Raw genomic sequence first — 57,671 nt, forward strand, 5'->3', positions numbered from 1 at the left:
ACAGCAACGCAGCGATGCTAAAACTGCCCTCGAGACGTGAGCGTGAATATGTCAGGGAAGTGAGAGAAAAAAGGTCGAAATATCCCTTAAAAAACAATGCCGGTCACCTTAAGTGACCGGCATTAGGCACCTCGGGTGTCTGTTCTTTTTTGTAGCACCCCTTTTTAATCTCAATACCCCTCCCCTTTTACCTGCTGCCGATTGTTTCGACTGCGGCATTAAGCGCTGCCGATTTGCCCGCTTATGAAGTTAAATCAGGCCATTTGGCACGACTCTTGCTACATCTGATTGAAAGATATCTGATTAGTTACTTTTTATGACGGGATGCATCATTTTGGTACAAACAGGCTGCTCCTCATGCACTTTCCGGGTGCATAGCCGTTTGATTGCTTTGATTTGGTGCGTGTCTCGTCTCAAAAAAGAAACAATGTGGTTTCATAATATTCACATTCAGCTATTTTCTAGCTTCATATGACGAGGCATTAGTACTTTCTGATCCCTGAGTTTGGATCCCTAATGACAGCAAGGAGTTGGACATGCAATTGCGCAAATTGGCGTTATCAGTACTGTTAGCAAGCGTTACCGTGAGCAGCTTTGCTCACGCAGAAGAACTGACCGGCACCCTGAAAAAAATTAAAGACAATGGCGTTATCGTGGTGGGTCACCGTGAATCCTCAGTGCCATTCTCTTACTACAACAACGAACAAAAAGTTGTGGGTTATTCACAGGACTATTCTGACGCTATCGTTGACGCAGTGAAGAAAAAACTGAACCTGCCTGACCTGCAGGTCAAAATGATGCCAATCACTTCGCAGAACCGTATCCCGCTGCTGCAAAACGGCACCTACGATTTCGAATGTGGTTCAACCACCAACAACCTGGAACGTCAGCAACAAGCGGCCTTCTCTGACACCATCTTTGTGATCGGTACACGTCTGCTGGTGAAAAAAGGTTCAGAGATTAAAGATTTCACTGACCTTAAAGGCAAAACTGTTGTTGTAACCTCCGGTACGACTTCAGAAGTTCTGCTGAACAAGCTGAACGAAGAGAAAAAACTGGATCTGCGCATCATCAGTGCCAAAGACCACGGTGACTCCTTCCGTACGCTGGAAACCGGCCGCGCAGTGGCCTTCATGATGGATGACGCCTTGCTGGCCGGTGAACGTGCGAAAGCCAAGAAACCAGACAACTGGGAAATTGTCGGTACGCCGCAATCCAAAGAAGCTTATGGCTGCATGATGCGTAAAGACGATGCTGAGTTTAAAAAACTGGTTGATGACACCATCGTGCAGGCACAAACCTCCGGTGAAGCAGGCAAATGGTTTGAAACCTGGTTCAAAAAACCAATTCCTCCGAAAAACCTGAATATGAACTTTGAGCTGTCCGATGACATGAAAGCTCTGTTCAAAGCGCCAAACGATAAGGCGCTGTAAGTCATACCAAATGGACGGGTATAACCAAGAGAAGAGTGAAAAGTGACTAAAATACAAGGTTGGACCACCAACCTGTGATGATACAGATGCGGGGTGGTCGTTCCCCACCCCGCATTCTTTCCCATTCACTTTAGGCGAATTGCGTCATCACTCAGATGGGTAAGCCTTTACCCGCTTTACGGAGTTTTTATGTCAATAGATTGGAACTGGGGCATTTTTCTGCAACAAGCCCCCTTCGGTAACACCACTTATCTGGGCTGGATTTGGAATGGATTTCAGGTCACTGTCGCACTGTCAATTTGCGCATGGATAATCGCCTTCCTCATCGGTTCTCTGTTCGGTATTTTGCGTACCGTCCCCAACCGCATCCTTTCGGGTATTGGTACCTGTTACGTCGAATTATTCCGTAACGTGCCATTAATCGTGCAATTCTTCATTTGGTATCTGGTGGTCCCTGAACTGCTGCCTGAAAATATCGGCATGTGGTTTAAATCCGAACTGGCGCCTGACGTACAGTTCTTCACTTCCTCGGTAATTTGCCTCGGGTTGTTCACCGCCGCCCGTGTATGCGAACAGGTGCGTGCAGCCATCCAGTCCCTGCCAAGCGGACAACGCAATGCCGGACTGGCGATGGGCCTTACGCTGCCGCAAACTTACCGCTATGTGCTGTTACCCAATGCTTACCGCGTGATCGTGCCGCCAATGACCTCTGAGATGGTTAACCTGGTGAAAAACTCCGCCATTGCCTCGACCATTGGTCTGGTGGATATGGCCGCACAAGCCGGTAAGCTGCTGGATTACTCCGCGCATGCGTATGAATCATTCACTGCAATCACCGTTGCTTATGTCCTTATCAATGCCGTCATCATGCTGCTGATGCATTTCGTAGAACGTAAAGTCCGCCTGCCGGGCAACATGGGAGGGAAATAAGCATGCATGAATTCGACTGGAGTTCTATTGGTCCCGGCCTGCCCTATCTGTGGCAAGGTATGGTCATTACGCTGAAGATTACGTCGCTGGCGATTGTGGTCGGTATTTTGTGGGGCACCCTGCTGGCGGTCATGCGCCTGTCAACGTTCAAACCGATCAGCTGGTTTGCCTCGGCTTACGTCAACCTTTTCCGCGCGGTTCCGCTGGTCATGGTGCTGTTGTGGTTCTATCTGATTGTGCCGGGCTTTCTGCAAAAAGTGCTCGGACTGTCACCTAAAACCGACATCCGCCTGATTTCTGCGATGGTCGCGTTTGCGTTATTTGAAGCGGCGTATTACTCGGAGATTATCCGCGCAGGGATTATCAGCATCGCACGCGGTCAGTCTTCTGCAGCGCTGGCGCTGGGTATGACGCAATGGCAATCCATGAAGCTGGTTATCCTGCCGCAGGCTTTCCGCGCGATGGTGCCGTTACTGCTGACGCAGGCGATCGTTTTGTTCCAGGATACTTCGCTGGTGTACGTTCTGGGCCTCGCAGACTTCTTCCGCAGCGCATCTAATATTGGTGACCGTGACGGTACGCTGGTTGAGATGGTGCTGTTTGCAGGACTTATTTACTTTGTTATCAGCCTTTGTGCTTCCTTGCTGGTGCGTTATTTGAAGAAAAGGACCGTTTCATGATTTCACTGAAGAATGTTTCTAAATGGTACGGGCACTTTCAGGTGCTTACCGATTGCAGCACCGAAGTTAAAAAAGGTGAAGTTGTGGTGGTTTGCGGGCCTTCAGGCTCAGGGAAATCGACGCTGATCAAAACCGTTAACGGACTCGAACCGGTTCAGAAAGGTGAGATCCTGGTCAACGGGACGCCGGTCAATGACAAGAAGACCAATCTGGCGCAACTGCGTGCAAAAGTGGGCATGGTTTTCCAGCATTTCGAACTGTTCCCGCACCTTTCCATCATCGATAACCTGACACTGGCGCAAGTCAAAGTTTTAAAACGTGATAAAGCAGCAGCGAAAGACAAAGGCCTGAAATTACTGGATCGTGTCGGTTTGTCCGCGCACGCCAATAAATTCCCCGGCCAGCTTTCCGGTGGTCAGCAACAGCGTGTGGCGATTGCCCGTGCATTGTGTATGGATCCGATCGCGATGTTGTTTGACGAACCGACGTCCGCTCTTGATCCGGAAATGATCAACGAAGTGCTCGACGTTATGGTTGAGCTGGCAAACGAAGGTATGACAATGATGGTGGTGACGCACGAAATGGGCTTCGCCCGTAAAGTGGCCAACCGCGTGATTTTCATGGATGAAGGCAAGATTGTAGAAGATCGCAATAAAGACGATTTCTTCAATAATCCGGAATCCGATCGCGCCCGGGATTTCCTGGCTAAGATCCTGCACTGACCGGCACTGAAGAAAAGAAAGCACACCTGCCCCGCTTCTCCGGGGCAGGTGTCTGACGCTTAAGGTTCAAACGGACGACGCGTAAACTCAGTGTTACCGCATTTCGGGCATTTACTCAGAATTTCCGGCGTATACACCGCTAAGTGAAAATGACAGTTTTCACACACCAGATTGCCCAGACCGACGACTTCTCCGCTGTGATAAATCCCGTGATGGCTGACATCTTTAAAAACCTCTTTCCATTCCAGCTGGGTTTTATCGGTCATATCGGCCAACTCTTTCCACAAGCTTTCTTTAATGACCCGCATGAACACACTGTCCGTGCCGTCATCTTCTTCTGCCACGGCTTGCTGGTTTTCTTCATAGTTACGGGCAAATTCGTGCAAATCGCGGCGTACCGCCGACGTTAACTGTTCAATCTGGATTTCCGTCAGCTTGCCCTCTTCCTGCAGTCTGACGCGGGCGTCCTGTACCAGCGCGCTGATATCACGTTCACCGTGTTTTAACCGCTCGGTCAGTGATGTCACCAACTGCCGGTAAGATTGCGTAATATTGCTCATATTTCCTCTCCTTGAACTGTCATAACCATTTTCACGGCGGGAACGCACTGCCTTTATTTTAGTCGTAAATCCCTGATCCGTTGCGCAGATTATCTCGCGCTGACTCGCAGATTATGAATATTGCGCCAGAAGCGGACAGAAATTCCCTTTAGCCTTCGCTGGGTGTTGTTGCTCCAACCGCTTATCAGCTATGCTATGCGGATCTTTTGATTAAAACTTTTTGAGCTACAGGCGTAGCTGTTTTCACTCACAGGACCACCGGCCGCCATGCAAGAGCAATACCGTCCAGAAGACATCGAGTCACACGTTCAGCTTCACTGGCAAGAGAAGCAAACCTTCAAAGTTACCGAACAGCCTGGCAAGGAGAAATATTATTGCCTCTCCATGTTGCCTTATCCATCAGGCCGTCTCCACATGGGACACGTGCGCAACTACACCATCGGTGACGTGATTTCCCGTTACCAGCGCATGCTCGGTAAAAACGTTCTGCAGCCGATTGGCTGGGATGCGTTTGGCCTGCCAGCGGAAGGGGCAGCGGTTAAAAACAACACCGCACCTGCGCCGTGGACTTACGAAAACATCGAATACATGAAGAACCAGCTTAAATTGCTGGGCTTCGGCTATGACTGGGATCGTGAAATCGCGACCTGTAAGCCTGATTATTATCGCTGGGAACAATGGTTCTTCACCAAGCTGTACGAAAAAGGTCTGGTTTATAAGAAGACCTCCGCAGTGAACTGGTGTCCGCATGACCTGACCGTTCTGGCGAATGAACAGGTTATCGACGGCTGCTGCTGGCGTTGCGATACCAAAGTAGAACGTAAAGAAATTCCTCAGTGGTTTATCAAAATCACCGATTACGCCGATCAGCTGCTTAACGATCTGGACACGCTGGAAAGCTGGCCAGAGCAGGTGAAAACCATGCAGCGCAACTGGATCGGCCGTTCAGAAGGCGTGGAAATCACTTTTGATGTGGCTGACAGCGATGAAAAAGTCACGGTGTACACCACTCGTCCTGATACGTTTATGGGCGCGACCTACGTCGCTGTGGCTGCCGGTCATCCTCTGGCACAGTTGGGCGCACAGAATAATCCTGCGCTGAACGATTTCATCGACGAATGCCGTAACACCAAAGTTGCCGAAGCAGAAATGGCGACGATGGAAAAGAAAGGCATGGCAACCGGTCTGTTTGCCATTCATCCGCTGTCGGGTGAGAAGCTGCCAATCTGGGCTGCCAACTTCGTGCTGATGGAATACGGTACCGGCGCAGTGATGGCCGTGCCTGGCCACGATCAGCGCGACTGGGAATTCGCCACCAAATACGATCTGCAGATCAAACCGGTTATCCTGAATCTGGACGGCAGCCATCCTGACGTCAGCGCAGAAGCGATGACGGAAAAAGGCACGCTGTTCAACTCAGGTGAATTCGATGGTCTGAACCACGAAGACGGTTTCAATGCCATTGCCGATAAACTGGTTGCTCAGGGTGTCGGTCAGCGCAAAGTGAACTATCGCCTGCGCGACTGGGGGGTTTCCCGTCAACGTTACTGGGGCGCACCAATTCCGATGATCACGCTGGAAGACGGCACCGTTATTCCTGCGCCTGAAGATCAACTGCCGGTTGTTTTGCCGGAAGATGTGGTCATGGACGGTATCACCAGCCCGATTAAAGCGGATCCTGAGTGGGCGAAAACTACCGTCAACGGTATGCCGGGTCTGCGTGAAACCGACACCTTTGACACCTTCATGGAATCTTCCTGGTATTACGCGCGTTACACCTGCCCGCAATATGACGAAGGTATGCTGGATCCTGCAGCCGCCAACTACTGGTTGCCAGTCGATCAGTATGTCGGTGGTATTGAACACGCCATCATGCACCTGATGTATTTCCGCTTCTTCCACAAACTGATGCGTGATGCAGGTTTGGTGGATTCTGACGAACCGGCCAAGCGCCTGTTGTGTCAGGGTATGGTTCTGGCTGACGCGTTCTACTACACCGGTAACAGCGGCGAACGTATCTGGGTTTCCCCGGCGGATGCCATTGTTGAACGTGATGAAAAAGGTCGCATCACCAAAGCCACTGACCCGCAAGGCCACGAACTGGTTTACGCGGGCATGAGCAAGATGTCCAAGTCTAAAAACAACGGCATCGACCCGCAGGTGATGGTCGATAAATACGGTGCAGATACCGTGCGTCTTTTTATGATGTTCGCTTCTCCGGCAGAAATGACGCTGGAATGGCAAGAGTCCGGCGTTGAAGGGGCAAACCGCTTCCTGAAACGTGTCTGGAAACTGGCCTTCGAGCACACAGAAAAAGGTCCTGTTGCCGCTCTGGATGTGGCTTCTCTCAATGAAGCACAGAAAGATCTGCGTCGTGACTTGCATAAAACCATCGCCAAAGTGACCGATGATATCGGTCGTCGTCAGACCTTCAACACCGCTATCGCGGCAGTCATGGAACTGATGAACAAGCTGGGCCGTGCACCTCAGGATACCGAACAGGATCGTGCGCTGCTGCAGGAATCCTTGCTGGCAGTTGTCCGTATGCTTTATCCATTCACTCCGCACGTCTGCTTCAGCCTCTGGCAGTCGCTGCAAGGAGAAGGTGACGTGGATACCGCGCCATGGCCACAAGCTGATGAGCAGGCAATGGTTGAAGATTCCAAGCTGGTCGTTGTACAGGTGAACGGTAAAGTGCGTGCTAAAATCACCGTAGCCGCTGATGCTACCGAGCAACAAGTGCGCGATCGTGCGGCAGAAGAACATTTGGTCGCAAAATATCTGGATGGGGTTACGGTTCGCAAAGTAATCTACGTCCCGGGCAAACTGCTTAACCTGGTTGTAGGTTGAGTCAAGGAGGATCTGTGCGACATCCCATAATGACACTGCTGCTCACCGCAGCAGTGCTGGTTACAGCAGGTTGTGGATTCCATTTACGTGGAAAAACCAATGTTCCTGACGAACTGAAAACAATCGTTTTGGACAGTGGGGATCCGTATGGTCCGTTGACTCGTAATATCAGGACTCAGCTGCGTCTAAGTAATGTGACCATTGTTGATGATCCGACCAAAGAACAGCGTAAGGATATTCCGTCGCTGCGCATTGGGGCTGAGTCAGTGGGTCAGACTACCGCATCAATCTTCCAGGACGGTAAGACTGCGGAATATCAGATGGAAATGAACATTAATGCGACAGTTCTGATGCCTGGCAAGGATTTGTATCCTATCCATGTAAAAGTGTTCCGTTCCTTCTTTGACAACCCGTTAACGGCGCTGGCCAAAGATAACGAACAGGACATCATTATCGAGGAAATGCGCCAGCAGGCTGCGCAGCAACTGATCCGTAAGTTGCTGACCGTCCATGCTTCAGAATTGCAGAAAGCAGAGGATGTCGGCGGGCGTCAGGTAGAAGTCATTTCTACCGGTTCATCAGCCACGACGTCGTCTGATGCCTCTGCGGCATCTTCCACGGCACCGGCCACCCCTTCCGCACAATGATCCGAGTTTATCCGGAACAACTTGCCGCGCAGCTCCGTGAGGGGCTGCGCGCTTGTTATGTGTTATGTGGAAACGACCCTTTGCTTTTGCAGGAAAGCCAGGACAGCATACGTCACGCTGCCCAGCAGGCTGACTTCCAGGAGCACTACACGTATATTCTTGACGCCCATACCGAATGGGAGTCCATCTTCAGCATCTGTCAGGCCCTGAGCCTGTTTGCCAGCCGGCAGACCCTGATGCTTATTCTGCCCGAAAATGGCCCGACGGCGCCGATGGCAGAACAATTACTCAAACTGACCACCTTGCTCCACGACGATATTCTTCTGCTGTTGCGCGGTACAAAACTGACCAAAGCGCAGGAAAACAGCGCCTGGTTTAAAGCGTTAAGTGACAAAGGTGTTTTCGTCAGTTGTCAGACGCCCGAACAGGCACAACTTCCCCGCTGGGTGACCCGTCGCGCCAAAGAACTTTCACTTGAACTCGATGAACCAGCTAATCAGCTTTTGTGCTACTGCTACGAAGGAAATTTGCTGGCGCTGGCGCAGTCGCTGGAGCGCCTTTCCCTGCTCTATCCCGATGGCAAACTCACGCTACCGCGCGTCGAAGAGGCCGTCAACGATGCGGCACATTTCACACCTTATCACTGGCTGGATGCGTTACTGGCCGGGAAAAGTAAGCGAGCCTGGCATATTTTGCGTCAGTTGCAACAGGAAGACAGCGAGCCGGTTATTTTATTGCGAACCGTACAGCGTGAGCTGCTGATGCTGCTCAATCTGAAACGGAAAATGGACACGACGCCGATCAGGACCCTGTTTGATCAGCAAAAAGTCTGGCAAAACCGCCGGGCGCTGGTGACTCAGGCACTGCAACGCCTGTCTCTTGCCCAGCTGTCTCAGGCCGTTCGCTTACTGACCCAGATGGAAATCACGCTCAAACAGGATTACGGTCAGTCAGTCTGGGCCGAGCTTGAAAGCCTGTCTATGCTACTCTGTGGGAAATCCTTACCCACCGGATTGACGGAGTTGGGTTCGTATTGAAGCAGGACACCGTTATGCCGCGCCGCGCCGCACATTCTTCTGCAACCGCTGAAAAGCTGCTGGCTTTTTTTGGCGGTACGTTTGACCCGATCCATTATGGTCATCTGAAACCCGTTGCGGCGCTGGCAGCACAGGCAGGGTTTGATCAGGTGATCCTGCTGCCCAACAACGTTCCTCCCCACCGGCCACAACCCGAAGCCACGCCGCAGCAACGTCTGCATATGGCGAAGCTGGCTGTGGCGGATAACGCGCTGTTTTCAGTCGACCCCCGCGAGCTGGCTGTTGATACGCCCTCCTACACGATTGAGACACTTGCAACGTTACGTAAAGAACATGGCGACAAATGCCCGCTGGCGTTTATCATTGGCCAGGATTCGTTACTGACGCTGCATAAGTGGCACCGCTGGGAATCGTTACTGGATTTCTGTCATATCGTGGTGATGGCACGTCCGGGTTATCAGGAACAACTTGATACACCGGAACTGCAGAAATGGTATGACGCCCATCGGGTGAATGATGCCAATGCGCTTAAGCAAAAACCGGCCGGATTCATTTATCAGGCCAATACCCCATTGCTGGATATTTCAGCGACTGAAATCCGTGAACGCCGTCATGCGGGTCTTGATTGCTCAGATTTACTGCCTTCCGCCGTTGAGCGTTATATAGAATCACAGGGCTTGTACCGCGAGTAGCTAACGCGTGCTATACTGCGCCGCTTAATTTCGGCTCTCGATAACGCTGCGTAATCAACCGATACAATGTATTGATTGTTAAACGTTTTAAGCTGTTTTCCAGACAACCGCTATGTTTATCCTTCATGAGATTGATCATTGCTTCGGTGCCACACCGGCGGACATCTCGTGAGGTCAATTGTTTCAAACATCCCCAGGGGGAACCTTTGCAAGGTAAAGCGCTCCAAGATTTTGTTGTCGATAAAGTCGATGACCTGAAAGCACAAGACATCATCGCCATTGATGTTAAAGGTAAATCCAGTATTACTGACTGCATGATTATCTGTACCGGCACGTCAAGCCGCCATGTCATGTCCATCGCCGGGCATCTGGTTGAAGAAATTAAAGCCGTTGGCCTTGATGCCATGGGTGTGAAAGGCATTAATGAAGCTGACTGGGTGGTTGTCGATCTGGGCGAAGTGATCGTGCACGTTATGCAGGAAGAAAGCCGTCAGTTGTATGAGCTTGAGAAACTCTGGGGCTGATGCGTGAAGCTGCAACTTGTCGCCGTCGGCACAAAAATGCCTGACTGGGTGCAAACCGGTTTTAACGATTATCTGCACCGTTTCCCTAAAGATATGCCGTTTGAACTGACAGAGGTTCCGGCCGGGAAACGTGGGAAGAACGCAGACATCAAGCGCATTCTTGAAAAAGAAGGCGAGCAGATGCTGGCCGCTGTCGGTAAAGGGAATCGCATCGTGACGCTGGATATTCCAGGGACACCATGGGAAACCCCGCAACTGGCACAACAACTGGAACGCTGGAAGCAGGACGGACGCAATGTCAGCCTGTTGATCGGCGGTCCGGAAGGGCTGGCACCGGCCTGTAAAGCCGCAGCGGAACAGAGCTGGTCGCTCTCTCCGTTGACGCTTCCTCACCCGCTGGTGCGGGTTCTGGTCGCGGAAAGTCTTTATCGCGCCTGGAGTATTACCACTAATCATCCATATCACCGCGAATAACGGGTGGTGAATGTCAGCAACATGAATTAAGTAGTGGGATGAAAATAGATCGTAACCCTTTTCGCGACTATACGGCTGAATCAGCCCTCTTTGTGCGCCGTGCACTGGTGGCGTTTATCGGCATTCTGCTACTTAGCGGCGTTTTAGCTTTTAATCTTTATAATCTGCAAATTGTCCGTTTTCAGGATTACCAAACCCGTTCTAACGATAACCGTATCAAGCTGGTGCCGATCGCGCCCAGCCGCGGCATTATCTATGACCGCAACGGTACGCCGCTGGCGCTGAACCGCACGATCTATCAGCTTGAACTGGTGCCGGAAAAAGTGGACGATTTGCAGGCCACGCTTGAAGGCCTCAAACCGATAGTTGACCTCACGCAGGAAGATATCGATAACTTCAAAAAAGAACGCCAGCGTTCGCGACGCTTTACGTCTATTGCCGTCAAAACGGCCCTGACTGAAGTTCAGGTTGCGCGTTTCTCCGTGAACCAGTTCCACTTCCCCGGCGTTGAAGTCAAAGGCTATCAGCGTCGCTACTATCCGTATGGTTCAGCGCTGACGCACGTTATCGGCTATGTATCGAAAATCAATGACCGTGACGTTGAACGCCTCGATAAAGATGGCATTCTGGCCAACTATGCCGCCACGCACGACATTGGTAAGCTCGGCATTGAGCGCTATTACGAAGACACGCTTCACGGTAAAACCGGCTATGAAGAAGTTGAAGTGAACAACCGTGGCCGCGTTATCCGCCAGCTACACGAAGAACCGCCGCAGGCGGGCAAAGATATTTACCTGACGATCGACTTGCCATTACAGCAATATATTGAAGTCTTGCTGACCGGCAGCCGCGCCGCTGTGGTGGTTACCGATCCGCGCGATGGCGCCATCCGTGCGCTGGTGTCTAACCCGAGTTATGACCCGAACCTGTTTGTGGATGGCATCTCCAGTAAAGATTACAACACGCTGCTTAACGACCCCAATAAGCCGCTGATCAACCGGACAACGCAGGGGGTTTATCCGCCAGCGTCTACTGTGAAACCGTATATTTCAGTTTCTGCGCTGACAACGGGTGTTATCAATAAAAACACCTCCCTGTTTGATCCGGGCTGGTGGCAGTTACCGGGTTCAGACAAGCGTTACCGCGACTGGAAACACTGGGGGCATGGTCGCCTGAATGTGACGAAAGCCCTTGAGGAATCGGCTGATACCTTCTTCTATCAGGTGGCTTATGATATGGGGATTGACCGTCTTTCCGAGTGGATGGGCAAATTTGGTTACGGCCAGTACAGCGGTATCGATTTATCAGAAGAACGTAGCGGGAATATGCCAAACCGCGACTGGAAATTTAAACGCTTCAAAAAACCCTGGTATCAGGGCGACACCATTCCGGTGGGTATCGGTCAGGGCTACTGGACCGCAACTCCAATCCAAATCATGAAAGCCATGACCACGCTGATTAATGACGGCAATGTCAAAACGCCACATTTGTTGCTGAGCACCAAAGTTGACGGCCAGCAGGTGCCGTACAAACAACAGGAAACGACCCAGATTGGCGATATTCATTCCGGCTATTGGGAAATTGCCAAAGACGGTATGTATGGCGTAGCAAACCGTCCGAACGGTACGGCCCGCAAGTACTTTGCTGACGCGCCTTATAAAGCCGCCGCAAAATCCGGGACTGCACAAGTTTACGGTTTGAAAGCCAATGAAATCTATAATGCGCATAAAATCGCTGAGCATCTGCGTGACCACAAGCTGATGACCTCTTTTGCACCCTATGACAAACCGACCGTGGCCGTGGCCGTGGTTCTGGAGAATGGCGGTGCGGGTCCGGCAGTGGGGACAATTTCACGCCAGATACTCGACCACATTTTACTGGGCGACAACACGACACAATTACCGGCTGACGCGCCAGCGCCACCGGGAACCGAAGGTGATTAACCGTCAATGACTGAGAACCAACAAAAAAGATCATTGTGGTCGAAAATGCATATCGACCTGACGATGTTGCTGATCGTGCTCGCGCTGCTGACCTACAGTGCGTTCGTGATGTGGAGCGCCAGTGGTCAGGACATGGGCATGATGGAACGTAAAATCGGCCAGATCCTGATGGGTCTGGTGATTATGCTGGTCATGGCACAAATCCCGCCGCGCGTTTACGAAAGCTGGGCACCTTATCTCTACATCTTCTGCGTTTTCCTGCTGGTGCTGGTGGATGCCTTCGGCAGTATCAGTAAAGGTGCACAGCGCTGGCTGGATCTGGGGATCATTAAATTCCAGCCGTCAGAACTGGCGAAAATCGCCGTGCCCCTGATGGTCGCGCGCTTTATCAATCGCGACGTTTGCCCGCCTTCACTTAAAAATACCGCGATTGCCCTGGCATTAATCTTCATCCCTACCCTGCTGGTCGCGGCACAGCCCGATCTGGGCACCTCGATTCTGATTGCCGCATCCGGTTTATTCGTGCTGTTCCTTTCGGGCATGAGCTGGAAACTGATTGCCGTCGCCGCCCTGCTGGTTGCCGCATTTATCCCGATCCTGTGGTTCTTCCTGATGCACGACTATCAGCGCGACCGCGTCATGATGTTGCTTGATCCTGAAAGCGATCCGCTGGGTGCGGGCTATCATATTATTCAGTCTAAAATTGCCATCGGCTCTGGCGGTTTTTCCGGCAAAGGCTGGTTGCATGGCACGCAGTCTCAGCTGGAATTCCTGCCCGAGCGACATACCGACTTTATCTTCGCTGTACTCGCCGAAGAACTGGGGTTGATTGGTGTTCTGGTGCTGCTTGGGCTGTACTTATGCCTGATCATGCGCGGTCTGGTGATCGCCGCCCATGCACAGACTACTTTTGGCCGCGTGATGTCCGGCGGACTGATGCTGATTCTGTTCGTTTATGTGTTTGTTAACATCGGCATGGTCAGTGGTATTGTCCCGGTAGTTGGGGTACCTTTGCCTCTGGTCAGCTATGGTGGGTCAGCACTCATCGTGCTAATGGCAGGGTTTGGTATCGTTATGTCGATACATACTCATCGAAAAATGTTGTCGAAAAACTTATAGAGGTGAGCAATGCGTAAGGAGTGGCTTGGAGCTGTCATTATCGGTTTGCTGTTAAGTGGTTGTGCCACTGAAGATACACAGCAACAACAACCGGCACCGCAGCAAGCCTACAATGGCCCTGTGGTAGAAATCGGCGGGGCTGATCCGCGTTACGAACCTTATAATCAGGGCACGATGCAGGATTATACCGTTAACGGTAAAACCTATAAGATCATCAAAGACCCGTCCAACTTTTCGCAGGTGGGGCAAGCGGCCTGGTACAGTCAGGAGAATGGAGGCAACACTACCGCGCTCGGTGAAGAATTCGACCCGACAGCCATGACCGCTGCGCATCCGACATTGCCGATCCCAAGCTATGTCCGCGTCACCAACATGGCGACAGGACGCATGCTGGTCGTGCGTGTTAACGATCGTGGCCCTTATGTGCCGGGCAAAATTATCGATTTGTCTCAGGCTGCGGCAGACCGTCTGAACCTGACCAACAGCACCAAAGTACGCATTGATTTTATCAACGTTGCGCCTGACGGCACGCTCTCCGGCCCGGGGACTATTGGTACGACCGTCGCCAAACAATCTTATGCATTACCGTCTCGTCCAAGTTTAGGCGCCAGCAACATGGGTACGCCTACGCTGACAGCAGAGCCGGTGAATACGTCAGATGTACGCCCGATCAGTAACAGCACCCTGAGTAATCCTAATGCTGCGCCATTAACGAATGACGAAGATAACAACGGCACCGTAGCCTCTGCGCCAGCAGCGACCACGATGTCCGGTAACAGCGGCGGGTTTCTGAGCGCGCCAACACCTCTGCGTCAGGGTGTGTTAGAAGGCAGCGAACCGGTAACAGCACCGGTTGCTGTCGCCAGTGCCGCGCCAGTAGCAGCTGCTGCGGCCTCCGCAGCGCCTGCGCATACCACTGCCATTCCTTCCTCGGGATTTATGGTACAGGTTGGCGCACTGAGTAATCCTCAGAACGCGCAACTGTGGCAAAAAAGCCTCAGCCAGCGCTTCTCTGTACCCGGTAAAGTACAGGCGAATGGCAGCACCTATCGCGTGCAGCTTGGTCCGTTCAGCACCCGCCAGCAGGCCGAACAGCTGAAACAGCGACTGGCCAACGAAGCTCAGCAGCAGTCTTTCGTCACTGCTGGCATGTAATCTCAAAATACGGGGCATCGGCCCCGTTCTTATAAGTCCCCTGTCTTATAAGTAAAAGTCAGTAAGCGCCGGTAATCGAAGATGTCTGACTTATGACTCTTCTGCTATAGTGGCGCACGTTTATCACTTACTCCCACGGATGTTGTTGTCCCGATCATGAAACTTGTAAATACTTCACGTTTAGTCAAAAGCCTCGCATTTGGCACCGTAATCACTCTGAGTGCAGCGTCCGCCTATGCCGACGATGTTAATTTAAAAACAATGATCCCTGGCGTTCCGCAGATTGATGCTGAAGCCTATATCCTGATCGACTACAACTCCGGCAAAGTTCTGGCAGAAATGAATGCCGATGCGCGCCGCGACCCAGCCAGCCTGACTAAAATGATGACCAGTTATGTTATCGGTCAGTCCATCAAAGCCGGCAAAATCTCTCCGACCGACATCGTTACCGTGGGTCCGGACGCCTGGGCAACCGGCAATCCGGTGTTCAAGGGCTCTTCCCTGATGTTCCTCAAACCCGGCGACCGTGTACCGGTTTCTGAACTCAACCGCGGGATCATTCTGCAATCCGGTAACGACGCCTGTGTGGCAATGGCCGACCATGTGGCCGGAAGTCAGGATGCTTTCGTTGCCATCATGAACAATTACGTGAACTCGCTGGGTCTGAAAAATACCCATTTCGGCACCGTTCATGGTCTTGATGCCGCTGGCCAGTACAGCTCAGCCCGCGATATGGCGCTGATTGGTCAGGCGCTGATCCGTGATGTACCGGAAGAATATGCCACCTACAAAGAGAAAGAATTCACCTTCAACAATATCCGCCAGATGAACCGTAACGGTTTGTTGTGGGATAACAGCCTGAATGTTGACGGCATTAAAACCGGTCATACTGATTCAGCGGGCTATAACCTGGTAGCTTCTGCGACAGAAGGCCAGATGCGTCTGATCTCCGCAGTGATGGGCGGTCATACGTATAAAGGCCGTGAAGTTGAAAGTAAAAAGTTGCTGACCTGGGGCTTCCGTTTCTTCGAAACCGTTTCTCCGCTGAAAGCCGGTAAAGAGTTCGCGTCAGAACCTGTCTGGTTCGGTGATACCGACCGCGTCGCACTGGGCGTTGAGAAAGATGCTTACCTGACGATCCCGCGTGGTCGTATGAAAGATCTGAAAGCCAGCTACGTGCTGAACACACCGGAACTGCATGCGCCCTTGCAGAAAAATCAGGTGGTTGGGTCGATCAACTTCCAGCTTGATGGCAAAACCATTGATGAGCGCCCTCTGGTGGTCATGAACGAAGTGAAAGAAGGCGGCTTCTTCGGTCGCATCGTGGATTACATCAAACTGATGTTCCACCACTGGTTTGGCTAAGTTGCCCGCTTGAAAAAGTTTGCAACAATCCCCATATAACCGGTATAGATTATAGCTCCCGCTACGGCGGGAGTTATACTTTCAGAGACAACACTTAATACGCTGTACAACACGCTGGAGTGCACATGAAAACCAAACTGAACGAACTGCTCGAATTCCCTTGTCCCTTTACCTACAAAGTAATGGGCCTGGCACAACCCGAGCTGGTAGACCAGGTTGTGGAAGTCGTGCAACGCCATGCGCCTGGCGATTACAATCCTCAGGTAAAACCGAGCAGTAAAGGGAATTACCACTCCGTTTCGATTACGATCACTGCGACTCACATCGACCAGGTCGAAACCCTGTACGATGAACTGGGCAATATCGAAATTGTCCGCATGGTGCTGTAAGCCCTTTCTGACCGATCCGCGCGGGAGCCACAACACTGTCGCGCGTTTTCCCCCTCTTCAATGACGATAACTGCCGTGCAATCACAAAATCCGCAAGAACGTATCGTACTGCGCCAGCTTGGTCTTCAGCCCTATGAACCGGTTTCTCTGGCCATGCACCATTTTACTGAGCACCGAAATGCCGACTCGCTTGATGAAATCTGGCTGGTTCAGCATCACCGTGTCTTTACGCAGGGTCAGGCAGGCAAAGCTGAACATGTTCTGATGCCCGGTGATATTCCGGTTATCCAGAGCGATCGCGGTGGTCAGGTGACGTATCACGGTCCCGGTCAGCAGGTAATGTACGTGATGGTGGATTTAAAACGAAAAAAGCTCGGTGTCCGTCAACTGGTGACGGCCATTGAGCAAACGGTGGTGGATACGCTGGCACACTTCTCTATCGACGCTTATCCGCGTGCCGACGCGCCGGGCGTGTATGTCGATGGCAAAAAGATTTGTTCGCTTGGTTTGCGCATCCGCAAAGGTTGTTCGTTACACGGCCTGGCATTAAATATTGATATGGATCTGGAGCCTTTCCACCGCATCAACCCCTGTGGTTATGCTGGCCTTGAAATGACGCAGGCCAGTCTGGAAAAGCCGGGATTAACAGTCGATCAGGTCATGCCTGTTCTGGTGAAATCCTTCAACCATCGCCTTGATTATCAGCAGGTTGATTATCTGCCCTGGCAGATAGAACATTACGCCCCTTCTCCGCCGTGATTTTTGGGCAGAGTTGATACGGCTGTATTGATCTTTTCTCGCGTACCTCGTGTTTTTGTCATTTATCGGGAGCGCGAGAAAATATTTACACACCATTAACACCCCATCAGATCCCTCAGTGAACCGCTAAAATAATCAGTATTTTCAAAATATTACATTCAATTAATGACTCATTTTTTGATAACCCTTCCTGTTTAAGGTTAAAAAATTGCAGCATTTAGCACTTCCGGTCATGACGAAGGGCTGAACGAAGGGATGCTTCAATGATATAATTTCCGCATTATTTCTACTTTTTTTGATGAATCAGCCAGTTCATTGAATGTCCTGAAAAAACTCGGATAACGAGTGACAAACCTGGAAGCTGCAAGATTATGAGTAAACCGATTCAGATGGAACGCGGCGTCAAATACCGCGATGCAGATAAGATGGCGTTAATTCCGGTGAAAACCGTGGTCAGTGACCGGCAGGAAATGTTACGTAAGCCGGCATGGATGAAAATCAAACTGCCTGCCGACTCAACAAAAATTCAGGGCATTAAATCAGCACTGCGTAAGAATGGCCTGCATTCCGTTTGTGAAGAGGCGGCCTGCCCTAACCTTTCCGAGTGCTTCAACCACGGTACCGCAACGTTCATGATCCTCGGCGCCATTTGTACCCGTCGCTGCCCGTTCTGCGATGTGGCACATGGTCGTCCAACCGCACCTGATACCAACGAGCCGGAAAAACTGGCACAGACTATTTCTGATATGGGTCTGCGTTATGTCGTGATCACCTCCGTTGACCGGGATGACTTGCGCGACGGCGGTGCTCAGCATTTTGCGGATTGTATTACGGCTATCCGTGCAAAAAACCCGACCATCAAAATCGAAACGCTGGTACCAGATTTCCGTGGACGTATGGATCGTGCGCTGGAAATTCTTAACGCCAGCCCGCCGGACGTGTTTAACCACAATCTGGAAAACGTGCCGCGTGTTTACCGCCAGGTTCGTCCGGGTGCTAACTACGAGTGGTCGCTGACGCTGCTGCAACGTTTTAAAGAAGCGCATCCGGAAATTCCAACCAAATCAGGTCTGATGGTGGGTCTGGGCGAAACAAACGAAGAAATCATCGAAGTGATGCGCGATCTGCGTCGTCATGGCGTAACGATGCTGACACTCGGCCAGTATTTACAGCCAAGCCGTCACCATCTTCCGGTGCAGCGTTATGTGAGCCCTGAAGAGTTTGATCAGATGAAAGAAGCAGCGATGGAAATGGGCTTCACCCATGCAGCCTGCGGTCCGTTCGTGCGTTCTTCTTATCACGCCGACCTGCAAGCCAAAGGGTTAGAAGTTAAGTAATATCTCGTTACTTTTTCGCTTAAGAAAGACAAAAAGGTTGTTCGCAAGAACAACCTTTTTCGTTTGCTAAGAGGCCGGAGACTGGCGTTCCGAAAACTCAGTCTTTGTGCTCAACACGTTGAGCTGGCTTTTCTTCTGCGGTTTTTTCAGCAGAAGCGGGAGCCGGATCATCGTTCATGGCTTTCTTAAAGCCACGCAGTGCCGCGCCCAGGTCACCGCCCAGAGAACGCAGTTTGCTGGTACCGAACAACAGAACGATCAGCACGCCGACCACCAACAATTTAGTAATACTTAAACCTTCCATACATACCTTCTTTACACTGAGTGCTGGAAAACAGCAGTGACAATTTGCCGTTATTAACGGCCATTCGCGACGTTAATACAACCCGAAAATGTAACAGAACGGATCCGGAACTGTGCGCATTGTGACCAGAGTGAGTTATTATGAGCGTGAACAGCACGCCCATAAAGGACTTCAGTCTTTATTTACAGCAAACCACCTGCAAACTTGATTTCGGATCAGATAAAGCGACTCAGGAACGCCTGTGTCCGCTGATGTTTCGGATTGACCAGAACATCATCCGCTGCCCCCTGCTCAACGACAACGCCGCGATCCATAAACACCACGCGATCTGCAGCCTCTTTCGCAAAACCGATTTCATGCGTCACCACAATCATCGTCAGTCCCTGCTTTGCCAGATCCCGCATGGTAGCCAGCACTTCGCCCACCAGTTCAGGGTCGAGGGCGGACGTTGGCTCATCGAACAGCATCAGTTTAGGTTTCACCGCCAGCGCACGGGCGATAGCAACGCGCTGTTGCTGACCACCGGAAAGATGACGCGGGTAGGCATTCGCTTTATCACTCAGGCCGACTTTTTGCAGCAACTCGCGCGCATATTTCTCCGCTTCATGACGGCTTTCTTTATGCACACCAACCGGTGCTTCAATGATATTTTGCAATACGGTCATATGCGGATAAAGATTGAATTGCTGGAATACCATGCCGATATCCCGGCGCTGTCGCGCAATCGCCCGTTCGGGCAGTTTATGCAGACGGTCACCGTGCAGTTCATAACCGATTTGCTCGCCACCGACCATAATGGAACCGCGATCAATATCTTCCAGATGATTTATACAGCGCAAGAATGTCGATTTACCTGAACCCGACGGCCCGAGGATCACCACCACTTCGCTGGGTTTCACATCAAGATCAATCCCCTTCAGCACTTCGTTATCGCCATAACTTTTATGCACATTACGGGCGACCACCAGTGATGCTTGTCCGGATGACTGTACGTCAGCGGGCAATTGACTCATAAGTCCTCCTTTTGGGCCATGCCCGGTGAATTGATGATCGGCGCGGTTTTTTCTTCCGCATTGCTCTGACGCCGTTTGGCATTTGGCAACGTCCGGCGTGTACCGCGGGAATAATAGCGTTCAATCGCAGACTGTCCGAGATTGAGCAATGACGTGATAAACAGATACCAGATCACCGCCACCATCAGCATAGGCACCACTTCAAAGGTCCGGTTGTAGACCGTTTGCACGGAGTACAGCAAATCGCCCATCGCGATAACGCTGACCAGCGACGTCGCTTTAATCATGCTGATCAGCTGGTTACCGGTCGGCGGAATAATCGAACGCATGGCCTGCGGAATGATGATCCGGCGCAGCGCGCGGCCACGACTCATGCCAAATGCCTGCGCGGTTTCCGCCTGGCCGTTATCGACTGACAGCAAGCCTGCCCGAATGATTTCTGCCATATATGCCGCTTCATTCAGCGCCAGACCGGCAATGGCCGCGGTCAACGGCGTGATCAGATCATTGGTATTCCAGCTCATGTACTCCGGGCCAAACGGGACGCCGAGTACCACGCGCGGGAACAGCGTCGACATGTTGTACCAGAACAATAACTGTACCAGCAGCGGCGTACCGCGGAAGAACCAGATATACAGCCCTGCTAATCTTCTCAGCAACAGGCTGTCAGACAAACGGGCAATCGCCAGCATCAGCCCGATGAACACACCGAGCAGCATCGATACCACGGTAAGGCCGAGCGTGACGCCCAGACCTTTGATCACCGACCCTTCCGTGAACCACTGCGCCACCACATGCCATTCGAAGTTCGGGTTGTGCGAAACGGCCCAAACCACATCAGCGGCAATCAGCAACACCACTATCCAGGCAATCCAGCGGCCGTAGTTACGCGGTGCGTGGGAAAACTCAACGTTACGTCGCGGATCCTGCGTATAGTCGTCCTTGACTGCCGGCGTTGAACTATACGATTTATCCGTCATTTAGACTGCGCCTTTGCCAGGTTAATGCCCGGTGCTGAAATCATATTGCCTTCCAGCCCCCATTTTTTCATGATGATGGCGTACGTGCCGTTGTCGAACAGTTTCTGATAACCGGCGAGGATCGCGTCACGAACCGGTGAGTCTTTGGCGACGACCGTCCCCTGGAAGATATCGCCAAAGCCGTTGGATTTGCCGGTGCCGGTCAGTTCAAGCTGACCGTTGGCTTTTTCCACAAAATAGGTCAGCGGTGCCTGAGAAGAGAAGAACGCGTCGGAACGGTTAGAACGAACCGCCAGAATCGACGTAGGCTGATCGGCAAATGACTGTACAGTCACGGCCGGTTTGCCGTCTTTGACACACACATCAGACTGCTTACGGATAACCTGTTCAGCCGATCCCCCCGCCATCACGGCAATGCGTTTACCGCAGGTATCATCAAGGGAATTGATGTTTTCCGGGTTACCTTTGCGCACCCCGAAGACGACATATTCTTTGACGAAATCGATGAAATCATTTTTCGCCTGACGATCGGGATAATCGCCGATCGGGCCGATGCCCATCTGGTAGCGCCCTGCGGCCATGCCGCTGAGGATGCCGGATAAGCCGCTCACGGAAGCATGCTCTATTTTTACACCCATGACTTGTGCCAGCGCGTGCGCCAGATCCGCACTCGCGCCATCCAGACCGTTGGCGCTGGTCACGATTTCATACGGAGGGAAAGAGCCGTTATTCACAGAGGTCATCACACCTGACTTCTGAATATCCGCAGGTAATTTTGCGTGGATCGCCGGATCCATCGTCTGAGTCGGGATTGTCACGTTTTCAGCAGCAAAGGCATTTATGGAAGATACGGAAAGTAACGCAGCGGTCAGTACAGCAATCTGACGAAGTTGTTTTGCCATCATTCTCTTGTTTCCTCTGTGTAAAAAGTCGGTCTGTGAGTTTATGAATGTTGTGGTTTTATAGTGATTACCTTCCGTGGCAACTTTCCGGGTTTTTCTTTTTATGGCTGTTTATCTATAGAAAAAACAAACGCATCCCCTGGTGAGGGCGCGGTACTGCATGAGCGCTGAGGCAGCCGTTGAGGACCGGCCGCGAACAGACTCAGTCGTTACGCAGTTGCGGTAAACCAAAACGACGGTTTGCCAGCACCGGTAACACTTTTCTGGCATGCGCCAGACGATCTTTATCCAGCTCGGCAAATACCAGTGCCGGGGCCTCGGCTGCGCGGGCGATAGCCACACCCAGCGGATCAACCACCATACTGTTGCCGATATTGCGCTCGCCACATTCACCCACGGCCACCATATAGGTGGTGTTTTCCAGTGCGCGTGCCGTGACCAGCACTTCCCAATGCATTTCTTTCAGCGGGCCTTTCACCCACGCGGCAGGCAGCACCAGTACATCGGCACCGTCGAGCACCAGACGCCGCGCCAGTTCCGGGAACCGCACGTCATAACAGGTCATCAGGCCGACGTTAAACCCGGCGACATTCACCAGCGGCGGTACTTCGTCACCCGCCGTGACATTTTTTGATTCCTGAGAGGAGAACGCATCATAAAGATGCAACTTTTGATATTCAGAAATAATTTCGCCATTACGGATTGAAATCAGCACGTTATATGCACGACCATCCGGTGCAGGCGTATGCACGCTCATCATGGTGGTCATCTGATTGCCACAACTTGCCGCCAGCAACTGACTGACAAACGGACCATCCAGAGGTTGTGCTGCTTTTAAAACCAAATCCGGATCGGTAATGTCACGCGCCAGAATGCCTTCCGGCAGCACCAGCAAATCCACGCCCGCTTCGACAGATTTCGTCATCAGCGAAAGACAGGTTTCGACGTTAGCTTCCCATTCGCGGGAAACCGCAAACTGACCTAATGCAACTTTCATTTTTGACTCCCCCCGTCGCTTACTTGTGAAAGCGATCGGTTAAGTGTTACTGAGCAAAGTTCGGGAACAAATCTCCCGGCGTCAGACGCCTGGCAGTCAGCCCCTGGGCATGTAATTCCTGCGCAAAATCGTCGATCATCTTTTCATTGGCGGCGTAACCGTTTGCATTCCAGTCCGCAGGTAAATCGACCACAGTGCGACGTAAATCATCCAGCAACCATGGCGTGGTATCGGCATATTTCGCGCGCTTATCCATCCAGACTTCATAAGAGCGATCGATGATTTCACTCAGCGCCTGCGGTAACCACGGATGCTCTTCGGCCAGCGCAGGCTTGATTGCCAGCAGGTGAATACCGGGGATGTACCCGACGCGGTTGAAATAGGCCAGTTCGGCGGCACGAAAATCGGGCTGGAACTGACGGAAACCGGAATCAGGTTTGAAGAATCCCTCAGGCATAAAGGGTGTAAATACCGCATCCAGCCAGCCTTCCTGTAACAACTCCATCATAGGACGTTCTTCCGGCACGGCTTCGATGCGCCCTTCGCGGCCAAAACCGGCCAGACGGTCAACAATCGGGTGCGCTTCGGTCAGGCGGCCGACATACCAGTTCGCATCTTCAATGCCCACACCTTCAAGTGCCAGCAACGTGCGGGTCCAGGTATTGCCGGAATCCTGCCAGCCGGTCAGGCCAATACGTTTACCGGCCAGTTGATAAAGTTCGGTCAGCGGGCTGTCTTCACGGGTGATGATGCAGCGCTGACGGAAGCCGCGCATCAGAAAATGCGGTATCGCCAGTAAATCAGATTCGCCCCGCGCACGCCCTTGTGCATAACGGCTGAAAGACACTTCACCCGCATCGTATTTATCGCTGGTCCCCAGGTTATCAACCAAAGTGCCCACGCGGTCTATCTCAAGATTAAACCCTTCCGGTTTAAGATCGCCTAATGCCAGCGGCGTAAAATAATCCCAGTCACGAACCGCCAGCCTGATGGTAATCGTCACATCTTTCCCCTTAAGTGTCAGCATGGTTAATATGCAGAAAAACAACTGTGCGTTTACAAACCTGCCCGAAAACACACCAAATTCTTTTACTAAGGCCATCATCTTCACGGCAAGATGATTATTTTATCGCCTGCGTTGGCTAAGTTTGATACTAATGGCATAAATTAATATGTACAATAGAATCTTTGTTACTGAACAAAAGGCAAAAAAATGACAGAAAACTCTCTCGAAAAAACGCTGGATGCAGAATGGTTAGCGACGCAATTACAGGATCGTTCCATGCGGGGCATTGCGATTGAAACCGCAGCGATGATCCGATCCGGTGTGATCGAGATTGGTACGCATCTTCCCGCCGTGCGTGAACTCGCGCAGGCGCTGGGCGTCAGTCCTGCCACGGTTTCAGCCGCCTGGGGTCAGTTGCGACGTCAGAAAGTGATCGCCGGACGGGGGCGAAACGGCGTCTGGGTGTGCGGCGACATGCTGTCTCCACGACCTGCACGCTTCGAGAAAATCGGCAATTTTGGTGAGCATATTATTGCGGATCTGGCGCTGTCATCGCCGGATCCGGCACTGTTGCCTGACTTGCACGAAGCCATGCAGCGCGGTGTTGGCGCAGACAATCTGAACAGTTATCAGCGTGAGGCTATCGCGCCGTCGCTGCTTGAGGCCGCACGCCAGGACTGGCCTTATGACGCCCCCGCTTTTATGGCGGCGGATGGTGGATTTGACGGCATGAACCTGACGCTGCAAACCCTGCTGATGCAGGGTTCGGTGGTGGCAATTGAAGACCCGACTGCCACACGCCTGCTGGATATGCTGGACAATCTCGGTGCGCAGGTCATTCCGGTGAAGTGCGACGAATTCGGCCCCACGCCGGAATCACTCAGTCAGGCACTGCTGAAAAATCCTTCAGCCTTTATTTTTCAGCCACGTACCCATTCGCATTGTGGCCATGCGATTAACGCAGAACGTTATGCTGCGCTGGCTAACATTCTCAGCCAAAGTAACACACTGATTATTGAAGATGACGGGATCGGACAGTTGTCACGTTACGCGCCGCTGAGTATGGGCAGCAAACTGCCGGACCGCACGGTGCATGTCCGTTCTTATTCCAAAGCGTACGGCCCGGATTTGCGGCTGGCGGTGATTTCGGGATCGGTGGATTTAATCAAACAAATCAAATCATTCCGTAACTTTGGTGCCGGCTGGTCGAGCCGTATTTTGCAGGAAGCGCTGGCGTGGCTGATTAACGATCCGAAAACGCAGCAAGGGATTACGCAGGCTAAAAAAGTGTATGCGGAGCGACGCAAAGCCATGTCCGATGCGTTGCGCATTCGCGGCGTGAATATCCCCGACCGCGACGGACTGGCGATGTGGATCCCGGTGCCATCGGAACAGTTTGCGCTGGTAACGATGGCCGCGCGTGGTATTGCGGTTCTGCCCGGCGAACGCAGCCGCATCGGGCCGGGGCAATTTATCCGTATCAGCACCAGTCAGATGAAACCGGAGCAGGTTGATCTGATCGCCGACGCTATCGTGCTGGCGCTGGATGTCTGATCATTCAGAGTTTTTTCAGCAGATACTTTGGCGATTCCTCGTACTGCGCCCGCGCATAAAAAGTGTGGGCGCGTACACGGCGGGTATGGCTGTGAACTTCCATCCGGTCACACCCCCGGTCCGCTGCCAGACGTTCGGCCTCATCCAGCAATTTCTGGCCAATTCCGCTGCCACGCGCGTGATCGCTGACGCACAAATAACTGATACGACAAAATTCGCCAGCCAGCGCGATTTGCGGAATGAAATGCAACGAAATAAACCCGACAGCCTGACCTTCTGTTTCGGCCACTAACAGGCGGCTGTCCGGGTTCACGGCCATTTTTGCCATACGTTCTGCTATCGCTTCAGACCTGTTGGGATAATCCAAATCCCCCAGCAATTGCGCCAGAACTGGCGCATCCTGCACGGTACCTTCTCTGATTAACATCGCCTTTTCCTTTTCACAAACTGTTTCCGAAACGCGTCTACACAAGCGCCATCACACAATGTAAACTGAGCGCCTGCATTACTTTGCACTGTGGAGATGACATTCCTCCCAAACCGCCTTTACCGGCTGATGATGTCTGCGCAATCTCGCGAGAGGTTCGTAGCGTCATGCCCGGGCCTTTCTGAATTTCATCTATTTTTTAAGGTATCACTATGTTTAGCACCTTACTTGCAGTCTTTATTGGCGGTGGTATTGGCAGCGTTGTGCGCTGGTATGTCAGTCTCAAAATGAACGGAATGAGTCCGCTACTGCCCGCTGGCACCCTGACCGTGAATCTGGTCGGCGCCTTTATCATTGGCCTGGGCATCGCGATTTTCACCCGCCTGACCCATATCGACCCGGTATGGAAGCTGCTGATCACCACCGGCTTCTGCGGTGGCCTGACAACCTTCTCCACCTTCTCTCTGGAGGTGGTTTACATGCTACAGGATGGTCGCTTTGGCGCCGCCCTGCTAAACATGGCACTGAATCTGGCCGGCTCACTGGCCATGACATTACTGGCGTTTATGCTGGTCAGCTGGTTCAGCGCACACTGATCCTATCCTCCGGCGATGCCTTTTTAATGACAAAAGGCATCGCTGTGATAAATCTGTGACGCAGGTTCACCTCCTCCCGCCGTATCTTAATGTTTCCTTCATCTTATCTGCAGATAATAGCGTCAGTTCACTCTGGTTTATCTTTGAGGTATGACATGTTTTCTGTGCCAAAAACGTCTTCTGAGTTCCTGGTTGTTGCCCTCTGTGTTCTGACAGTTGTGGCTTTTTTACAGGCATACTTTGCTTAACAGCCCCGCCTGACCCGCAGCCCCCCTTTCCCGTAAACGGCGCATTCCTCTGGATTGCGCCGTTTGCCTTTGTGCGTCACGCTTAATTGCGCTGAAACGAAACGCCACTTTTTATTTCATTCATAATACAAATATTTACCTGTTCGTCCTTATTGCCTATACTTGAGAATGATCGTTCGCAACCTACATCAGTCACATTACCGGGTATCTCATGCTTCACCCACAACAATGCAGTAAAGATGCGCGCATCAGCGCCCGACGCGACCAGATTATTGCCGCCGCCCGCCTGTGTTTTCGCAAGCATGGTTTCCACGGTGCTGGTATGGCTGAAATCGCTAAAACTTCACAGCTCAGTGTGGGGCAGATATACCGCTACTTCGCCAATAAAGATGCGATCATCGAAGATATCGTGCGGCGAATAGTGATGAAAAAAATCAGGCTGATGACCGGCAACGCGCATAATTTGCAGCAGGTGGCTCATAATCTGGCGCACCGTCGGATTGGCAATTTAAGCGCGCCGTATAAAGAAGATCAGTGCATCGAACAAAAAGAGCAGGCCGAAATTGACCACGCGCTGATGCTGGAAGTCGCCGCAGAAGCGACCCGTAATCCGATCGTGGAAAAAATCTGGCGTGACTCCGAAAAACAGCTTTTTAACGAAGCAAAAACGCTCCTCAGTGCCACCTTCCCGCAATTTTCCGATGCTGAAATGACCGCAAAAGTCGAATCATTAGCGGTGATTTGCGAAGGCACGGCTTTTCGTCGCATGACGACTGTTCACGCCGACGCTGAGATTCTGGAAGCCTTATACCATCGCTACTTCCGGAGCCTCTTCGAAACGGATTTAACCACCAGCAAACTGGAATAAACTTTTACCATGAGCGCTCACCTGCACGAAAAACGCCTCGGTTACGCCCTTGTTCTCGGCTCGCTTGCCGCACTCGGGCCGTTATGTACGGATTTATATTTACCGGCATTGCCGGAGATGGCTGGCGACCTGAATACGTCCACCGCCAGCGCGCAGTTAAGCCTGACCGCCGGTTTACTCGGCCTCGGTTTCGGCCAGTTACTGTTCGGCCCGCTGAGCGACCGCTATGGCCGTATGCGCCCGCTGTTGTGGTCACTGGCGTTATTGCTGGCTGCCTCGGTCTGGTGTGCGGTGGCACAGGACATCAGTCAGCTGATTGTCGCTCGTCTGTTGCAAGGGATCGCCGGTGCCGGTGGCGCGGTATTGTCACGCGCGGTGGCAAGGGATTTGTATAACGGGCATGAGCTGACACGGTTTTTTGCGTTGCTGATGCTGGTGAACGGGCTGGCTCCGATCATCGCCCCGGTACTGGGCGGCGCAATGCTGAACTGGGTTAACTGGCGGGGAATATTCGGCGTACTGGCGTTTATTGCCATCTTACTGTTCAGCTTCTCCTCGCTAAAACTGCATGAAACCTTAACGCCCGAACGCCGTTCAGGGGGCGGTATTATCAGCATGCTGGGCTCGGTATTCAGCCTGCTGAAACATCGTCCGTTTATGGGGCTGTGCCTGACACAGGGCTTTATTATGGCCGGGATGTTCGCGTATATCGGCGCGTCACCTTTTGTGCTGCAACAGATTTACCATCTCAGCCCGCAGATGTTCAGCCTGTGCTTTGCGATTAACGGCATCGGCCTGGTGATTTCCGCACAGGTGTCTACCCGTCTGAGCCGCCGCTTCGGCGAAATGGCGCTGGTCAAAGCCGGTTTGTGCATCGCCGCAGTGGCCTCGGTGGCGCTGGTGATTTCCGCCAGCCTGAATGCGCCACTCGTGATGTTACTGGTGCCGCTGTTCTTCTCGGTGATGGTGATCGGGATTATCAGCCCGAATGCTGGCTCGCTGGCGATGCAAAGTCAGGGGAAAAATGCAGGCAGCGCGTCTGCCCTGCTGGGCGTGTGTATGTTTGCGCTCGGGGCGGTTGCCGTACCGGTAACGGGTTTCGGCAGCCATCCGGCGTTGTCGATGGGGCTGACCATTCTCGGCTGCTACGCGATTGCTATCCTGATGTTCGTGACGCTGGTGCGTAAACCGGCATAAGGTTCTGGCGAACGACAGGCAAAAAAAAACCCGCTTCGGCGGGTTTTTCAATAAATCGGCTAAAGTCAGATAGCGATAACGTTAGCAGCCGACGGGCCTTTGGCACCATTGGTGATTTCGAACTCTACGCGTTGGCCTTCAGCAAGGGTTTTGAAACCGTTGCTGGAAATAGCAGAGAAATGAACGAAAACATCTTTGCTGCCATCTTCAGGGGTAATGAAACCAAAACCTTTAGATTCATTGAACCACTTAACGCTACCTTTAATCTTAGACATCAAACTTACCTTTACGTGAATGTTGGACACAAAATGTGTGTCAAACACAGTACAGCAACAGATTTGGCTTTTGTCCAGAATTCTGATGGCAATAAGCGATAAACCTCTCACTCTTCACCTTCTGCTGCTTTTTTCTGCTGCCAAAAAGCCCCTTAATAGCCTTATGACATCAACCGGTTAGAAGAATGAGTCATCATCATTATTGAAATCATCAGTGTTGAAATCATCATTTCCGAAACCCAAATCCGAATTGTCATTACGCAGCGACGCATCTTCCCATGACGGCTGATTGCTGTCGAAACCCTGACTGTTATCGAGGAAGCTGCTGTCAGCAGGATTGAGATCCTGCACGGGCGGTTCTTCGATGATATTGACGATTTCCTGCGGCTGGCTGTGATGGAACATGCCGGTCAGCATATCCGCCAGCACCACCCCACCCGCGACGCCCGCCGCCGTGCGCAATGCACTGCCCAGAAAACCCGGCTGCTGGGGTGCAGCTTGTGCCGGTGCCTGCTGTTGCGGCTGTTGGGCATATTGCTGTTGCTGAGGCTGACTTCCCCAGCCTTGCGTACCGGGAATGGGCTGGCTGCCCTGCGCCGCCTGGCGTTGCGGTTCAGGCTGAGACGTGCCACCGCCAAACAAGCCAGCCAGAAAACCGGTGCTTTGCGGTTTGGCCGTCTGCGCCTGCTGTTGCAACTGCTGAACCTGCTGTTGCAATTCTTGTACCTGCGCATTCAGTTTGGTCAGCGCCGCTTCCTGAATAATCATTGCCTGCGCCATGTAATACGGGGCAGATGGCTGCTGACGAATATGGGCCTGAATCACACGTTCAGCTTCCGCATCACGCGGTGCCGTGTTGGACTCAGCCTGTTGTAAGCGACTAAAAAGCCCGTCAATTAAACGCTGTTCTTCAGATTGCATAAATTCACCTTGTTGATATGTCGTACTGCGTCAGGAGCGACGCCGGTCGGCGTTATTCGGATACAGTAATACAGTTAGTTTTTTGTATAAATTAACGGAGTGTCAACAAATGTGACGGAGGTAAAGTTAGTGCAGAAAGCGCGCAGAGGGATTGAAAAACCGCCTGCGGGGCCACAGGCGGGGGAATTATCAGCACTTACTTTTTCGGTGTCCAGCCAAGGATGAAATCCTGATCCGGCAGGTTGGTATAGTTACGTACGATGTCGTGGTAAGTCTTCGCCGGGTCCAGATCTTTAAACTGTTGCGGATAAATAAACTTCGCCAGATATTCCATCCCGACAATGTTATACGGATGGTTGTAGAACTGGTGATAAATACCGTAAACGTGGCCCGCATTCACCGCAGGGATTTGCGCCACGCCGGTGCGTGAAAGCAACACTTTGGCTTCTTTATCCACATCCGCTTCATCCGCACCGTAGCCAAACGGCAGAATATGCGTCACAGAGCCACTTTTCGGACGTGCCGAACCGGTCATGATGTAAACGTCCGGCTTCATGCTGATCACCTGTTCCAGAGAAACGGTGCCTGATGCGCCCGGCAGGAGGCTGGAACCGATGTTATTGGCATCTACCGCCTGGATCAGTTTTCCCCATCCCGCATTACCGTGTGTGAAACAGCAGGAGTCGTCGCGACCGGCAATTGGCTCGATAAACACATTCGGCCTGGTTTTAATCGCCTCTGCGGCTTTCTGAATAGCCTGGAAATGCTGGTTATAGAACGTGGTGTAGGCGCGGGCGTTATCCTCCTGATTCATCACTTTGCCGAGCAGATCAATACTTGGCGCGGTGTTTTTTGCCGGATCCAGCTCGTAATCGACAAACAGTACAGGGATGTGCAGCGCGGCGAGTTTATCCAGCACCCCGGCCTGCGCCAGTGAATCTTTCGCCCGCATCTGCGCAATCATCAGATCTGGTTTTTTAGCGATCACCGTTTCCAGATCCACCTGCCCTTTGTCGCTGAATCCCATATCGAGGATTTTCGCCGATTCAGGCCATTTGCTTTTCAGCATCTCCCAGGTGCCGCTGTCAGTTTTCTTCAGCAGGTTATTCCAGGCCACCACATGCTGAAAAGGATTGGCTTTATCCAGCACCGCCAGCGCCAGAAGATCGCGCCCGTCCTGCAAAATGACCCGTTGCGGCGCTTTATCGATAGTGACTTTCTGACCGGCTATGTCCGTGACCGTCAGCGGATACGTGGTAGCAAAACTGGCAAAGGAGGCCGCCATCAGACCGGCAACAGACAGCACGCGAGCAGTATTCTTTAACATGCGATTACCCGAAAATGAGAATGAATGAAAAATGATTTTGATAATTGTTATCAACACAAGCCGAAATAATAAACAAGGAAAGGTGAAGGGGGCAACGTTTTTAAAGCGGACAGAGGGAGTTAAAACATGTCGAAATATTAACGGGATACCACAGAGGCATCCCGTTTTTCATCAGACTCTCGCGGGCAATATCAGCCGCTGGCTTTGTCACGGCCAATAAAGTGCAGCAGAAATTCGCTCACCATCACCCGTTTAAACGCGGACTGTTTTTTGTCAGCTGCGGCGCTGTGGCCGCCGTCAGTATTCTCGTAAAAATAGACCTGCGGGATACCCAGCGCCTGCATTTTCGCGGCCATTTTACGTGCATGGTCAGGCCCGACGCGGTCATCGCTGGTCGCCGTTGAGAACAATACCGGCGGATATTTTTTTGCCGGATCAATATTGTGATACGGCGAAAATTCGCGGATAAACGCCCATTCTTCCGGTTTCTGCGGGTCGCCGTATTCAGCAATCCACGAAGCGCCAGCCGAGATTTGCGTGTACCGGTACATATCCAGCAGCGCCACTTCACACACGATGGCCCCGAATAATTCCGGGTAGCGTGTCAGCATATTGCCGACCAGTAAACCACCGTTGCTGCCGCCCTGCGCCGCCAGATGGGCCGGTGAGGTGATCTTGCTGGCAATCAGCGCCTTCGCCACGGACGCGAAATCTTCGTAAGCGCGCAGACGTTTTTCTTTCAGCGCCGCTTTATGCCATTCCGGCCCGTATTCGCCACCGCCACGAATATTTGCCACCACAAACACGCCGCCGCGATCCAGCCACGACACACCGCTGACCCCGAGATAATACGGCTCAAGGGAGACTTCGAAACCACCGTAGCCATAAAGCAGCGTCGGGTTCCTGCCGTCATACGCCACATCTTTGCGCGAGATGACAAAATACGGCACGCGGGAACCGTCGTCGGACACCGCGAAATGCTGGCTGACCTGATAACGGGTGGCATCAAAATGCGACGGATCTTGTTTAAGCAGTTCGGCTTCCACGTCCGCGCCGCTATCCAGATTTCCGAGCGACAAACTGGCCGGTTGCAGGAAACCGCTGACACTCATGAAATATTCATTGGTCTCATCATCCACGCCCCACGCATTGATTTTGCTCAGTTCCGGCACTTTGCCGAACGGCTCACGCTGCCAGTCGCCGTCTTTTGGCGTCAGCACTTCAAGCCGGTTGACGACATCACGCGTGATGCTGAGGATGATATGATCACGGGTGTAGGAATAGCCGTTGAGCTGGTCACGGGTTGCCGTCACGCCGCTGAGAGAAGAATGCGCACCCGGCATAAACAGAGGTTTCAGCGTGCGATCGCCTGCCATAAAAGCGTCAAAATTCATGGTCAGCAACGAACCGGACGGCCAGCTTTCGCCGTTCACCTGCCATTCGCTAGAAGGCTGGATCAGGATCCACTCGCGCCAGCTGCTGAATTTAGCATCCGCCGGCAGATCGATTTTGATTAAGTTTTTGTCGTCATCAAGCAGGAACACTTCACGGTGATAGAAGTCGGTGACACGCACCACATAATTGCGCTCAAACCCTTTGGTGGCATCGCTATAACCCGCCGCCATCATGTCTGTCTTTTCTGCGCTGAACACCGTGACCGCTTCGCACAGCGGTGTACCACGCTGCCAGATTTTGACGATGCGCGGATAACCGGAACCGGTCATTGAGCCTTCACCAAAATCAGTGGCGACAAACAAATGGTCGCGGTCAATCCAGCTGATGCGGCTTTTCGCGACCGGCAAATAAAAACCGTCCGGCACAAAATCCTGAGTGATTAAATCAAACTCGCGCACTTCAGAGGCATCACCGCCATCCGGCGACAGCACTAACAACGCACGCCCGAAATCCGGTTTTAAATTCCAGAAACCGTGAAACACCCACTCCTTCCCTTCGGCTTTACCCAGCGCATCGATATCCAGTACGGTGTGCCATTGCGGTTCGGCTTTACGGAATTCATCAAGCGTGGTCTTGCGTAAAATGCCTTTCGGGTTCTTCGCGTCCTGCCAGAAGTTGTACCAGTCGTTGCCACATTTCCACACACCGGGGATTTGATCCGGCGAATTCAGGCCTTCCAGCACTTTCTCCCGCAGCGGCTCGAAATCGTTACCCTGCGTAAACGCTGCCAGCGTGATGGCATTTTGCTCACGCGCCCATTCCAGGGCTTTTTCGTTGCGTAAACCTTCGAGCCAGATGAAATCATCCTGCGGGGGAGTGCCTGAGTCAGTTGTCATGTCATTCTGCTCCTTCAGTCAATACAGCCATTTTGAATGCTTTTACATCAACGCTTTTACTCTCAAAGATAAAGAGTATCGCTTCAGGAATTTATTGCACCAGGATGCCCTGAATCAGGCTGGCTTTGACAATCGTCACCTGTGAGATATTCAGCGCCTGCATAAAGCCCTCCACCAGCAGTAAATTGCTGACATCGGTCGCGCGGTATTCGCCGGTAAGTTCACTGTCCCCTTTCCACACCTGATTTTTCGACACGCGTTCTACATCAGCCAGACTGTAAGTATTGTTCGCCGGATGGATCTGGTCTTTCAGCGAAAAACCATGAACGCCGCCGATACCAATCACCCGACGGGTTTGCGCATCCTGTTTGATTTGAGGACTGACGTGCGTCCTCGCGTAGAAATTCACGTAACGCAGCACCGTATTGCGCAGCGATCCAATCGGGTTCGGCGAGGCGGCTTTATCCAGTTCCTGATTTTTAAGCACGCTGATAATGAATTCTTTCAGGGTTACCGATGCCAGTTTGCCCTGATATATATCCGTCACGGGCTGACCGTTTTGTTCGCGGATGGCGGTCATTTGCATTGAGCCGCCGCCGATATCCCAGACCAGCAGATCCTGATTGTTGATGGTGTTGTCATGCAGCGCCGCCTTCGCCGACAGGAAACCCAGCTCCGCCTCCTGCTCCTGAGAAATCACACGAAGCTGGATTTGTGTCTGCTGGTTGAAACGGTCAATGACCTGCTGACCGTTAGCCGCTGAACGAAACACTGCGGTGGCAACGCCGGTAATGCGCTGCGGATGAAAGCTGCGGGCTTTATCGACCATCTGTTTCAGCGCCGTCACGCCCTGTTGTTGCATGGCCTCGCTGATCTGGTTGTTGCCGGATTTGCCCAAATCCTCATTAAAGCCCAGCGGCTTTTGGTCTTCATACAGCACTTTTCCCGGCAGATGTCGGCAAATATCAACCTGCGCCACCTGAATTTTGGTGGTACCGGATCCCATATCAATTGCCCCGCGGGTTTCGATACAGTTTTCTGCCAGCACAGAAAATGTGCTCAACGCGAATAAGGTGCCCAGAAAACCCTTTACCCAATAATTCATCTCATCCTGCCCCTGAAAAATAAAAGAAAAGTAGAAAGCATCCAGAAATACCCGTTTTATGGCGGTGATTTCAAGTCTTTTAGTTTCCTTTTACGTTCTGAATAACCTTCCGAAAAATGCAGGATTGTCCTTAAATAATCCATTCTGCGATCTGCATGGTTTCGGCAATCCTTTTTTGTGAGTCACTTCAAGCAATGAAATAACAGGAACGCCTATAAAGAAATCATTACTTTGTCATGACAAAAAATGACAGGGATTTGAGGTAGAAAAGGGAAACGAAAATCAGGCAGCCACAGAAAAGGAGTGAATGTATGGAATGGAAGATCATCGACATCCTGAATATCCCGCAGACCGGACTGAAATATATCTGTATCCAGGCTTTTAAAAACCTGAAGCTGATTTTGTCCGTAGACAATGATTTTAAGCTGCAAACCGGCGACACCTTAGAGATTACGCCGGAGGGCTATTCACTGAATCGTCATCAGGCACAGAGCCTGAAAATTCACCGAATGATGCCGTATTGTCAGCAACGCTGGCAGTCGCTTTCCATTCAATAAATGGTTTTACACGCACGTCAGCCATAGAAAAGCCGGCATTCAACTGACCGGCTTTTTCTTTTGTTCACGTCGCTGATCCGAAATGCCGTCGTGATCACCAAATTGTTGCTCAGGTACATCCACCCAGCGGTCTTTGCGCGTCGCTTCATATTCCTGATTCAGAGGGTAATAAATCCGGTTTTCCGGCTTATTTGCCTCCCCCACCACCAGCAGCCGCACTTCCTCATCGCTGTTATTAATGAAGGTGTGACAGATACCGGTGCCGTGCGGAAAGGCCACGGCATCGCCCGGTTTCAGCGGATGCAGATGGCCGTTAATCCACGCGTCAGGATACCCTTCCAGCACGTACACAAATTCATCTTCCGCACTTTCTGCGTGGGCGTAACAGGTACGACGCCCCGGTAATAAACGTTCGTGATGAATACCAATTTTCGTCAGGCCCAGCGCTCTGCCGAGCGGTGCGCCAATCGACATCAGTTCATCATCGCCGGGATAATTGCCGTCGTCTGGACCTTCCAGCTCGGTCCAGTGTCGGATAAAATCAGGTCTTTCCTTGCTCATAAAATCTCCGGATAACATTGCCGATAGTCAATTTTAGTACAGCGAAGGCGACTTCTGCTGTATTGAGTACGGACTTTGCGTCTGCGCAATATTTTTAGGCAGACAGGCAAATCTTATGTGTACCTTCTCGCCGTCGTTGCTTTCACCCAGCGTCTGGAATTTGCCGCTACAAAAATCGAAGATCTTTTTGTAGGTATCCGCGCGACGCTGCCGCTCAAGGATTGAAAACACGGATGTCGTATAACTTGCTTCGCCCTGCGTAAACGACGGGTCAAAATTGGCCGGGCGATAAGTCGCATCGCCAACCGGTTTATCGATAGATGAACAGCCTGCCAGCAAACCTGCGGCGACGGCCGCAGCGACCCACATTATGGTGATATTTTTCATTACTCATCCCGGAAAACGTTAACGTTATTCAGTGTAGCTGAGCAGAAGTATCTGTCCTGCTCACGCTGCCAATACTGTTTTTGCCATTTTGTTTCACATTCACCAATGCCCGTTCGGCAGCCGCCAGCCACTGGTTATAATCTTCATGATTGCGGGATGTCGCCACGCCGATACTCAGCGAACACTGGAAACCGGAATCCTGCGATAAGCGGATTTCTGAGGTTTTCAGTAATAACCGGTAACCCACGGCATACGCTTCTTCTTCGGAAACCCCCGGCAGGATCACCACAAATTCATCGCCCCCCAGAATAGCCGGGAAATCATTTTGCCCGGTTTCCTGCCGTAAAATCGCTGACACCGAGCGCAACACATAATCCCCCGCTTCGCGCCCGAACAAATCATTCACCATTTTCAGGTCATCAACGCCCAGCACCATCAGGCAGGATAAATCATGTTTTGCGCGTTCAAACTCCAGCATCAGCCGCCGGTCGAGTAACCGCCTGTTAGGCAAACCGAGAAAAGGATCCATCAGGGCGGCTTTTTCCAGCTCGTGTTGTTTATCCCGCAGCTTTCTGGAAATGGAATAATTCGCTGCACTGAAAGCAATAATATAAATCGTGGAAAGCGGCAACGTCAGCCACAACGTCCGGTCAGTGACGGTGAAATAAAACGTCATTCCCGACAACAGCCAGCAGACAATAAAACCGGCGCAATAAAACAGCGCAGCGCGGCGCAGCAACTGCCAGCCACCGGCGGAAAAACGGTCAGCGATGAGAATAGCCGTAATAATGGCCGACGGCAGCGGACAAACGCCCATCAGCGCAACCCAGGCTCCCCCCGCGATGGCATCAAATGCCAGATTTCGGAATTCCGCCTGATTAGGGTGATTTGAGCGTTGTGAAATCAGCATAGCGACATGCGGCCAGACAAAGGCATTCAGCGCCAGCAGGCTGATGGCGATCCAGGAAGCATTGCGTTCAAGAAGGACAGAAAACACAGGAAAAAAGCAGAGAAAAGTGCCAAGTATCCGCATTAAGTACATTCGCCGTAAGAAGCGCTCTGAGCGCTCACGGACGAGACTTTCACCTGGAGAATAATATGGCATACGGGAAACGGCTCTTGAGTTGATTTCTATTTATATTAGTCGAGTTACTTATCTCAGAGCTACTGAAAGCGATAATTTTAATGCGCCGAACAACGGGGGTTTTTAGCGTTAAATAAGAAAGGTTAATGGTTAACCAGAGAATTTAGGATAAAAATTCGGAAATACAGAAATAACTGTATCGATTTTATGCAGTCACAATATATTGCCACAAAAAAGGCGGCTTTTACGCCGCCCTTTTGAGCAAAGGTTATATAAATTCCACCGGGACAGGTGATTACTTACTGTACTGCGCGTCCGTCACCTTTTCCATCCACTCAACCGGACTGCCGTTCAGGGACTCGGCAATCGCGATGTGCGTCATGGCATTCTCCGGGGTCGCGCCGTGCCAGTGTTTCACCCCTTCCGGGATCCACACGATATCGCCCACATTCATTTCGCGAATTTCGCCGCCCTCCTCCTGCAACCAGCCACGGCCTTGTGTGATGATCAACGTCTGACCCAGCGGATGCGTGTGCCAGGCGGTACGCGCACCCGGTTCAAAGGTCACGATCGCGCCACCGACACGGGCAGAGGCAGTGCCGCTGAACGGCGAGTCGATACGCACCTTGCCGGTGAAGTAATTTTCCGGACCGTTTTGTGAAGGGACAGAACCGCTTTTGGTAATTTTCATTTTATCAGTCATTTCATTCTCCGACTGGGGGACTGCTGCTGGAAAGTTCGTCATGTCATAAACAATAGCGCCGTTCGTTTATGACGACCAGAGGGCAAAATATGAAAGGAGCTATGAGATAAATTCATAAATCAGCACGCGCGGCAGGACAGCGATATAAAAATAACAATAAAGATCACGATTTGATCACAATCATCTCTAAAAAATGGACACTTATTTCAGGAAGATAATTAATTGATTTTATTTAGATTTTGTCTCATTCTGTTCGCACTTTAAGAAATATTGTATTTTTTGCATTTGCAGCCCGCCTCAGAGCGGGCTTTTTTATGTCGGAGAGACGGTCAGTAAACATTACGTCAGTTTCCGCACCACCTTGCAGGGGTTTCCACAGGCAACCACGCCCGCTGGCACCGGTCGCGTGACCACACTTCCGGCGCCAATCGTGCAACCATCGCCAAGGGTCACGCCGGGCAAAATCACGCATCCGCCGCCAATCCAGACATCGTTGCCAATAGTGACTGGCCGGGCGCTGCCAATATGTTCACGACGTAAATCAATATCCAGCGGATGCTGTGCGGTATAAATTTGCACATCAGGACCGATAAAAACGTTATTCCCTATTGTGACCGGCGCGCAATCAAGTAACACAAAATTAAAATTGATGAAAACATTATTGCCGATTCGGGTATTTATGCCGTAATCAATGCGCATGCCTTTTTCAAAATGGACATTGCTGCCCACTTCCCCAAATATTTCCCTGATCAGGGCGTCTTTCTCCGCCGTCTGACGGGCGCTCAGCGCATTAAATCCATCCACTTTATCGCGGGTTTGATAACGAATTTCACGTAATTCGTTATCATTAATATGGTAATCCAGCCCGCTGGTCATTTTGAGTAAGTCGCGCATCAACTGTTCCCTGATATTGTTCACATCCACAATGAATCACCGGCGTGTTTACTGCCCGATATCGCGCAGTTTTTTTCCGGACATAAGGTTTCTTTCTATTTGCTCCAGCGTGACGTTTTTCGTTTCCGGTATCAGGATGAAAGTGATCACCACGAACACCACGTTCAGCGCGGTGTACAGCCAGAATGTCCCTGCTGCACCGATATTGTCCATCAGCGTCAGGAAAGTAGCGCCGATAATCATGTTCGAAATCCAGTTGGTGGTGGTCGAACAGGTGATACCAAAATCACGGCTTTTCAGCGGCTGAATTTCAGAGCACAGGATCCATACCACCGGCGCCGCACTCATGGCGTAACCGGCAATGCACATCATGGTCATACCGACCGACAGCCAGGAAAGCGCGGCACCGGCCGTGCCCTGATTGAATTGCTGAAGACAATATCCCAGCACCAGCGTGCCGAGCGCAATCACGCTAAAGCCAATTTTCAGTGCCGGTTTGCGTCCCGCTTTATCAACCATGCCGATGGCAATAAACGTCGCGAGCACAAACGTCAGACCGACAATAATCGTGGCGATCATCTGCTGGCGTGTACTGGTAAATCCCGCCAGATTAAAAATCTTCGGCGCGTAATACATGATGATATTCATGCCGGTAAACTGCTGCATCGCCTGCAACAACATGCCTAAGCCGACGGCCCGGCGCACATTACTGTTGGCTTTAAATAATTCCCATCCGCCCTGTTTCAGTTTCAGGCTTTCACGGATTTCATTCAGTTCCTGGCGGGCCTTTTCCGAGGTATCGCGCAGCATTCTCAGCACACGCTCGGCCTCAATATGCTGCCCTTTGGCGGCCAGCCAGCGCGGGCTGTTTGGTAAAAAACACACCGCAATCATCAGCACAAACGCCGGAATCGCCAGCACGCCCAGCATTGCGCGCCAGTCACCGCTGCTGCTGAATGCGGTATCAGAAAGGAAAGCCAGCAAAATGCCGATCGTCACCATCAGCTGATACATGGCAATCATCTTGCCGCGAATGGTTTCTGACGCCATTTCAGACAGATACAGCGGTGCGGTGTAGGACGCAATGCCGACAGCAAAACCGAGGATCAGGCGCGACACCATCAGGATTTCAATGCTGGAAGCGAAGGCGGAGCCGAGAGAACCGAGAATAAACAACAGCGCTGCCGCCATCAGGCTGTATTTGCGCCCCAGCCGGAAAGAGAGCCAGCCATTGGCCAGCGCACCGAACGCTGCGCCGAGCATCATGATGCTGACAACCCATTCCTGCTGGCGGCTGCTCAGCACAAAATGCTCAGTAATAAAGGGAAGCGCACCAGAAATCACACCAATATCGAGACCGAATAACAGCCCCGCCATCGCCGCCGCAAAAGACACAAACAGGTTCATCACTTTGGTGTTTTTGAGCGAACTTTCAGTCAGTTTAACCACATCAGATGACGACATTTTTTTCTCCGGAAAGGGGGAATACAGCAACGGACATCAGAAAAAAATCATTCAGCCATTACGATAAGCACAAGTGCCCTGTGGGGTGAGAGCAGGAAAGGCACATATATACACAATCGTGCTGCACCGGACTTTCTGTGATCGGGATCACTGGGAAGAAGATGGCGGCGATATGGTGCAGGGGAATAAAAGTCAGGCAGAACCGATCCTTGCGAGATATCTTCCAAATCTGAATACAACTCCCTGTAAATGCATCCAGCCTGTTTCTTTGCTTCGGCAGCAGGAATAAAGTCTCCTTGCTGCGGCAAAATCCGCAACCGGAATTAGCGTTCCGATACTTACACGGCGAAATTATGTGATAATTTCGTGCGCTTTGATTCACCCCAAATAATGGTGGCTCAGGCAGGGGCTTCGCAAGAAGCATCGGATTCGTGTAAGCCGGTACGCTAACCCTGTCTGAGCTGCCACCCGAGTTTAGCGTCTCAGGTGGTCGTCTTTAACTTTCTTACACGAGATTTCTATCATGACGAACACCGAAACTGCTTTCTCTGAAAACTCAATCACCGTCTTCCGCTCACTGATCGCCGAGCTGGATTTCAGCCATTTCGAAGATGCTCAGCTTTACGATCTCAGCGCGCTGGCATCGGACTCTGCCGAAGGATTGTGCCACGGCCTGCTGTGCCTGAGCGAAGGGCTGGAGAATGGTGAGATATTACCGCCGGAAGGTATCCCGCAGGTCAGCGCCTATCTCAAGGCGACCGCGCATTTATTACCCGTATTGTTTGAGCTGAGTGAACGGGCGAATGACAGCTTAGGGAAAGCGGGAAACGTGAGTCCTGCTGCGATTAACTGACGGGTATCAGACATGAAAAGGCCCGCCGGACTGTTCTGGCGGGCTTTAAAGCGCCCACTCTCCCCACATCCTTTAATCCGGAAAATTTTTTACTTTTCAGTTTGCACTGAGTCGTGTCTGGCGTCAGGATTTACCCTGATTCCCCATTGGCAGTGATAAAGGCTTATCGATAATGACGACTCAGACACCTAAAACGCCGGTTGCGGCAGGGACAATTTTTAGCGCAGCCGGTCTGCAATTTCTGAATAAACTCGCGCAAAACAACACCCGGGACTGGTTTAAGGCTAATCAGGACGAATACGAGAATACGCTGAGAACGCCCGCGCTGCGCTTTATCGAGCAAATGCAGCCAGAGATTATTGCCATTTCTCCGAGACTGACTGCCGTCGCGAAAAAAGTGGGGGGCAGCCTGATGCGCCCGCAGCGCGACAGCCGGTTCAGCAAAGATAAAACGCCGTATAAAACCAATGTCGGCATTCAGTTTCGTCATTTCCAGGGCAAAGATGTACACGCGCCCGGCCTCTATCTGCACATCGCCGAAGACGGTTGTTTTATTGCGGCAGGGATCTGGCACCCGGAATCAAAAGCGTTAAACGCGATTCGCGCCTGTATTGATGAGAACCCGAATGCCTATCAGAAAGCGCTCAAGACATTGCACGATAACGGGTTTGTGATGGATGGCGACAGTCTGAGTCGTCCGCCAAGAGGCTACGACAAAAACCACCCGCTGTTAGCTGAATTAAAACGCAAAGATTTTATCGCGATTAAAAACATCGCCTTTGAGGATCTGTGCAAGCCAGATGTTATTGATTTTTGCGCAGAGCAGTTCAGACATTGTGCGCCGTTGATGTCCTATCTGTGTTTTGCACTTGAGCTGGACTTCTGAAGCTGATGAGACGACAGGTTTACCCTGCCCGGTGAAGTGCGAAGCATTCTTGACACCTGAAACAGCCAAAATTATATTTTCACTGTCATGACAGCAACCGGCCAGAGGCCTCGTGGTTGAATGCGCTGGCCGGTTTGCTAAATCCCTTTCCCCTGACAGCATGTGTACTGTTGCGCTCAGGGCTGTGATGTTCTGCTCATTTCAACCCGGCTAGCGGACCGGGCTTTGGTGCGTGTAACCCACTACTCTCTAAGACCTTCTATCGCCTGACACAATGCATCATTAGGCTTACCTGTTATTGTCACAGCTGATTGTTGAACACGCTCTAAACGACTGGCAATTCTAGAGCGACTTATCTCTTCCCCATTCTGAGCAAGCATAAAGCAACATTCACCTACCATCCTGCACGCTTCTTCAAAAACGGGATTCAAAATCTCCATAAAACCTCCAAACGGACTAAAAAAACCCCCGTAGAGTAGCTGAAGATTTCAGAAAAAATTTTTCCATTAGAAAAATTAACAATCATCTCTGAATGCGCATCAAAACGGTTTTAGCTGACAACAGATCGTCTGCCAGACCCAGGCATTATTTTGCACTGACGAAAATCCCCCTGACAGGGTGAGTTCAATCGATGGCTGCAACTTGTTCAGCTTCGCACGCGGCAACGTTCAGTCGCGAACACGTTAGCCGATGATAAACATATTGCTGATTCGCTTTGTGTTGAATCAGAATCGCAGGCCGTTAAATCCGCCCGTAGAAGGTCATTCTGGCAGACTCAGACAACGAAATATCAGGCTGAGAATTGTAAGCCAAAACCACCAGCATGCGCGTGGTCTCCCCCTCCGTTGGAGTCACACGATGAATCGCATTCCGGCCGCGGAACAGCACCAAATCGCCTGCCTCAATGCCGAGTTTTTTCGGCTCAGTTTGCTTATCCAGTAATTTTTCCACGCCATCAAAATTCATGTCGCCAGCATCAGCGTCGCGTAAGTTCTCAACGTATTCAAACACACCGCCAGCCTGAGGTTTTTGAATCAGCAGGGTGATGGCAAAAGAGGAGTTATCGAAATGCCAGCCCAGCTCCTGGCCTTCGCTGGCGTAATGCAGGTTGATTGAAGAGAGTTTATCAGCGTAAGGATACAGTTGCGCCTCACCCAGCACCGCGCAAAGAAACGCACGAAACACTGGCGCGTTATACATTGCGCGCAGTGCCGAATCCTGCGGGATCTCTTCATCGGTAATACAGCCCTTTGAGGAGACAATCTGCCGATTTCTTGGATGCGAATCAGGCAGCCCGGCATCAGGTTTCAATAGATAAACATTATGATTATTGCTGGTGTAATAGGCCAGATGGCGATTTTCATCCCCCTCACGCTTAATCGCTTTCAGCGCAGCAGGATTAAGAAAGTCATGCAAGACCAGAACGCCCTTTTCATTCAGCGTCTGTTTACACTGGGAAAGAAAATTCGTATCCAATATCGGATTCGCCGCGAAATTTACGATCGTATCGAGTTCTTGCATCATTAATTCTCATGAATTATTCAGGGGGAAAATAGTCGCTTCTACTTTAACCAAGTCATTAATAGCTGGGAAATGAAAAATAGTGATCACATTATCGCCATGAATCCCCATTGAGGTAAGTTTGCAAGGGGTTTAGCCGCCTGATGTCTCTCCCTTTGACGCAACTCGCAAATATCATATTAAACATTTCTATTGATAAAGATTCTCCTCGTCCCTGCCGATATTTCTGATACAGGCGGAAGCACCGCCTCTCATTCCAATGTGCGCCAGCGATAGCACGGCCCCTGCCGCTAATACAGCTTAGTCAACATGCTTTCCTCCCCCCCTTATGAAAGGCGTACATATGAATTGCATCTTCAGCGTGATCTGGAACCACAGCCGTAATGCTTTTGTGGTCGTCAGTGAGCTGACCACTCGCCGTGGAAAACGCAGTGACGTCCGTGCGATTCAGGTCGATGATCATTCAACCCCAGTCAACGGCGCGATCACGCCGCCACCGTTTGCCATTGCCCTTATCTCATTCATTGTTTCATTCATGCCTGTTATCAGCATGGCCGCAGATTTGCCCACTGGCGGTAATGTCGTTCTCGGCAGCGGCCAGATTGGCGCGGCGGCCGATCATCAACTGACGATCAACCAGTCCGGCCAAAAAATGGCAATTGACTGGCAGAGTTTTAATATTGGCAAAGACAACAAAGTGACCTTTGTTCAGCCCGGCGCTGATTCGGTTGCCCTCAACCGGGTGATCGGTGCTGACGGCTCGAAGATCATGGGCCAACTCAACGCCAATGGCCGGGTGTTCTTAATCAACCCCAATGGCGTGCTGTTTGGTCAGGGCGCCTCCGTCAGTGTCGGCGGGTTGGTGGCTTCGACACTCAATATCTCGAACCAGGATTTTGCTAACGGCAAGTACAGGTTCAGGGGGGATGGCAGCAACGCCAGCGTCATCAACCAGGGCACGATTAACGCTGCCGACGGGGGAGCCGTGGTGTTACTCGGCGGCACCGTCAGCAACCAGGGCGTGATTGTTGCGAAGCAGGGTACCGTCGCATTGGCCGCCGGCAATGCGGTGACGCTGGACTTCGCAGGTGATGGCTTGCTTAACGTCCAGGTCGATGAAGCGACCAGGAATGCCTTGGTGGAAAACCGCCAGTTGATTCAGGCCGACGGTGGCCAGGTCATTATGACCGCGGCGGCCAGCAATGCGCTGCTCAGGACGGTGGTCAACAACACCGGTGTGATTGAAGCCCGAGGCTTGCAGAACAAGAACGGTAAGATTTCCCTCGGTGGCAGTGACAGCGGTCTGGTGCGCGTCGCCGGTACCCTGGATGCCTCTTCACCCCACGGCACGGGCGGCGCGATTCAAATCACCGGCCAGAACATTGCGCTCACATCCGCCACTCTGAATGTCTCAGGTGCCCGCGGTGGCGGCAGCATCAAGGTCGGCGGCGACGCTCAAGGCAAAGGCCCCCTGCCTAACGCACAAGGTGTCAGCGTGGATGCGGGCAGCAGCCTCAAGGCTGACGCCGGAACCACGGGAAAAGGCGGCAACATAGTCGTCTGGTCCAACGGAACGACCGTGGCCAAGGGCAATTTCTCGGCCAGGGGCGGCACGCAAAGCGGTGACGGAGGATCCGTAGAAACCTCCGGCCATCACGTTGACTTCACTGGCATCCAGGTGAACACCTCGGCGCCCCAAGGCAAAACGGGTAACTGGCGGGTGGATCCTGAAGACCTGAACGTTGATGACGCTTCAGCGGCCACGATCAACGCCGCTCTCCTGAACACCGACGTCACCCTGCAAACCACCGGCACCCTCACCTCCACGGCAACAGGCCTCGGTGATATTTCCGTTAATTCAGCCCTGAGCTGGAGTTCGCCAAACACCCTGACGCTGGACTCGTTCCACTCTATTGCGATCAATGCCAATGTCTCCGTCACCGGTGCAGGTGGCCTGGTGCTGGTGACAAATAACAACAGCAACGGTACCAGCAGTGGCAGCGGTGATCTCACGTTTGCCAAAGGCGTCTCGGCCAGTTTCACGGCACCGGAAGGCAGCGGGCAGCGTTTGAACATCAACGGTTCGGCTTACACGCTGGTTTACAGCATGGCCGACATCGACGGAATCGACGGGGATCCGGCTTCGTCTGGCGCAATTACAGACCAGACAGCGGCAGGCGGACTGGCAGGGCATTACGCCCTGGCCCGTAATCAGGATGCCAGTGGCGTCATATATACGAACGCACTCGTGGGGAGCAATTATGATTATGATTCGCCCTTCTCCGGCACCTTTGAAGGCCTGGGTCATACCCTATCGAATCTGACCATCACGGCTCCGGACGCAAACTACACGGGGCTGTTTGGCGACAATCAGGGGGCAACGGTTCGGGATCTGGGTGTAGTTAATGGCGCTATCAGCGGCGGATCTTACGTCGGCGGTATCGTCTCTATGAACCAGAGTTCCTCCTTTGTATTAAACAGCTATTTCAGCGGCACGGTGTCAACGTCATCCTCCGGCATAATGGTCGGGGGGATCGCCGGCTTTAATGGAAATAACTCGACGATTGCAAACAGCTATAGCATGGGCACGGTAACGGGCACCCGCTGGACAGGAGGAATAACGGGCTATAACGGCAGTGCCCTGGTGACAAACAGCCACAGCTCCAGCAACGTAAATGGCGGTAATGGTGACTACGTTGGCGGGGTCGTGGGCGCTAACGAAAGCGCCACTATCACTAACAGCTATAGCACCGGCAACGTGTCGGGCAATACACGTGTTGGCGGGGTAGCAGGCAACAGCTACCGGGGGTCGATTTCTGACAGCTACAATACGGGCAACATATCGGGCAACAGTTTTGTTGGCGGTGTTGTTGGCCTTAACGATACTGCCAGCTCCCTCGCCAATAGCTACAATTTCGGCAATGTCCAGGCTGACTATAATGTGGGCGGGGTCGCAGGCTATAACGACAGTGCTATTTTCTCCAGTTATTCCACCGGTCAGGTGCGGGGAGCGACGGGCAGTAACGCTGGCGGTGCTATTGGCTACAATCAAGCCAATAGCACGGTGACAAACGTTTACTGGAATAGCGTCACCAGTGGCAACACTGTCGGGATTGGCGGCGGCGTCACTTCCGGGGTCACCGGTTTAACCCTCGCACAGTTACAGGGCGTATTACCTTCTTATTTCGATAATACCGTTTGGGGCACAGCCAGCGGTCTTTATCCCTACTTGAAATCCCAATATCCGAACGGCACACCGCAAGCCATTTCCGGCTTCGCGCAAAACAGCGATGCGGCTGGCCAGGTCTCCACCGTGATTAACGGCCTGGTGGTCGGTACCTCCTCCATCGGCGCCGGAGGTTACTACTACAGTCTGCTCGCGCCCGGCACCCTGGCGAACACTGATGTGTTCACCTACGCGCAAAGCGGCGGCAATCTGGCTAATACCTTCACGCAGGGTGTGACGGGGACGACCAGTAACATCAATCTGACGGCTGACACGCTGGTACTGACGGGCAATGAAAACTCTCTGTCCTCGCTGCTGACAGATTTGAACGCGGCCAGCGGCAGCGCAGACAGCGCCCACAAGCTGTTTACCCTCGATGCCAGTGGTCTGAACGCCACTGGTAATGTGCAATTCACCCGGGCCGGGAGTTTCATTTTTGACCAATCCCTGAGCGCGGTCGGCAACAGCAACGTGAGCGTCGCAGGGGATTTGACCATCGCATTGGGCGAGCATGTCAGCGGGTCTGATGTGGTGTTATCCACCACGGGTGCCTTTATTAACAACGCGGGCAGTCATGCCGTTACCGCCTCAACTGTCGGCGGACACCACTGGGTGATTTATTCCAATACCCCCGCCACCGGTACTTTTGCCGGACTGAACAGCAACAATACTGCTATCTGGAATGCCGACATTAATACCCTTCCGGCGAGCTCCGTAACCGGTAACCGGTACGTGTTCCGCTATCAACCGACGGTCACCTACACCCCGGCAAATGTCAGCAAGACCTACGGTGACACGGCAGATGTCAGCTCTGCGTATACAACCTCTGGAGTGAGTGCCGGGGTTGCAGGAGCATTTGCAGCCGATACCCTGGCTAACGTGGTAGCGGGCACTTTAGCGATAGCTTCGACGGGAACAGCGGCTACTGCGGGTGCAGGCAGTTACGCCATCCTGGCAAGTCAGGGGACTTTAAGCGGTTTGCAGGGTTACCTGGTCGCACTTGCAAGCCACGGAAACTTAACTGTCAATGCCAGAAACATCACCGTGGCGGCCAGCAGTGGCAGCTCAACGTACGGCGCGACCCCTGTCCAGCCAGCCCTGAGCGCCATCGGCCTGGTCAACGGCCAGGATGTGTCGGTACTCAGCGGTTTGAGCAGCACAGGCATTAGCGGCACCACCAACGTCGGCACCCATGTGGTGCGCGTGGAGGGCGTCCTGACCAATGGCAATTACCGCGTGACTCAAACATCCGATGGCCAATGGATCGTCGCTCCCCGCGCCCTGGCCGTTATTGCTAACAACCTTGGCAAAATCGTCAACACCAGCGACCCGGCACTGACCTGGTTCACCAATGGAAATCTGGTTAACGGTGATCACCTCAACGGCAATCTGACGCGCAGTGCTGGCGAAACAGTCGGTCAGTACAGGATTGAACAAGGCTCGCTAAACAACAGCAATTACGCCATCGCTTTCACCGACGGTACGTTCAGCATCGGTGTAACGCCGCTAAACCAATTGCTCAGTTTGCTCAGTGCCCCCGAAAACGTAGCGGCGGTGACCACCCAACCTCTGCGTAAATTACCGACCCCCACCACGTCTCTGGCGGTGCAGTTGCCGTCCAACAGCCTCTATAGCGTAATTGAGCAAGGCTTGCGCCTTCCGGAAGGACTTTGATTTATGCGTATCCGTCTTACTCCCATTGCCCTGGCTCTCCTGACGTTAACTGCCAGTACGGCCCGGGCTGAAATTGTGCCGGACGCAGGTCAGTCGATCCGTGAGATCCAAACTAAACCGCCGGTTTTACCGCCGCGCCAGACGCTGGAACTGAACCTTCCCGACACGCCGGACATTCATCCGACTGCCCGCGGGCCAACGATGCAGGTTGCGCAATTCAGGTTGACAGGCAATCAGGCGATCAGCAGCGCCGATCTGCTGCCATTGCTGGCTGACCTGCAAAATCGCACGGTCAGCTTTGGTGAGTTGCAGGCTGCGGCCGGGCGTATCACCCTGTTTTATCGACAGAAAAATTACCCGCTGGCACGGGCTTATTTGCCGGCTCAGGACGTGGAGAATGGCGTCGTCACCATTGCCGTCCTCGAAGGTCATTTTGGCGAAGTGAAGCTTAATAACGCTTCGCGCATCAGCGACGGCACGTTGGCTGCGCCGCTCCGCGCGCTGAAAAACGGTGAAGCGGTGCGCGCCGGCCCTCTGGAACGCAGTCTGCTGCTGCTTCAGGAAATCCCCGGCGTTGAGGTCCGGTCCACGCTGAAACCCGGCACCGCCGTGGGTGCCAGCGACCTGGTGGTCGATGCCCGCTCGGCGCCGATGGTTTCGGGTCAGGTGGATCTGGACAACTATGGCAACCGCTTCACCGGTGAATACCGTCTGGGCAGTACGCTGAACCTCGCCAGCCCGTCAGGCATGGGTGATCAGGCCAGCATGCGGATCATGGGTTCTGATGAAGATCAGCATTACTTCCGGGCCGCGTATCAGTTGCCGATCGGTCCGTGGGCGACGCAAGCCGGTGTCGCTTACTCGTACATGAATTATCAGTTAGCCAGGAACTTTGACAATCTTGATGCTTCGGGTAACGCGAAGATTGCCAGCGTGTTTGTGCAGCAGCCACTGATTCGCCTCCGGGATTTCAGCCTGACTGCGCAACTGCAATTCGATGACAAACGCTTAAGAGATGACATCGATCTTTACGACTATAAAAGTCACAAACAGTCACATGTCGTGACTGCCAGTCTCAACGGCAACTCCCGCGACAATTTTTTGGGTGGCGGTTCGAATGCATTCTCGCTGGCCTGGAGCCAGGGCAACCTGACGCTGGATAACCCGCAAGACAAAGTGCTGGATGATCTCACAGCCAGGACTCGCGGCACCTTTCAGAAGATCAATCCTGGCATCGTGCGCCTGCAGCGCCTGACGGATCGGATCAGTCTTTATGGTCAGTTCCAGGGCCAATGGACTGACGGCAACCTTGATTCCTCTGAAAAAATCAGCCTCGGCGGCGCGTATGGCGTACGGGCTTATCCGGAAGGCGAAGCACAGGGTGACCAGGGATATGTGACCAGCGCCGAACTGCGATACGCACTGACCGAGATGGTGCAGTTGTTCACCTTCGTCGATCATGGCGAAGTACGGCTGAACAAAGACACCTGGGCTGACGGCGAAAATCACCGCAGCCTTTCTGCTACGGGTGTGGGCTCGACATTGTCTGCTGGCAACTGGCATCTGATGGCGGTCGCGGCATGGAAACTGGGTAATGCCGATGCACAAAGCGACACGGATCGCACGCCCCGGGTGTGGGCACAGGCTAGTCGTACGTTTTGAGGGGATGTTTACGATGCCAACTCATGTACCAACAGATAGTACTTGATGTCGGTTGATATAGGTAAAATCAGCTTGAACCATGAAGCGCTAAAACCTGCTAATTCACTGAATTTAATGCATAAAAATAGACGTCAGTTGACGTCTATTGACCTGAACCCTACAGGGCCCGAGCCTGTGACCTGCGGCTTAGAATCTCTAAGAACCATGCAATAAATCATTAACTTACCGCATATAGCCCCGCTCACACGTCCCAACATGCAGAAAGATGACAAGCGTTGTTTCGATCGCTTTCAAACGTTCAGACAAAGTAGCGATAAGTTCTGCCTGGTCTTCATTGCGTTTCTTTAATGCTTTTATCGCAGCGCCAGAATATGCGGCTGATACTCCAAGGGTGAGTTCACCCTACAGAAATAAATCGGGTTGCAGTCTGAAAATTAAATGAGAGAAGCTAATCCCTTTTGGTAAAAAAACCCTGCTGATACACTTACCGATTGATTCTTTTTAAAAATTTACTATTTATCGTCGAGGGCTACGTTTTGCTTTGGAATATCCTGACCTATTTTGGCGACAGCATGCTCATTTTGCCAACCGGAATAACCCTCGCTTTATTTATGTTATGGAAGGCTGACAACCCAGTCACAGCATTGATCTGGCTGATTATACTGGGTATTTCTGGCCTCGCGGTGAGCATCTCAAAGCTGTTGTTTCTCGCCTGGGGCATTGGCAGCAGTACATTTAATTTTACAGGCTTCAGCGGGCATACCACGATGTCAGCCACTTTATGGCCGGTCATGTTCTGGCTGATAGGCCAACGTTTTCAACCTGACGGACGCAGGCTGATGATTACTGCTGGGTATTTCATTGCCATTATGGTGGGTATCAGCCGGCTCGCACTGCATGCTCATTCCGTCAGCGAAGTGATCTCAGGATTTATTCTCGGCAGTCTTTGCAGCGTAATCTTTTTATATACACAACATGACCGCAACATGCGCTATTTCACATTCACTCCATTAGCTATTCTGCTTATTCTCCCTCTGTCACTGATGAGCTTTGGCAAGAAAGCACCCACACAGCAGCTTCTCGAACATATCGCTACGCAAATCACAGGCAAACAACCCTGGACGCGGGAAGAATATCGGCTTATGGCTGAGAAACCGGAAATCTCAAAAAGCGCGTGGAACTAAAGCAGGCGTGCTTACAGAAATGCCGGAGAAAGTGACAATGAAATTGGGGAGGATTAGGGACAAAGAAATGGATAAAAACCCGGTAATCATCGTTAAATAGAGTGAATAACATCCAAGAACAAGAAAATCTGGATAGGAATTATTGACTATCTGTACCGCGTATTTTCGACGAGTTTATAGAGTAACCTTTATTTCCTCAAATATAATAAATACAAGGGCCATTTTCAGCCCTTGTATTTATTAAAGACTAGTTATCCATTTGTCGCTCAAATGCTTGTGTGACTAAAGACATAACGTAAGGCAAATCTTCTAGCTTCTCGAATCCGATCTCAACATCGCCATTTCCCCATCGCCCCAAACTGGTGACATCTTTGCATAATCCACGCGGATCATTAATTTCAGCAAATGAAATATTTAGTGAAAGACGCAGCCGCTTTGCTTGCGGTACAACATCCACAAAATTCACCTCAGCTTTATAAGCAATATAAAGCTTCAGAAAGACCTCTGTGACGCAGGGATCAAGTGCCAACGTTGCTTTACGGAACGCTTCAAACAACACCTGAACATGTTCTTTAGCCAGATAGGGATGGTCTTCAAAGCCATAAGTGAGGTTACCTTCACTCTTAGGCTGGTAATTTTTTAGAATATCATCGGGAAGATTGGCACTTGGCCAGACACTGCTTGCCTGCTCTGCCATTTTATTTGCTCGGGCTATAATGGCTTCTTCACTCCATTTATCAAGAGCCGAAAGCCCGTCATTCAGGCGTAAATGACTGTATTTAAAACCACCTTCCATGTCGCGCTTATCAGCAAATGAGCGATTGCTATACTCAGAGTTATAGCCCGTCAATGTCAGGTTACCCAGCGAATGACGCCATGTTTCCCATACACGCTGCCATTCATCTCCTAGCTCAGCTCTCCATGCCAAGGGCACTTTCTCTGTTTGATTATCGCACTGCGGCATGATGTGTTCGATTGGGTATTCATCCACCGGGATCGGTTCTTTATGCTTATGATTTTCAAGCCTTCTGAGCCAATAGCTACGACTTCTGAAGTTGTAAAGATCGCGGGTCTGAATATCCCTCTTAAACTCCTCATCTGTCGGGAAACGACGATAAGATGGCAGCAACGTAAACGCAGCTTTGAGGCTCTCCAAATATTGGTTCTTATCAAAACTTTTACTCAACCCGGCAAAGGTTTTATTCATTGAGTTGGTTGGTATGGCACATACTGCGCGACGAAATACATAGCTTTCCATCAGGCGAAGGGCTTCGGCGAAGTCGCTTAGTTTCAGAATATCCAGCTGGTAGTCATCATACAGCTCCAGCATCAGCGGATATGCAACATCCATTCTCAACTCGCGGATATTATGGAATATCTCTTTAAGGTGTTTATTTTTTTCAATACCTAACGCAATGGCGCAATAGTAGATGGCATATTTATGTATATCCGCAACAGCAGATTCAACAGATTGACTATTGCGACGAAAGTACTGTTTAAACGCCTCATAAATGTCATCAATCTTAGGGATGTCACCGGTTTTTACTGTCAGGTAGTGACGCATGAAAGCATCGAATTGTTCGGAGTAAGCCTCCTGACCAAACAGAAGCTCCATTTTTCGCCAGTGATCATTATACAGCGTCGTTTGGCGCTCATTTTCCAACCCCATGAGGATGTAATTGCGAATGAGATCGGCCTGGCTTAATTTTTTACCCGTTGAGTTCATGCTTTCAAATATAAGCTGTGGGTTATCATGGTCGCGCTGGAGAGATATATCGACCACAATTAATTTGCTGAGCCCTTTACAGACAGTCTCCAACAATTTTTCATTTTTTAGTTTATCTTTAAAGTATTCAAAGTTTTCCGTAACACGTAAAGAGTAATTTTCCGGCTGAGATTTCCCATCGATAATAGCACGCAACGTCTCGTTGTCCGTTTGCGACAGAATAAGTTTGTAGCGTTTCTCGCCTGACAATAAGGGGTTAGTCAAATAGAAACCACGTAGCTGAGCTTGACTGAATCCTTCAATAATCTCTTGCTCGCCCACGGCTTCGGCTAAAGCTGCAATTAACAATGACACTGTCGTGACCCGCTGTTGGCCATCAATGATCAACAAGGGTGATTGAGACGTCACCGAATAAAGCCCATTTTCGATATACACCACGGAACCAATAAAGTGCCCTTGATTATTCTCATCCAATCCACAACGGAGAATATCATCCCACAGCTGTTCACACTCTTTCAGGCTCCAGGAGTAAATACGCTGGTAGATCGGGATGACCAACTGAGGTGCAGTCTGCAGAAAGTTGAGCAACTTGGCTTCTTTAGCCTTCATCCTTTAATTTCCTTGTTAACTATCTGAATTACGAACGTTAGTCATCATTTATCCATTGCGACAGATGAGGCGAAAAATGATAAGGGAAATACCTTCCTGATTATCGCCTAAACGCCCCACTGCCCGTCGGTCCAAAAACTTAAGCCCCTTTCAACATATCAAACACAACTCGCGCAAACCCCTTCGCAAGTTCTGGATTTGAGAGGTACTGCATCATCATCTCTTGTTGCGCATCACTGCTGTCCATCACTGCATCATCAATCGCTTTAGGGAAATCCCCCAACATGGCTTGTTCACGGGTGTTGTTGGCAATCTGCGTCATCACGGCCTGGTTTTCCGATAAGCGGGATACTTACACCCTCAAAGGCCCCCAGATACCACTTGATTTGGGTATAACTGAGTTGACTTCGATAGAACTCGTGACAGAAAAATTCAGTAATTTCAGGGAGTATAAGGGAGAAAAGGCGAATTCAGCAGAGGTGTGTTGACTTGAAATGGTACGCCCTACAGGGCTCGAACCTGTGACCTACGGCTTAGAAGGCCGTTGCTCTATCCAACTGAGCTAAGGGCGCATTGCTTGTCCCTTTCGGGAGCGTTGCGGGTTCGGATTATACGGGCAGACCGGGATGAGTCAATGGCTTTCGAACTCACTGCTTAATGCCTGAACAATTTGCAGATATTCCCGGACTGTCTTGCAACGTTATGTGATCAGTATCGGCTATTTTTCGGATTTCAGCGCGGCAGCAATCACGCGGGCAGACGCGTGATAGGCTACACCTTCGTAAGCCGTCAGTTCCGGTCGTAATGTTTGTACGATACCTTTTTTACCAATCACCGCTGGCTGGCCGATATAGACGCCCAGTTGTTCATCGAGGGCAGACACCGGCCAGACACTGCGGGCGTCGGACAAAATGGCATCCACCAGCCGCGCTGTTGCAGTAGCGATGCCGAAACTGGTCCAGCCCTTGCCTTGCAGGATTTCCCAGCCACCGCCGCGCACAGCGTCGTTCATTGTTGCCCAGTCGACGTCACGGTCGCCTGCCAGTTCTGCCACCGGACAGCCGCCAAGTGTCACGGTGCTCCAGGCCACAAACTGTGATTCGCCGTGTTCGCCCATCACGTAGCCGGTGACGCTTTTCGGATCGAAACCGAAGAACTCGCCGACCACGCGTTTCATGCGCGCGGTATCGAGCGAGGTGCCGGTGCCGAACACCTGTGCGTCAGGGAATCCACTGGTCTGCTGAATAATCTGAGTAATGACATCGCACGGATTGGTGATATTGACGATCACGCCGCCAAAGCCGCTGGCAATCACGCGCGGGATCACTTCACGCACGGCGGCACGGGTCTCAGCAAGTTCTTCCAGACGATCTTCACGCAGCAAGGTTTTCGGGCCGACGGCGATGACCAGCACATCGGCATCATGCAGTTCGCTGTAGTCGTTGGCGATAACCTGCACGCGTGAGGTCGTCAGCGACGCCATATCCCGCAACTCCAGCGCCTGACTGGCCGCTTTAGGTTCGTTTTCATCCAGCAAGACAATCACGTCACACAGCCCCTGCGTGACCAGAGAGAATGCAACGTCAGCGCCCACATGACCGGCACCGATGATCCCCACTTTGCGTGTCATTTGTTTCTTTCCTTATGATTTAAAAAGAGTCATACCTAAAATAGACACTTTTTTCGCCACTGTCGCAGGTTAAATTCTCATCCGCAGATAACAAGTTATTCGCATTCAACGCCTGACAGCGCCCGCGGCTTCTGACAAAATAGGCGCATCCCCCTGCATTTATTAATTAATGGATTTTTTCCCTGATGGCAGCAAAGATTATTGACGGTAAAACGATTGCGCAGCAAGTCAGAAGCGAAGTTGCAGCGCGTGTTCAACAACGACTGGCTGAAGGAAAGCGTGCGCCCGGTCTGGCCGTGGTGCTGGTCGGTGAAAACCCGGCGTCACAGATTTATGTCGCCAGCAAACGCCGTTCTTGTGAAGAAGTCGGGTTCATCTCCCGCTCTTACGACCTGCCAGCCACCACCACTGAAGGTGAGTTGCTGGACCTGATCGAAAAACTGAATAACGACAGCGAAATCGACGGCATCCTGGTTCAGCTTCCGCTGCCAGCCGGTATCGATAACATCAAAGTGCTGGAACGTATTCATCCGGATAAAGACGTCGATGGCTTCCATCCTTATAACGTCGGCCGTCTGTGCCAGCGTGCGCCGACGCTGCGCCCTTGTACGCCGCGTGGCATTGTGACGCTGTTAGAACGTTACGGTATTGAAACCTTCGGCCTGAACGCCGTGGTGATTGGCGCATCCAACATTGTGGGCCGTCCGATGAGCATGGAATTACTGCTGGCCGGTTGCACCACCACCGTCACCCACCGTTTCACCAAAAATCTGCGCCATCATGTTGAGAATGCCGATCTGGTGGTTGTCGCTGTGGGTAAACCGGGCTTTATTCCCGGCGAATGGATTAAACCGGGCGCGATTGTCATTGATGTCGGTATTAACCGTCTGGAAAGTGGTAAAGTTGTCGGCGATGTGGAATATGATGCCGCCGCCGAGCGTGCTTCCTTTATCACACCGGTGCCGGGCGGTGTTGGCCCGATGACGGTCGCGACGCTGATTCAGAATACCTTGCAGGCGTGCGAGGAATATCATGACGTCAGCGCCAGTAAGTCTTAAACCCTTTGCACTACACAAAAAGTCAGGAATACATGGAAACTTTCTTTCTCGAAAAACACCCGCACGTTGAACTGTGCGATCTGCTCAAATTTATGGGCTGGTGTGACAGCGGCGGTACTGCGAAAGCAGTGATTGCCGAAGGCCAGGTGAAGGTCAACGGTAAAGTCGAAACCCGTAAGCGCTGCAAAATCGTTGCTGATATGAACGTCGAGTTCGCCAGCAACAAAGTCGTGGTGAAAGCGTCCGAATAATCTTTCCGGTAGCGTTGCACGACAAAAGAAAATGCCCTGCAAGCGAAAGCTCACAGGGCATTTTTTTATTTATCGGCAGGGTGACAGGCCGAAGGCAAATTACTGCTGCGTCACCCATAACACCGGCCATTCGCCACCGCTGCTGTAACCGTCACAACTGGGTTCAGAGGCAAATGCCGCCAGCCGGAACTGTTTACCATCAAACACCCAGCGTGAAGACACGCCACAATCACCGATGCCGCGCCCTTTATCGTAAGTCGAGAGCATACCGGTTTTCGGGTCGAAATCAGCGTTGATCAGTTCCGGCGAATCATCATCTTCGCCCAGTTTGAACGGCATATTCAGCGCCAGATTGTCCATTTTATAAGGCGCCTGACGCGAAACCAGGAAGCCCAGCGCATACAGGTTATACGCGCCCATGTCGCAGTTGACAGTCATCAGGGCTTTATCGTTGCTCAGCGCGAAAATATGCACTTCCCGTTCGGAAGGGTCGAGGCTGCAATCATTATTCTCAATGGTGGCGGCGGCGTTCTGCGTGATGGCCGAAATCTCGGTTTCGGATAATGCATGCGGTTCACTGAAACGCGGCAGAACCGGCGTGGCAGGAATGGGCGGCACGGTATTCGCCGGTTTCGCACCACGATTAATCCAGGCCGTTTTGGTGCCAACGCGCCCCTGCTGCGCATCAATGGCCAGCAACGCGGCTTTGATCCCTTTCAGTGAAACTTCCGGTTTAACGGGCTGAGCCGGGTCAGCTTTCACTGCCAGCTGAATACTGCTGCCTTCGCGGATCGCGGCAATAAAATCATTCACCACCAGACGGTTAGTGGTGGAAAGATGTTTTTTACTGACATCCCATTCACGGTGATTAAAACTCAGTGTCTTACCGTTCATCTGCAAGCGGCTGGCAACCGGCGCATCCGTCGTCTGCTCATCACTGTTACGCTGGTAATCAATGCTGACGGAGGATTTCCCTTCCGGCCCGGCTTCGCGGGTGATTTTCATCACCAGTTCCTGCCCGTCCTGCGAATTACGCGCGACGCAGTGATTCAGGTTGTCACAGCTGACCTGCCAGTCGTTATAAATAGCCTGCAACGGCTCAGCCTGGGCGCTA

General features: G+C 51.8%; 52 protein-coding genes, 1 tRNA gene, 1 pseudogene and 1 riboswitch (1 of these 55 running past the window's edge). Of the genes and pseudogenes, 29 read left to right on the plus strand and 25 right to left on the minus strand.

The annotated features are described in order from the left end of the window. Positions 1-536: 536 nt before the first annotated feature. The 4 genes from AACU55_RS00915 to AACU55_RS00930 all read left to right on the plus strand — a co-directional run bounded on the left by AACU55_RS00915 (position 537) and on the right by AACU55_RS00930 (position 3,765). The gene (locus tag AACU55_RS00915; protein ID WP_013576485.1) at positions 537-1,433 is read left to right on the plus strand and encodes an amino acid ABC transporter substrate-binding protein; all 897 of its coding nucleotides are present in this window, start codon (positions 537-539) and stop codon (positions 1,431-1,433) included. A 189-nt stretch (positions 1,434-1,622) separates the two neighbouring features. Next, on the plus strand, positions 1,623-2,363 hold the full coding sequence (locus tag AACU55_RS00920) for an amino acid ABC transporter permease (RefSeq protein WP_013576486.1): 741 nt from the start codon (positions 1,623-1,625) through the stop codon (positions 2,361-2,363). A gap of 2 nt (positions 2,364-2,365) precedes the next feature. Further along, the gene (gltK, locus tag AACU55_RS00925; RefSeq protein ID WP_013576487.1) at positions 2,366-3,043 is read left to right on the plus strand and encodes a glutamate/aspartate ABC transporter permease GltK; all 678 of its coding nucleotides are present in this window, start codon (positions 2,366-2,368) and stop codon (positions 3,041-3,043) included. After that, positions 3,040-3,765: an amino acid ABC transporter ATP-binding protein gene (locus tag AACU55_RS00930; protein ID WP_013576488.1), complete on the plus strand. Its 726-nt coding sequence runs from the start codon at positions 3,040-3,042 to the stop codon at positions 3,763-3,765. Before gltK ends, AACU55_RS00930 begins: the two co-directional genes overlap by 4 nt. Before the next feature lie 59 nt (positions 3,766-3,824). On the opposite strand, the gene AACU55_RS00935 is transcribed toward AACU55_RS00930, so the two are convergent. After that, entirely contained in the window at positions 3,825-4,325 is a 501-nt protein-coding gene (locus AACU55_RS00935) for a zinc ribbon-containing protein (protein ID WP_013576489.1), read from the minus strand. A gap of 267 nt (positions 4,326-4,592) precedes the next feature. Between AACU55_RS00935 and leuS the strand changes: the two genes are divergently transcribed. The 13 genes from leuS (at position 4,593) to lipA (ending at position 18,616) form a co-directional block, all read left to right on the plus strand. Continuing rightward, the gene (leuS, locus tag AACU55_RS00940; RefSeq protein ID WP_134706510.1) at positions 4,593-7,175 is read left to right on the plus strand and encodes a leucine--tRNA ligase; all 2,583 of its coding nucleotides are present in this window, start codon (positions 4,593-4,595) and stop codon (positions 7,173-7,175) included. Between the two features lie 14 nt (positions 7,176-7,189). Then, positions 7,190-7,822 carry an LPS assembly lipoprotein LptE gene (gene lptE / locus AACU55_RS00945; RefSeq protein WP_037037035.1) on the plus strand — a complete coding sequence of 211 codons (633 nt, stop codon included), beginning with the start codon at positions 7,190-7,192 and terminating at the stop codon, positions 7,820-7,822. Further along, a complete protein-coding gene (gene holA / locus AACU55_RS00950) occupies positions 7,819-8,859 on the plus strand; it encodes a DNA polymerase III subunit delta (RefSeq protein ID WP_013576492.1) in 1,041 nt (346 codons plus the stop codon). Before lptE ends, holA begins: the two co-directional genes overlap by 4 nt. Positions 8,860-8,873: 14 nt before the next feature. Continuing rightward, positions 8,874-9,551, plus strand: coding sequence for a nicotinate-nucleotide adenylyltransferase (gene nadD / locus AACU55_RS00955; RefSeq protein WP_013576493.1), 678 nt, complete (start codon positions 8,874-8,876; stop codon positions 9,549-9,551). A 206-nt stretch (positions 9,552-9,757) separates the two neighbouring features. Next, entirely contained in the window at positions 9,758-10,075 is a 318-nt protein-coding gene (rsfS, locus tag AACU55_RS00960; RefSeq protein WP_015698163.1) for a ribosome silencing factor, read from the plus strand. Between the two features lie 3 nt (positions 10,076-10,078). After that, positions 10,079-10,549, plus strand: coding sequence for a 23S rRNA (pseudouridine(1915)-N(3))-methyltransferase RlmH (gene rlmH / locus AACU55_RS00965; protein WP_013576495.1), 471 nt, complete (start codon positions 10,079-10,081; stop codon positions 10,547-10,549). Positions 10,550-10,587: 38 nt separating this feature from the next. Further along, positions 10,588-12,492, plus strand: coding sequence for a peptidoglycan DD-transpeptidase MrdA (gene mrdA, locus AACU55_RS00970; protein WP_013576496.1), 1,905 nt, complete (start codon positions 10,588-10,590; stop codon positions 12,490-12,492). A gap of 6 nt (positions 12,493-12,498) precedes the next feature. Continuing rightward, complete coding sequence (gene mrdB, locus AACU55_RS00975) at positions 12,499-13,611, plus strand: peptidoglycan glycosyltransferase MrdB (RefSeq protein WP_013576497.1); 1,113 nt, start codon at positions 12,499-12,501, stop codon at positions 13,609-13,611. A gap of 9 nt (positions 13,612-13,620) precedes the next feature. After that, positions 13,621-14,766 carry an endolytic peptidoglycan transglycosylase RlpA gene (rlpA, locus tag AACU55_RS00980; protein WP_134706511.1) on the plus strand — a complete coding sequence of 382 codons (1,146 nt, stop codon included), beginning with the start codon at positions 13,621-13,623 and terminating at the stop codon, positions 14,764-14,766. 156 nt (positions 14,767-14,922) lie between these two features. Next, positions 14,923-16,131 carry a D-alanyl-D-alanine carboxypeptidase DacA gene (gene dacA, locus AACU55_RS00985; protein WP_013576499.1) on the plus strand — a complete coding sequence of 403 codons (1,209 nt, stop codon included), beginning with the start codon at positions 14,923-14,925 and terminating at the stop codon, positions 16,129-16,131. 125 nt (positions 16,132-16,256) lie between these two features. Continuing rightward, positions 16,257-16,520, plus strand: a complete 264-nt coding sequence (gene ybeD / locus AACU55_RS00990; protein ID WP_013576500.1) for a DUF493 family protein YbeD — start codon at positions 16,257-16,259, stop codon at positions 16,518-16,520. A gap of 60 nt (positions 16,521-16,580) precedes the next feature. Next, complete coding sequence (gene lipB, locus AACU55_RS00995; protein WP_037037026.1) at positions 16,581-17,279, plus strand: lipoyl(octanoyl) transferase LipB; 699 nt, start codon at positions 16,581-16,583, stop codon at positions 17,277-17,279. A gap of 371 nt (positions 17,280-17,650) precedes the next feature. Continuing rightward, the gene (lipA, locus tag AACU55_RS01000; RefSeq protein ID WP_013576503.1) at positions 17,651-18,616 is read left to right on the plus strand and encodes a lipoyl synthase; all 966 of its coding nucleotides are present in this window, start codon (positions 17,651-17,653) and stop codon (positions 18,614-18,616) included. 97 nt (positions 18,617-18,713) lie between these two features. Here lipA and tatE read toward each other — a convergent pair whose 3' ends face one another. The 6 genes from tatE to AACU55_RS01030 form a co-directional block, all read right to left on the minus strand. Beyond that, positions 18,714-18,920, minus strand: a complete 207-nt coding sequence (gene tatE / locus AACU55_RS01005) for a twin-arginine translocase subunit TatE (protein WP_013576504.1) — start codon at positions 18,918-18,920, stop codon at positions 18,714-18,716. A gap of 215 nt (positions 18,921-19,135) precedes the next feature. Continuing rightward, positions 19,136-19,933: an amino acid ABC transporter ATP-binding protein gene (locus AACU55_RS01010; RefSeq protein WP_134706512.1), complete on the minus strand. Its 798-nt coding sequence runs from the start codon at positions 19,931-19,933 to the stop codon at positions 19,136-19,138. Beyond that, a complete protein-coding gene (locus tag AACU55_RS01015; protein ID WP_013576506.1) occupies positions 19,930-20,913 on the minus strand; it encodes an amino acid ABC transporter permease in 984 nt (327 codons plus the stop codon). The genes AACU55_RS01010 and AACU55_RS01015 overlap by 4 nt, the downstream gene beginning before the upstream one ends. Beyond that, entirely contained in the window at positions 20,910-21,818 is a 909-nt protein-coding gene (locus tag AACU55_RS01020; RefSeq protein WP_013576507.1) for an ABC transporter substrate-binding protein, read from the minus strand. Before AACU55_RS01020 ends, AACU55_RS01015 begins: the two co-directional genes overlap by 4 nt. 199 nt (positions 21,819-22,017) lie before the next feature. Continuing rightward, complete coding sequence (locus AACU55_RS01025) at positions 22,018-22,812, minus strand: deaminated glutathione amidase (RefSeq protein WP_134706513.1); 795 nt, start codon at positions 22,810-22,812, stop codon at positions 22,018-22,020. A 46-nt stretch (positions 22,813-22,858) separates the two neighbouring features. Next, positions 22,859-23,815 carry a nitrate ABC transporter substrate-binding protein gene (locus tag AACU55_RS01030; RefSeq protein ID WP_041673235.1) on the minus strand — a complete coding sequence of 319 codons (957 nt, stop codon included), beginning with the start codon at positions 23,813-23,815 and terminating at the stop codon, positions 22,859-22,861. Between the two features lie 210 nt (positions 23,816-24,025). Between AACU55_RS01030 and AACU55_RS01035 the strand changes: the two genes are divergently transcribed. Continuing rightward, positions 24,026-25,372 carry an aminotransferase class I/II-fold pyridoxal phosphate-dependent enzyme gene (locus tag AACU55_RS01035; protein ID WP_037037021.1) on the plus strand — a complete coding sequence of 449 codons (1,347 nt, stop codon included), beginning with the start codon at positions 24,026-24,028 and terminating at the stop codon, positions 25,370-25,372. A gap of 4 nt (positions 25,373-25,376) precedes the next feature. Here the strand turns inward: AACU55_RS01035 and AACU55_RS01040 are convergent, their stop codons facing one another. Continuing rightward, positions 25,377-25,799, minus strand: a complete 423-nt coding sequence (locus tag AACU55_RS01040) for a GNAT family N-acetyltransferase (RefSeq protein ID WP_134706514.1) — start codon at positions 25,797-25,799, stop codon at positions 25,377-25,379. Between the two features lie 83 nt (positions 25,800-25,882). After that, positions 25,883-25,945, plus strand: a riboswitch (Fluoride riboswitch). A 66-nt stretch (positions 25,946-26,011) separates the two neighbouring features. On the opposite strand from AACU55_RS01040, the gene crcB reads away from it, so the two are divergent. From crcB to AACU55_RS01055, 3 genes are all read left to right on the plus strand, one after another. Continuing rightward, positions 26,012-26,395, plus strand: a complete 384-nt coding sequence (gene crcB / locus AACU55_RS01045) for a fluoride efflux transporter CrcB (RefSeq protein WP_037037017.1) — start codon at positions 26,012-26,014, stop codon at positions 26,393-26,395. 459 nt (positions 26,396-26,854) lie between these two features. Further along, positions 26,855-27,511 carry a TetR family transcriptional regulator gene (locus AACU55_RS01050; protein WP_037037015.1) on the plus strand — a complete coding sequence of 219 codons (657 nt, stop codon included), beginning with the start codon at positions 26,855-26,857 and terminating at the stop codon, positions 27,509-27,511. A gap of 9 nt (positions 27,512-27,520) precedes the next feature. Continuing rightward, on the plus strand, positions 27,521-28,708 hold the full coding sequence (locus tag AACU55_RS01055) for a multidrug effflux MFS transporter (RefSeq protein ID WP_134706515.1): 1,188 nt from the start codon (positions 27,521-27,523) through the stop codon (positions 28,706-28,708). Between the two features lie 65 nt (positions 28,709-28,773). On the opposite strand, the gene cspE is transcribed toward AACU55_RS01055, so the two are convergent. The 5 genes from cspE to AACU55_RS01080 all read right to left on the minus strand — a co-directional run bounded on the left by cspE (position 28,774) and on the right by AACU55_RS01080 (position 34,627). Further along, a complete protein-coding gene (cspE, locus tag AACU55_RS01060; protein ID WP_009636912.1) occupies positions 28,774-28,983 on the minus strand; it encodes a transcription antiterminator/RNA stability regulator CspE in 210 nt (69 codons plus the stop codon). 177 nt (positions 28,984-29,160) lie between these two features. After that, entirely contained in the window at positions 29,161-29,904 is a 744-nt protein-coding gene (locus tag AACU55_RS01065; RefSeq protein ID WP_134706516.1) for a DUF2076 domain-containing protein, read from the minus strand. Positions 29,905-30,100: 196 nt separating this feature from the next. Beyond that, complete coding sequence (locus AACU55_RS01070; protein WP_037037011.1) at positions 30,101-31,231, minus strand: ABC transporter substrate-binding protein; 1,131 nt, start codon at positions 31,229-31,231, stop codon at positions 30,101-30,103. A gap of 191 nt (positions 31,232-31,422) precedes the next feature. After that, the gene (locus AACU55_RS01075) at positions 31,423-33,522 is read right to left on the minus strand and encodes a prolyl oligopeptidase family serine peptidase (RefSeq protein ID WP_134706517.1); all 2,100 of its coding nucleotides are present in this window, start codon (positions 33,520-33,522) and stop codon (positions 31,423-31,425) included. Between the two features lie 91 nt (positions 33,523-33,613). After that, positions 33,614-34,627, minus strand: a complete 1,014-nt coding sequence (locus AACU55_RS01080; protein ID WP_013576518.1) for a Ppx/GppA phosphatase family protein — start codon at positions 34,625-34,627, stop codon at positions 33,614-33,616. 311 nt (positions 34,628-34,938) lie between these two features. Between AACU55_RS01080 and AACU55_RS01085 the strand changes: the two genes are divergently transcribed. Further along, positions 34,939-35,184, plus strand: a complete 246-nt coding sequence (locus AACU55_RS01085) for a hypothetical protein (RefSeq protein WP_013576519.1) — start codon at positions 34,939-34,941, stop codon at positions 35,182-35,184. A gap of 39 nt (positions 35,185-35,223) precedes the next feature. On the opposite strand, the gene AACU55_RS01090 is transcribed toward AACU55_RS01085, so the two are convergent. From AACU55_RS01090 to AACU55_RS01115, 6 genes are all read right to left on the minus strand, one after another. Beyond that, entirely contained in the window at positions 35,224-35,745 is a 522-nt protein-coding gene (locus AACU55_RS01090) for a cupin domain-containing protein (RefSeq protein WP_013576520.1), read from the minus strand. A 33-nt stretch (positions 35,746-35,778) separates the two neighbouring features. Continuing rightward, positions 35,779-36,132, minus strand: coding sequence for a hypothetical protein (locus AACU55_RS01095; protein WP_037037007.1), 354 nt, complete (start codon positions 36,130-36,132; stop codon positions 35,779-35,781). A 28-nt stretch (positions 36,133-36,160) separates the two neighbouring features. Then, positions 36,161-37,237: a diguanylate cyclase gene (locus tag AACU55_RS01100; protein ID WP_037037005.1), complete on the minus strand. Its 1,077-nt coding sequence runs from the start codon at positions 37,235-37,237 to the stop codon at positions 36,161-36,163. Positions 37,238-37,511: 274 nt separating this feature from the next. Then, positions 37,512-37,907, minus strand: coding sequence for a (R)-mandelonitrile lyase (locus AACU55_RS01105; RefSeq protein WP_015690278.1), 396 nt, complete (start codon positions 37,905-37,907; stop codon positions 37,512-37,514). Between the two features lie 351 nt (positions 37,908-38,258). Continuing rightward, complete coding sequence (locus AACU55_RS01110; protein WP_037037002.1) at positions 38,259-38,813, minus strand: sugar O-acetyltransferase; 555 nt, start codon at positions 38,811-38,813, stop codon at positions 38,259-38,261. A gap of 48 nt (positions 38,814-38,861) precedes the next feature. Beyond that, a complete protein-coding gene (locus AACU55_RS01115) occupies positions 38,862-40,304 on the minus strand; it encodes a sugar porter family MFS transporter (protein WP_255425171.1) in 1,443 nt (480 codons plus the stop codon). A 496-nt stretch (positions 40,305-40,800) separates the two neighbouring features. On the opposite strand from AACU55_RS01115, the gene AACU55_RS01120 reads away from it, so the two are divergent. Next, positions 40,801-41,130: a hypothetical protein gene (locus AACU55_RS01120; RefSeq protein WP_134706518.1), complete on the plus strand. Its 330-nt coding sequence runs from the start codon at positions 40,801-40,803 to the stop codon at positions 41,128-41,130. Positions 41,131-41,302: 172 nt separating this feature from the next. Continuing rightward, positions 41,303-42,016 carry a DUF2461 domain-containing protein gene (locus AACU55_RS01125; protein WP_013576527.1) on the plus strand — a complete coding sequence of 238 codons (714 nt, stop codon included), beginning with the start codon at positions 41,303-41,305 and terminating at the stop codon, positions 42,014-42,016. A 741-nt stretch (positions 42,017-42,757) separates the two neighbouring features. Here the strand turns inward: AACU55_RS01125 and AACU55_RS01130 are convergent. After that, positions 42,758-43,537 carry a HalD/BesD family halogenase gene (locus AACU55_RS01130; RefSeq protein ID WP_037037486.1) on the minus strand — a complete coding sequence of 260 codons (780 nt, stop codon included), beginning with the start codon at positions 43,535-43,537 and terminating at the stop codon, positions 42,758-42,760. A gap of 343 nt (positions 43,538-43,880) precedes the next feature. Here AACU55_RS01130 and AACU55_RS01135 point away from each other — a divergent pair, with 343 nt between their 5' ends. The 3 genes from AACU55_RS01135 (at position 43,881) to AACU55_RS01145 (ending at position 51,283) form a co-directional block, all read left to right on the plus strand. Beyond that, positions 43,881-48,437: a two-partner secretion domain-containing protein gene (locus AACU55_RS01135; protein WP_134706519.1), complete on the plus strand. Its 4,557-nt coding sequence runs from the start codon at positions 43,881-43,883 to the stop codon at positions 48,435-48,437. 3 nt (positions 48,438-48,440) lie between these two features. Further along, positions 48,441-50,099, plus strand: coding sequence for a ShlB/FhaC/HecB family hemolysin secretion/activation protein (locus AACU55_RS01140; RefSeq protein WP_134706520.1), 1,659 nt, complete (start codon positions 48,441-48,443; stop codon positions 50,097-50,099). A 536-nt stretch (positions 50,100-50,635) separates the two neighbouring features. After that, positions 50,636-51,283: a phosphatase PAP2 family protein gene (locus tag AACU55_RS01145; RefSeq protein ID WP_037036989.1), complete on the plus strand. Its 648-nt coding sequence runs from the start codon at positions 50,636-50,638 to the stop codon at positions 51,281-51,283. 247 nt (positions 51,284-51,530) lie between these two features. On the opposite strand, the gene AACU55_RS01150 is transcribed toward AACU55_RS01145, so the two are convergent. The 4 genes and pseudogenes from AACU55_RS01150 to AACU55_RS01165 all read right to left on the minus strand — a co-directional run bounded on the left by AACU55_RS01150 (position 51,531) and on the right by AACU55_RS01165 (position 55,248). Beyond that, positions 51,531-53,618 (minus strand): GmrSD restriction endonuclease domain-containing protein, encoded by a 2,088-nt coding sequence (locus AACU55_RS01150; protein WP_134706521.1) that lies wholly within the window; start codon positions 53,616-53,618, stop codon positions 51,531-51,533. Between the two features lie 139 nt (positions 53,619-53,757). Continuing rightward, positions 53,758-53,964, minus strand: a pseudogene (locus AACU55_RS01155) (hypothetical protein); the annotation flags it as partial. Between the two features lie 149 nt (positions 53,965-54,113). Then, positions 54,114-54,190, minus strand: a tRNA-Arg gene (locus AACU55_RS01160). A gap of 146 nt (positions 54,191-54,336) precedes the next feature. After that, positions 54,337-55,248 carry an L-lactate dehydrogenase gene (locus AACU55_RS01165; protein WP_112197528.1) on the minus strand — a complete coding sequence of 304 codons (912 nt, stop codon included), beginning with the start codon at positions 55,246-55,248 and terminating at the stop codon, positions 54,337-54,339. A 185-nt stretch (positions 55,249-55,433) separates the two neighbouring features. Here AACU55_RS01165 and folD point away from each other — a divergent pair, with 185 nt between their 5' ends. Together folD and ybcJ are read left to right on the plus strand one after the other, a co-directional pair. Further along, on the plus strand, positions 55,434-56,306 hold the full coding sequence (gene folD / locus AACU55_RS01170) for a bifunctional methylenetetrahydrofolate dehydrogenase/methenyltetrahydrofolate cyclohydrolase FolD (RefSeq protein WP_013576534.1): 873 nt from the start codon (positions 55,434-55,436) through the stop codon (positions 56,304-56,306). 32 nt (positions 56,307-56,338) lie between these two features. After that, positions 56,339-56,557, plus strand: coding sequence for a ribosome-associated protein YbcJ (gene ybcJ, locus AACU55_RS01175; protein ID WP_013576535.1), 219 nt, complete (start codon positions 56,339-56,341; stop codon positions 56,555-56,557). Between the two features lie 99 nt (positions 56,558-56,656). Here the strand turns inward: ybcJ and AACU55_RS01180 are convergent, their stop codons facing one another. Continuing rightward, positions 56,657-57,671, minus strand: the 3' portion of a protein-coding gene (locus AACU55_RS01180; protein WP_037036947.1) for a DUF1176 domain-containing protein. It continues 53 nt past the right edge of the window; only the last 1,015 of its 1,068 coding nucleotides appear in the window; the start codon falls outside the window, past its right edge; it ends in the stop codon at positions 56,657-56,659.

Origin of the sequence: Rahnella sp. CJA17(1/100) (assembly GCF_963881615.1) — a bacterium.
In the GTDB taxonomy this organism is placed as follows: Bacteria; Pseudomonadota; Gammaproteobacteria; order Enterobacterales; family Enterobacteriaceae; genus Rahnella; species Rahnella aceris.

Coding starts and splice junctions, on each gene's coding strand:
- AACU55_RS00915 (WP_013576485.1), top strand. CDS start 537: ATGCAATTGCGCAAATTGGCGTTATCAGTACTGTTAGCAAGCGTTACC.
- AACU55_RS00920 (WP_013576486.1), top strand. CDS start 1,623: ATGTCAATAGATTGGAACTGGGGCATTTTTCTGCAACAAGCCCCCTTC.
- gltK (WP_013576487.1), top strand. CDS start 2,366: ATGCATGAATTCGACTGGAGTTCTATTGGTCCCGGCCTGCCCTATCTG.
- AACU55_RS00930 (WP_013576488.1), top strand. CDS start 3,040: ATGATTTCACTGAAGAATGTTTCTAAATGGTACGGGCACTTTCAGGTG.
- AACU55_RS00935 (WP_013576489.1), bottom strand. CDS start 4,325: ATGAGCAATATTACGCAATCTTACCGGCAGTTGGTGACATCACTGACC.
- leuS (WP_134706510.1), top strand. CDS start 4,593: ATGCAAGAGCAATACCGTCCAGAAGACATCGAGTCACACGTTCAGCTT.
- holA (WP_013576492.1), top strand. CDS start 7,819: ATGATCCGAGTTTATCCGGAACAACTTGCCGCGCAGCTCCGTGAGGGG.
- nadD (WP_013576493.1), top strand. CDS start 8,874: ATGCCGCGCCGCGCCGCACATTCTTCTGCAACCGCTGAAAAGCTGCTG.
- mrdA (WP_013576496.1), top strand. CDS start 10,588: ATGAAAATAGATCGTAACCCTTTTCGCGACTATACGGCTGAATCAGCC.
- mrdB (WP_013576497.1), top strand. CDS start 12,499: ATGACTGAGAACCAACAAAAAAGATCATTGTGGTCGAAAATGCATATC.
- rlpA (WP_134706511.1), top strand. CDS start 13,621: ATGCGTAAGGAGTGGCTTGGAGCTGTCATTATCGGTTTGCTGTTAAGT.
- dacA (WP_013576499.1), top strand. CDS start 14,923: ATGAAACTTGTAAATACTTCACGTTTAGTCAAAAGCCTCGCATTTGGC.
- ybeD (WP_013576500.1), top strand. CDS start 16,257: ATGAAAACCAAACTGAACGAACTGCTCGAATTCCCTTGTCCCTTTACC.
- lipB (WP_037037026.1), top strand. CDS start 16,581: ATGACGATAACTGCCGTGCAATCACAAAATCCGCAAGAACGTATCGTA.
- lipA (WP_013576503.1), top strand. CDS start 17,651: ATGAGTAAACCGATTCAGATGGAACGCGGCGTCAAATACCGCGATGCA.
- tatE (WP_013576504.1), bottom strand. CDS start 18,920: ATGGAAGGTTTAAGTATTACTAAATTGTTGGTGGTCGGCGTGCTGATC.
- AACU55_RS01010 (WP_134706512.1), bottom strand. CDS start 19,933: ATGAGTCAATTGCCCGCTGACGTACAGTCATCCGGACAAGCATCACTG.
- AACU55_RS01015 (WP_013576506.1), bottom strand. CDS start 20,913: ATGACGGATAAATCGTATAGTTCAACGCCGGCAGTCAAGGACGACTAT.
- AACU55_RS01020 (WP_013576507.1), bottom strand. CDS start 21,818: ATGATGGCAAAACAACTTCGTCAGATTGCTGTACTGACCGCTGCGTTA.
- AACU55_RS01025 (WP_134706513.1), bottom strand. CDS start 22,812: ATGAAAGTTGCATTAGGTCAGTTTGCGGTTTCCCGCGAATGGGAAGCT.
- AACU55_RS01035 (WP_037037021.1), top strand. CDS start 24,026: ATGACAGAAAACTCTCTCGAAAAAACGCTGGATGCAGAATGGTTAGCG.
- AACU55_RS01040 (WP_134706514.1), bottom strand. CDS start 25,799: ATGTTAATCAGAGAAGGTACCGTGCAGGATGCGCCAGTTCTGGCGCAA.
- crcB (WP_037037017.1), top strand. CDS start 26,012: ATGTTTAGCACCTTACTTGCAGTCTTTATTGGCGGTGGTATTGGCAGC.
- AACU55_RS01050 (WP_037037015.1), top strand. CDS start 26,855: ATGCTTCACCCACAACAATGCAGTAAAGATGCGCGCATCAGCGCCCGA.
- AACU55_RS01055 (WP_134706515.1), top strand. CDS start 27,521: ATGAGCGCTCACCTGCACGAAAAACGCCTCGGTTACGCCCTTGTTCTC.
- cspE (WP_009636912.1), bottom strand. CDS start 28,983: ATGTCTAAGATTAAAGGTAGCGTTAAGTGGTTCAATGAATCTAAAGGT.
- AACU55_RS01065 (WP_134706516.1), bottom strand. CDS start 29,904: ATGCAATCTGAAGAACAGCGTTTAATTGACGGGCTTTTTAGTCGCTTA.
- AACU55_RS01070 (WP_037037011.1), bottom strand. CDS start 31,231: ATGTTAAAGAATACTGCTCGCGTGCTGTCTGTTGCCGGTCTGATGGCG.
- AACU55_RS01075 (WP_134706517.1), bottom strand. CDS start 33,522: ATGACAACTGACTCAGGCACTCCCCCGCAGGATGATTTCATCTGGCTC.
- AACU55_RS01080 (WP_013576518.1), bottom strand. CDS start 34,627: ATGAATTATTGGGTAAAGGGTTTTCTGGGCACCTTATTCGCGTTGAGC.
- AACU55_RS01085 (WP_013576519.1), top strand. CDS start 34,939: ATGGAATGGAAGATCATCGACATCCTGAATATCCCGCAGACCGGACTG.
- AACU55_RS01090 (WP_013576520.1), bottom strand. CDS start 35,745: ATGAGCAAGGAAAGACCTGATTTTATCCGACACTGGACCGAGCTGGAA.
- AACU55_RS01095 (WP_037037007.1), bottom strand. CDS start 36,132: ATGAAAAATATCACCATAATGTGGGTCGCTGCGGCCGTCGCCGCAGGT.
- AACU55_RS01100 (WP_037037005.1), bottom strand. CDS start 37,237: ATGCCATATTATTCTCCAGGTGAAAGTCTCGTCCGTGAGCGCTCAGAG.
- AACU55_RS01105 (WP_015690278.1), bottom strand. CDS start 37,907: ATGAAAATTACCAAAAGCGGTTCTGTCCCTTCACAAAACGGTCCGGAA.
- AACU55_RS01110 (WP_037037002.1), bottom strand. CDS start 38,813: ATGCGCGACTTACTCAAAATGACCAGCGGGCTGGATTACCATATTAAT.
- AACU55_RS01120 (WP_134706518.1), top strand. CDS start 40,801: ATGACGAACACCGAAACTGCTTTCTCTGAAAACTCAATCACCGTCTTC.
- AACU55_RS01125 (WP_013576527.1), top strand. CDS start 41,303: ATGACGACTCAGACACCTAAAACGCCGGTTGCGGCAGGGACAATTTTT.
- AACU55_RS01130 (WP_037037486.1), bottom strand. CDS start 43,537: ATGCAAGAACTCGATACGATCGTAAATTTCGCGGCGAATCCGATATTG.
- AACU55_RS01135 (WP_134706519.1), top strand. CDS start 43,881: ATGAATTGCATCTTCAGCGTGATCTGGAACCACAGCCGTAATGCTTTT.
- AACU55_RS01140 (WP_134706520.1), top strand. CDS start 48,441: ATGCGTATCCGTCTTACTCCCATTGCCCTGGCTCTCCTGACGTTAACT.
- AACU55_RS01150 (WP_134706521.1), bottom strand. CDS start 53,618: ATGAAGGCTAAAGAAGCCAAGTTGCTCAACTTTCTGCAGACTGCACCT.
- AACU55_RS01165 (WP_112197528.1), bottom strand. CDS start 55,248: ATGACACGCAAAGTGGGGATCATCGGTGCCGGTCATGTGGGCGCTGAC.
- folD (WP_013576534.1), top strand. CDS start 55,434: ATGGCAGCAAAGATTATTGACGGTAAAACGATTGCGCAGCAAGTCAGA.
- ybcJ (WP_013576535.1), top strand. CDS start 56,339: ATGGAAACTTTCTTTCTCGAAAAACACCCGCACGTTGAACTGTGCGAT.